Annotated in this window: 58 protein-coding genes; 38 read left to right on the top strand and 20 right to left on the bottom strand. The window is 41.9% G+C overall.

Annotated features, from left to right (window positions below; genetic code table 11):
- Positions 1-188: hypothetical protein (locus V7K31_RS01505; RefSeq protein ID WP_335092167.1), on the top strand; the 188-nt coding region annotated here is incomplete at its 5' end.
- A gap of 276 nt (positions 189-464) precedes the next feature.
- Here the strand turns inward: V7K31_RS01505 and V7K31_RS01510 are convergent.
- Positions 465-1,244: an SDR family oxidoreductase gene (locus V7K31_RS01510; protein ID WP_335092168.1), complete on the bottom strand. Its 780-nt coding sequence runs from the start codon at positions 1,242-1,244 to the stop codon at positions 465-467.
- A 64-nt stretch (positions 1,245-1,308) separates the two neighbouring features.
- Here V7K31_RS01510 and V7K31_RS01515 point away from each other — a divergent pair, with 64 nt between their 5' ends.
- From V7K31_RS01515 to V7K31_RS01525, 3 genes are all read left to right on the top strand, one after another.
- A complete protein-coding gene (locus V7K31_RS01515; RefSeq protein WP_335092169.1) occupies positions 1,309-1,713 on the top strand; it encodes a thiol-disulfide oxidoreductase DCC family protein in 405 nt (134 codons plus the stop codon).
- A 167-nt stretch (positions 1,714-1,880) separates the two neighbouring features.
- Entirely contained in the window at positions 1,881-2,438 is a 558-nt protein-coding gene (locus V7K31_RS01520) for a J domain-containing protein (protein ID WP_442941187.1), read from the top strand.
- A 38-nt stretch (positions 2,439-2,476) separates the two neighbouring features.
- Positions 2,477-2,749: a DUF3143 domain-containing protein gene (locus tag V7K31_RS01525; protein ID WP_335092170.1), complete on the top strand. Its 273-nt coding sequence runs from the start codon at positions 2,477-2,479 to the stop codon at positions 2,747-2,749.
- Between the two features lie 353 nt (positions 2,750-3,102).
- On the opposite strand, the gene V7K31_RS01530 is transcribed toward V7K31_RS01525, so the two are convergent.
- The 3 genes from V7K31_RS01530 to lysA form a co-directional block, all read right to left on the bottom strand.
- A complete protein-coding gene (locus V7K31_RS01530; protein WP_335092171.1) occupies positions 3,103-3,852 on the bottom strand; it encodes an isoprenyl transferase in 750 nt (249 codons plus the stop codon).
- The gene (gene cdaA, locus V7K31_RS01535) at positions 3,849-4,772 is read right to left on the bottom strand and encodes a diadenylate cyclase CdaA (RefSeq protein WP_335092172.1); all 924 of its coding nucleotides are present in this window, start codon (positions 4,770-4,772) and stop codon (positions 3,849-3,851) included. The genes V7K31_RS01530 and cdaA overlap by 4 nt, the downstream gene beginning before the upstream one ends.
- A gap of 189 nt (positions 4,773-4,961) precedes the next feature.
- Positions 4,962-6,359, bottom strand: a complete 1,398-nt coding sequence (lysA, locus tag V7K31_RS01540; protein ID WP_335092173.1) for a diaminopimelate decarboxylase — start codon at positions 6,357-6,359, stop codon at positions 4,962-4,964.
- A gap of 167 nt (positions 6,360-6,526) precedes the next feature.
- Here lysA and rimI point away from each other — a divergent pair, with 167 nt between their 5' ends.
- The 18 genes from rimI (at position 6,527) to V7K31_RS01625 (ending at position 22,559) form a co-directional block, all read left to right on the top strand.
- Entirely contained in the window at positions 6,527-7,078 is a 552-nt protein-coding gene (gene rimI / locus V7K31_RS01545; RefSeq protein WP_335092174.1) for a ribosomal protein S18-alanine N-acetyltransferase, read from the top strand.
- Between the two features lie 418 nt (positions 7,079-7,496).
- A complete protein-coding gene (locus V7K31_RS01550; RefSeq protein WP_334948026.1) occupies positions 7,497-9,965 on the top strand; it encodes an ATP-dependent Clp protease ATP-binding subunit in 2,469 nt (822 codons plus the stop codon).
- A gap of 132 nt (positions 9,966-10,097) precedes the next feature.
- Positions 10,098-10,304 (top strand): hypothetical protein, encoded by a 207-nt coding sequence (locus V7K31_RS01555; RefSeq protein WP_196523526.1) that lies wholly within the window; start codon positions 10,098-10,100, stop codon positions 10,302-10,304.
- Entirely contained in the window at positions 10,304-10,573 is a 270-nt protein-coding gene (locus tag V7K31_RS01560; RefSeq protein WP_335092175.1) for a type II toxin-antitoxin system RelE/ParE family toxin, read from the top strand. Before V7K31_RS01555 ends, V7K31_RS01560 begins: the two co-directional genes overlap by 1 nt.
- Before the next feature lie 232 nt (positions 10,574-10,805).
- Complete coding sequence (locus tag V7K31_RS01565) at positions 10,806-13,679, top strand: UvrD-helicase domain-containing protein (RefSeq protein ID WP_335092177.1); 2,874 nt, start codon at positions 10,806-10,808, stop codon at positions 13,677-13,679.
- A gap of 59 nt (positions 13,680-13,738) precedes the next feature.
- Positions 13,739-13,852, top strand: coding sequence for a DUF6972 family protein (locus tag V7K31_RS31730; protein ID WP_442941182.1), 114 nt, complete (start codon positions 13,739-13,741; stop codon positions 13,850-13,852).
- Complete coding sequence (locus V7K31_RS01570; RefSeq protein ID WP_335092178.1) at positions 13,800-14,072, top strand: hypothetical protein; 273 nt, start codon at positions 13,800-13,802, stop codon at positions 14,070-14,072. The genes V7K31_RS31730 and V7K31_RS01570 overlap by 53 nt, the downstream gene beginning before the upstream one ends.
- 17 nt (positions 14,073-14,089) lie before the next feature.
- Positions 14,090-14,299: a type II toxin-antitoxin system HicB family antitoxin gene (locus V7K31_RS01575; RefSeq protein ID WP_334833584.1), complete on the top strand. Its 210-nt coding sequence runs from the start codon at positions 14,090-14,092 to the stop codon at positions 14,297-14,299.
- Between the two features lie 3 nt (positions 14,300-14,302).
- Positions 14,303-14,521: a type II toxin-antitoxin system HicA family toxin gene (locus tag V7K31_RS01580; RefSeq protein WP_335092180.1), complete on the top strand. Its 219-nt coding sequence runs from the start codon at positions 14,303-14,305 to the stop codon at positions 14,519-14,521.
- Between the two features lie 163 nt (positions 14,522-14,684).
- On the top strand, positions 14,685-14,957 hold the full coding sequence (locus V7K31_RS01585) for a hypothetical protein (RefSeq protein WP_335092181.1): 273 nt from the start codon (positions 14,685-14,687) through the stop codon (positions 14,955-14,957).
- Entirely contained in the window at positions 14,954-15,319 is a 366-nt protein-coding gene (locus V7K31_RS01590; RefSeq protein ID WP_335092184.1) for a clan AA aspartic protease, read from the top strand. The genes V7K31_RS01585 and V7K31_RS01590 overlap by 4 nt, the downstream gene beginning before the upstream one ends.
- A gap of 137 nt (positions 15,320-15,456) precedes the next feature.
- A complete protein-coding gene (locus tag V7K31_RS01595) occupies positions 15,457-15,690 on the top strand; it encodes a hypothetical protein (RefSeq protein WP_335092186.1) in 234 nt (77 codons plus the stop codon).
- A 499-nt stretch (positions 15,691-16,189) separates the two neighbouring features.
- Positions 16,190-16,765 (top strand): TerD family protein, encoded by a 576-nt coding sequence (locus tag V7K31_RS01600; RefSeq protein WP_335092187.1) that lies wholly within the window; start codon positions 16,190-16,192, stop codon positions 16,763-16,765.
- Positions 16,766-16,823: 58 nt separating this feature from the next.
- The gene (locus V7K31_RS01605; RefSeq protein ID WP_292825940.1) at positions 16,824-17,399 is read left to right on the top strand and encodes a TerD family protein; all 576 of its coding nucleotides are present in this window, start codon (positions 16,824-16,826) and stop codon (positions 17,397-17,399) included.
- Positions 17,400-17,409: 10 nt separating this feature from the next.
- Positions 17,410-18,012, top strand: a complete 603-nt coding sequence (locus tag V7K31_RS01610) for a TerD family protein (RefSeq protein ID WP_335092188.1) — start codon at positions 17,410-17,412, stop codon at positions 18,010-18,012.
- Between the two features lie 21 nt (positions 18,013-18,033).
- Complete coding sequence (locus V7K31_RS01615; protein ID WP_335092189.1) at positions 18,034-18,642, top strand: tellurium resistance protein TerA; 609 nt, start codon at positions 18,034-18,036, stop codon at positions 18,640-18,642.
- A 1-nt stretch (position 18,643) separates the two neighbouring features.
- The gene (locus V7K31_RS01620; protein ID WP_335092190.1) at positions 18,644-19,345 is read left to right on the top strand and encodes a matrixin family metalloprotease; all 702 of its coding nucleotides are present in this window, start codon (positions 18,644-18,646) and stop codon (positions 19,343-19,345) included.
- Positions 19,346-19,601: 256 nt separating this feature from the next.
- A complete protein-coding gene (locus V7K31_RS01625) occupies positions 19,602-22,559 on the top strand; it encodes a calcium-translocating P-type ATPase, PMCA-type (protein WP_335092192.1) in 2,958 nt (985 codons plus the stop codon).
- A gap of 514 nt (positions 22,560-23,073) precedes the next feature.
- Here the strand turns inward: V7K31_RS01625 and V7K31_RS01630 are convergent.
- The 5 genes from V7K31_RS01630 to ssuD form a co-directional block, all read right to left on the bottom strand.
- On the bottom strand, positions 23,074-24,408 hold the full coding sequence (locus V7K31_RS01630) for a flavin-containing monooxygenase (RefSeq protein ID WP_335092194.1): 1,335 nt from the start codon (positions 24,406-24,408) through the stop codon (positions 23,074-23,076).
- A complete protein-coding gene (locus tag V7K31_RS01635; RefSeq protein ID WP_335092196.1) occupies positions 24,392-25,216 on the bottom strand; it encodes an SDR family NAD(P)-dependent oxidoreductase in 825 nt (274 codons plus the stop codon). The genes V7K31_RS01630 and V7K31_RS01635 overlap by 17 nt, the downstream gene beginning before the upstream one ends.
- Before the next feature lie 970 nt (positions 25,217-26,186).
- The gene (locus V7K31_RS01640; protein WP_335092198.1) at positions 26,187-26,957 is read right to left on the bottom strand and encodes an ATP-binding cassette domain-containing protein; all 771 of its coding nucleotides are present in this window, start codon (positions 26,955-26,957) and stop codon (positions 26,187-26,189) included.
- 323 nt (positions 26,958-27,280) lie between these two features.
- Complete coding sequence (locus V7K31_RS01645; RefSeq protein WP_335092199.1) at positions 27,281-28,108, bottom strand: ABC transporter permease subunit; 828 nt, start codon at positions 28,106-28,108, stop codon at positions 27,281-27,283.
- Positions 28,109-28,198: 90 nt separating this feature from the next.
- Positions 28,199-29,347: an FMNH2-dependent alkanesulfonate monooxygenase gene (ssuD, locus tag V7K31_RS01650; RefSeq protein ID WP_335092200.1), complete on the bottom strand. Its 1,149-nt coding sequence runs from the start codon at positions 29,345-29,347 to the stop codon at positions 28,199-28,201.
- 731 nt (positions 29,348-30,078) lie between these two features.
- On the opposite strand from ssuD, the gene V7K31_RS01655 reads away from it, so the two are divergent.
- The 8 genes from V7K31_RS01655 to V7K31_RS01690 all read left to right on the top strand — a co-directional run bounded on the left by V7K31_RS01655 (position 30,079) and on the right by V7K31_RS01690 (position 38,475).
- Positions 30,079-30,312 (top strand): hypothetical protein, encoded by a 234-nt coding sequence (locus V7K31_RS01655; RefSeq protein ID WP_335092201.1) that lies wholly within the window; start codon positions 30,079-30,081, stop codon positions 30,310-30,312.
- Between the two features lie 6 nt (positions 30,313-30,318).
- Positions 30,319-30,564, top strand: a complete 246-nt coding sequence (locus tag V7K31_RS01660) for a type II toxin-antitoxin system VapC family toxin (RefSeq protein ID WP_335092202.1) — start codon at positions 30,319-30,321, stop codon at positions 30,562-30,564.
- 297 nt (positions 30,565-30,861) lie between these two features.
- Positions 30,862-31,155 (top strand): hypothetical protein, encoded by a 294-nt coding sequence (locus V7K31_RS01665; RefSeq protein WP_335092203.1) that lies wholly within the window; start codon positions 30,862-30,864, stop codon positions 31,153-31,155.
- A gap of 421 nt (positions 31,156-31,576) precedes the next feature.
- A complete protein-coding gene (locus V7K31_RS01670) occupies positions 31,577-32,440 on the top strand; it encodes an alpha/beta fold hydrolase (RefSeq protein ID WP_335092204.1) in 864 nt (287 codons plus the stop codon).
- A 121-nt stretch (positions 32,441-32,561) separates the two neighbouring features.
- A complete protein-coding gene (locus tag V7K31_RS01675) occupies positions 32,562-34,364 on the top strand; it encodes a DnaJ domain-containing protein (RefSeq protein WP_335092206.1) in 1,803 nt (600 codons plus the stop codon).
- A gap of 585 nt (positions 34,365-34,949) precedes the next feature.
- Complete coding sequence (locus tag V7K31_RS01680) at positions 34,950-36,404, top strand: glycoside hydrolase 100 family protein (RefSeq protein WP_335092242.1); 1,455 nt, start codon at positions 34,950-34,952, stop codon at positions 36,402-36,404.
- Between the two features lie 88 nt (positions 36,405-36,492).
- Positions 36,493-37,995 carry a 16S rRNA (cytosine(967)-C(5))-methyltransferase gene (locus tag V7K31_RS01685; protein WP_335092207.1) on the top strand — a complete coding sequence of 501 codons (1,503 nt, stop codon included), beginning with the start codon at positions 36,493-36,495 and terminating at the stop codon, positions 37,993-37,995.
- Between the two features lie 57 nt (positions 37,996-38,052).
- Positions 38,053-38,475, top strand: a complete 423-nt coding sequence (locus V7K31_RS01690; protein WP_334833624.1) for a tellurite resistance TerB family protein — start codon at positions 38,053-38,055, stop codon at positions 38,473-38,475.
- Between the two features lie 132 nt (positions 38,476-38,607).
- Here V7K31_RS01690 and psb35 read toward each other — a convergent pair whose 3' ends face one another.
- A complete protein-coding gene (gene psb35 / locus V7K31_RS01695) occupies positions 38,608-38,838 on the bottom strand; it encodes a photosystem II assembly protein Psb35 (protein ID WP_334947991.1) in 231 nt (76 codons plus the stop codon).
- Positions 38,839-39,047: 209 nt separating this feature from the next.
- Here psb35 and V7K31_RS01700 point away from each other — a divergent pair, with 209 nt between their 5' ends.
- Complete coding sequence (locus V7K31_RS01700; RefSeq protein ID WP_335092209.1) at positions 39,048-40,511, top strand: FAD-binding protein; 1,464 nt, start codon at positions 39,048-39,050, stop codon at positions 40,509-40,511.
- Positions 40,512-40,594: 83 nt separating this feature from the next.
- On the opposite strand, the gene V7K31_RS01705 is transcribed toward V7K31_RS01700, so the two are convergent.
- Positions 40,595-42,856, bottom strand: a complete 2,262-nt coding sequence (locus V7K31_RS01705) for a transglycosylase domain-containing protein (RefSeq protein WP_335092243.1) — start codon at positions 42,854-42,856, stop codon at positions 40,595-40,597.
- Between the two features lie 134 nt (positions 42,857-42,990).
- Positions 42,991-43,179, bottom strand: coding sequence for a zinc ribbon domain-containing protein (locus V7K31_RS31735; protein WP_442941188.1), 189 nt, complete (start codon positions 43,177-43,179; stop codon positions 42,991-42,993).
- Between the two features lie 245 nt (positions 43,180-43,424).
- Between V7K31_RS31735 and folK the strand changes: the two genes are divergently transcribed.
- The 4 genes from folK to V7K31_RS01725 all read left to right on the top strand — a co-directional run bounded on the left by folK (position 43,425) and on the right by V7K31_RS01725 (position 45,176).
- Positions 43,425-44,063, top strand: coding sequence for a 2-amino-4-hydroxy-6-hydroxymethyldihydropteridine diphosphokinase (folK, locus tag V7K31_RS01710; protein WP_442941183.1), 639 nt, complete (start codon positions 43,425-43,427; stop codon positions 44,061-44,063).
- 68 nt (positions 44,064-44,131) lie between these two features.
- Entirely contained in the window at positions 44,132-44,680 is a 549-nt protein-coding gene (locus V7K31_RS01715; RefSeq protein ID WP_335092211.1) for an NUDIX hydrolase, read from the top strand.
- Between the two features lie 7 nt (positions 44,681-44,687).
- Entirely contained in the window at positions 44,688-44,837 is a 150-nt protein-coding gene (locus V7K31_RS01720) for a hypothetical protein (protein ID WP_335092213.1), read from the top strand.
- 15 nt (positions 44,838-44,852) lie between these two features.
- Positions 44,853-45,176 carry a hypothetical protein gene (locus tag V7K31_RS01725; RefSeq protein WP_335092215.1) on the top strand — a complete coding sequence of 108 codons (324 nt, stop codon included), beginning with the start codon at positions 44,853-44,855 and terminating at the stop codon, positions 45,174-45,176.
- A gap of 897 nt (positions 45,177-46,073) precedes the next feature.
- Here V7K31_RS01725 and V7K31_RS01730 read toward each other — a convergent pair.
- Positions 46,074-46,229 carry a hypothetical protein gene (locus V7K31_RS01730; RefSeq protein ID WP_335092217.1) on the bottom strand — a complete coding sequence of 52 codons (156 nt, stop codon included), beginning with the start codon at positions 46,227-46,229 and terminating at the stop codon, positions 46,074-46,076.
- A gap of 200 nt (positions 46,230-46,429) precedes the next feature.
- Between V7K31_RS01730 and V7K31_RS01735 the strand changes: the two genes are divergently transcribed.
- The gene (locus V7K31_RS01735) at positions 46,430-48,067 is read left to right on the top strand and encodes an ammonium transporter (RefSeq protein ID WP_335092218.1); all 1,638 of its coding nucleotides are present in this window, start codon (positions 46,430-46,432) and stop codon (positions 48,065-48,067) included.
- 31 nt (positions 48,068-48,098) lie between these two features.
- On the opposite strand, the gene V7K31_RS01740 is transcribed toward V7K31_RS01735, so the two are convergent.
- Positions 48,099-48,233 carry a hypothetical protein gene (locus V7K31_RS01740; protein WP_335092219.1) on the bottom strand — a complete coding sequence of 45 codons (135 nt, stop codon included), beginning with the start codon at positions 48,231-48,233 and terminating at the stop codon, positions 48,099-48,101.
- A gap of 485 nt (positions 48,234-48,718) precedes the next feature.
- Between V7K31_RS01740 and V7K31_RS01745 the strand changes: the two genes are divergently transcribed.
- A complete protein-coding gene (locus tag V7K31_RS01745; protein ID WP_335092220.1) occupies positions 48,719-49,528 on the top strand; it encodes a prohibitin family protein in 810 nt (269 codons plus the stop codon).
- Positions 49,529-49,828: 300 nt separating this feature from the next.
- On the opposite strand, the gene V7K31_RS01750 is transcribed toward V7K31_RS01745, so the two are convergent.
- On the bottom strand, positions 49,829-50,290 hold the full coding sequence (locus V7K31_RS01750) for a hypothetical protein (RefSeq protein WP_335092221.1): 462 nt from the start codon (positions 50,288-50,290) through the stop codon (positions 49,829-49,831).
- A gap of 484 nt (positions 50,291-50,774) precedes the next feature.
- On the opposite strand from V7K31_RS01750, the gene V7K31_RS01755 reads away from it, so the two are divergent.
- Positions 50,775-51,047 carry a hypothetical protein gene (locus V7K31_RS01755; protein WP_334833649.1) on the top strand — a complete coding sequence of 91 codons (273 nt, stop codon included), beginning with the start codon at positions 50,775-50,777 and terminating at the stop codon, positions 51,045-51,047.
- Between the two features lie 244 nt (positions 51,048-51,291).
- Here V7K31_RS01755 and V7K31_RS01760 read toward each other — a convergent pair whose 3' ends face one another.
- The 5 genes from V7K31_RS01760 to V7K31_RS01780 form a co-directional block, all read right to left on the bottom strand.
- Positions 51,292-51,786 (bottom strand): DUF6174 domain-containing protein, encoded by a 495-nt coding sequence (locus V7K31_RS01760; protein WP_335092222.1) that lies wholly within the window; start codon positions 51,784-51,786, stop codon positions 51,292-51,294.
- A gap of 281 nt (positions 51,787-52,067) precedes the next feature.
- Positions 52,068-52,835 carry a phosphatase PAP2 family protein gene (locus tag V7K31_RS01765; protein ID WP_335092223.1) on the bottom strand — a complete coding sequence of 256 codons (768 nt, stop codon included), beginning with the start codon at positions 52,833-52,835 and terminating at the stop codon, positions 52,068-52,070.
- A gap of 25 nt (positions 52,836-52,860) precedes the next feature.
- Positions 52,861-54,102, bottom strand: coding sequence for a hypothetical protein (locus V7K31_RS01770; RefSeq protein ID WP_335092224.1), 1,242 nt, complete (start codon positions 54,100-54,102; stop codon positions 52,861-52,863).
- Positions 54,103-54,334: 232 nt separating this feature from the next.
- Positions 54,335-55,069 carry a redoxin family protein gene (locus V7K31_RS01775; RefSeq protein ID WP_335092225.1) on the bottom strand — a complete coding sequence of 245 codons (735 nt, stop codon included), beginning with the start codon at positions 55,067-55,069 and terminating at the stop codon, positions 54,335-54,337.
- A gap of 339 nt (positions 55,070-55,408) precedes the next feature.
- Complete coding sequence (locus tag V7K31_RS01780) at positions 55,409-56,989, bottom strand: group II intron reverse transcriptase/maturase (protein ID WP_335092226.1); 1,581 nt, start codon at positions 56,987-56,989, stop codon at positions 55,409-55,411.
- Positions 56,990-57,671: the final 682 nt, after the last annotated feature.

The raw sequence follows: 57,671 nt of genomic DNA on the forward strand, positions 1-57,671 counted from the left end.
CACCACTCCGACTCATCTTGTGCAATGCCTGTGAGTTCAACGGTCCAGAGAGAAAAACTTTTCTCTCTCGACAATTAATCCACCCTGCCTTCCCTACAAGGGAATGGGGGTTTCAAAGCCTCTCCCCCAAACGGGGCTACGATGTACACACAAGTCTTCAAATTACCCAACACCTCACCCTATCGTGACTTTAATCCTTCTCCTTACTAAGGAGAGGGACAGGTTTTGCGTAGCATAAACCAGGGTGAGGTTTTCTTGAGCTATTGGAGAAACCGTAAATTGTGTCTAGAGACACTTATGTGTACACCGTAGCCGAAGTGGGGAGAGGAATGCAAGTGGGCTTTTTGGTATATTCTACGACTTTTCAAACATCCTCTTAAACCTATCAAGATGAGCGTCAGCAATCAAGATGGGAATAACATTGGATTGGCTTATACGAAATAGTCCAAATATATTAAGATGGGTTACTTTTCTGTTCGCCGATTAACTAGGGTAGCGCTAGCTTGGTCAACAGGCATCAGCACAACTTCATTAATATTGACATGGGGCGATCGCGTTACACAAAAAAATATCACATCAGCCACATCATCTGCTGTCAGAGGTGTAACTCCCTGATAGACTTTGTTGGCGCGTTCAGTATCTCCGTGAAAGCGCACCTCGCTAAATTCCGTTTCTACCATACCAGGATCAACAGAAGTTACACGTACCCGCGTTCCCAACAAGTCTTGTTTTAAACCATCAGAAATTGCTCTCACAGCAGCTTTGGTAGCACAGTAGACATTACCACCCGGATAGGTTTGATGTCCAGCAATGGAACCTAAATTTACCACATGACCGCGATCGCGACTCACCATTCCCGGAACAACATAGCGTGAAAGATAAAGTAAACCCTTAATGTTAGTATCAATCATGTCTTCCCAGTCTTGAAAGCTGCCTTCGTGCAACTTGTCTAAACCACGACTTAGACCAGCATTGTTAATCAGAATATCAATTTCAGACCAGGCGGGGGGTAGAGTAGAAATGGCTTCTTCGACAGCGTTGCGATCGCGTACATCTAGCTGTAATAAATGAATTTCAGTAATAAAATCTTTATTGAGAGTATCTGCTAGCTGCTGCAAACGTTCTAACCGTCGTGCTGCTAAGATCAGTTTTGCACCGGCACCAGCGAAGATTCTTGCACAAGCAGTACCAATACCACTACTTGCACCAGTGATCAAAATGATTTGATTTTGTAGGGAAGTCATTGTTAGTAAAAAATCAAGAGTCTAGTGTTAATTTAATTGTCATTGCAAAAGAGCCGTTATTTCTATGAATTACTACATAATCTACGATGGTAATTGTAATCTCTGCGTTACCCTAGTGCAATTGCTAGAAACCTTAGACAAGGGAAAGTTATTTCGCTACGCTCCCATGCAAGATGAGCAGACACTTTTGCAGTGGGGAATTACAGCCCAAGACTGTGAACAGGGGGTTATTTTAATTGATGGCAATGAACCTCAGAGACGTTGGCAAGGTAGTAACGCAGCAGAAGAGATGGGGCGTTTATTGCCAGTAGGAAATATATTTGTAGACACTTATCGAGCCTTACCGGGGATGAAATGGGTAGGCGATCGCTTTTACGAACAAATCCGCGATCATCGTTATACACTCTTCGGTAAGCGTTCTAATACTTATGAATCGTCATATTGCCCGAATGGTAGCTGCAATCCATAAAATAGCTTTAAAATCTAGAGGCTGGAAATGCTCCTGATTGCGGCTCTAGTGCGAATTTGGGAGGCTGAATTTTGAATGCGTGAATTTTGAATTGTTAACTGCTGTGTCTTTTTCTGTCTTCTCTAATTCATAAAGGATTTAAAATATAAAAAATCTCTTTGACCAAAGTGACTCAAACAGCCGTGAATCACAACGGGGCAATACCACAAAGCAGTAAACCAACTTATTACTCCCTGCTAGGACTGCATCCCTCGGCATCGGTAATCGACATTCGCCGCGCTTATCGGCAACTGAGCAAACGCTATCATCCTGATACTACAGATTTGCCGACTGCGATCGCCACTCCCAAATTTCAGCAAATCAACGAAGCCTACTCCACCCTTAGCCATCCAGAACGTCGGTTAAAGTACGATTTAAAAATTGGCTATTCCCGCTTTGGAGTGATTCAACCACCTGCTGATTTGAATCATCCCGTCTCGCGTTCTCATGACTGGTCAAAATCAGCTTACCTCGATCCGAGCGATCGCCCCCTCTCATCTGGCGAAATCTTTGCTTTATTTATGCTGGTGTTAACATTTGTAGGTTGTCTGTTATTAGCAGTTGCCATCGGCTTAACCCGTGGCGATGCTGCTATCCATTCCCATTTGCTACAGCCAACTCCATCTGTACAACAGCATCTTATCCATGTGTTGCAACTAATTATCCCTATGGTAATTAAAAATTAAAAAATTTCCTAATCCAAAATCCAAAATCTAAAATTCCTATGCCTCTTCTTCCCTCTGATACTCCCCTATATAATCATCCTCTGCCACAAATTGAACAGTGGCTAAAAGAGCAAGGCTGTCAACAAGACGATATACAGAGGCATTGTTGGCATATACAGCGGCCCAGTTGGCAAGCTGAATTATGGCTTGATGTTGAGCAAATCGTAGTGCGATATGTCCACTCTGGGGAAAATAGACAAGATATCCAACGCTCATTCAAATATTCCCTGAGTCGGGATGATATAGAACAAGCTGTGTTTTCTGGGCCATAAGGAAGTGCTGAGTAGAGTTCACTGTAAAAAAGGGTACGGAAATCAAGCCGCATTGAAGAAGAATTCAGCTATTCTGAATTCAGGAGCGGAGCTTTCCTTGCTCGTCAGAGGCGAGAACGATCGCACTATGACTGCTGAATGCGATCGCCAGCCTTGTCTTCACTCTCCATCAAGGACACACCATTCTTCCAAAGCTCATACTCGCTAAGATCAATCTCCTGATTCCATACAATCCCATAGCCCCCTTGCTGCGTAGTTTACCGCCGCAGGCATCGCGCCAAAATGATTGAAAGCAATGCCCATCCTACTGAATTACTGACTCCTCACTCCTAACTTCTAACTCCTAACTTGATTTACACTTTCCCAAACCGCCGCTCCCGTTGCTGGTAGGCACACAAGGCGCGGTGAAATTCAGCCCGGTCAAAATCCGGCCAGAGAGTATCGGTGATGTAAATTTCCCCATAAGCCATTTGCCAGAGAAGGAAATTTGAGAGGCGCATTTCTCCACTGGTGCGAATTAACAAATCTGGGTCAGTAATTCCTGCTGTGTACAAGTGGCTCTCAAACACCTGTTCATCAATTTCATCGGGTTGTAGCAAACCTTGCTGAACAAGCTTTGCGATCGCCTGACAAGCTTGTAAAATCTCCTGGCGTCCGCCATAATTAGTTGCTACCGAAAACCGGATACCGCGATTATCCTTGGTTTCTGCCATTGAACGGGATATTTCTTGTTGGAGCGATCGTGGCAAGTCTTGCAAATTTCCCACAAACTTAATTTGCACATTCTCTTCGACCATTTCCCGGAGTTCTTGGCGCAAAACTCTTTGAAACAGAGTCATCAAAAAATCCACCTCTTCCTGTGGTCTTTTCCAATTCTCTGTGGAGAAAGCATAAGCTGTCAGCGCTTGAATTCCCCAATCCTGACAACAGCGAAGTAAATCCTTGAGAGCATCTACTCCTCGCTTATGACCCATAATCCGGGGTAGACCCTGACGTTTAGCCCATCGACCATTGCCATCCATAATCACCGCAATGTGCTGGGGCAATAGTTCTCGTTTTAAGTCAGTAGGCAAATCTTGCAGTTTAGTTTGTTGTCCTGTCATTTTTTATCTCGAGAAGCGGTCGATGGTAATCCGAGTAAACGTGAAACCAGTGCTAGTGTCTTCCCACCTATCTGATGAATAAAACTCAACAAACCAGGAGCAACAGCTTCCCTATCCACGGTTGGGGACAAAAGAGTCTCTAATGACTCTTTCAGCTTCTTAATCGTCAGTGGTCTATTGAGGGTTCCCCGTTCCGCTAAAGAAATGGAACCCGTTTCTTCAGATACAACGACACAAATGCAATTTTCGACCCGCTCAGTAATTCCCATTGCCGCCCGGTGACGTGTTCCCAACTGGCGCGAGGCTGTGCGTCCCGAAAGTGGTAAAATTATACCCGATGACACGATCCGTGAGCCACGAATCAATGTCGCTCCATCGTGTAACAAAGTTTTCGGCTGAAAAATTGTTTGGATTAGTTCCTTAGAAACCTCCGCATTTAGCTTTACTCCTGGCACAGAAAAATCTCGCTCATCAATTGGCCCTGTGGTTTCCAAAATTAGTAAAGCTCCAATGCGGTTTTTTGACAATTCTTTAACAGCCTCGACAATTTCATCAATTACACTATCAGATTTGGGGATTGCCAGACGGTCGGGTTGAAACAACTGACGGAATTCGCCTCGCCCTAATTGCTCCAAAAACCGCCGAAACTCTGACTGTAGAGCAACTGCCATCGCTACAGCACAACCAATCACCAACTTTTCCAGTACAAAACTTAGCAGAAGTAGTCCTAATCTGGCACTTAGTGCTGAGGCTAGCATTAAAATAATAAACCCCCGCACCATCCACAGTGTCCGGCGCTCACTAATAATAACTAGTATCATGTACGTCAGCGCCAGCACTAAGACAATATCCAGAGTCCCAAGTAGCAAGGACTGTGACCATCCTAGGTTTGTCAGCCATTGCTTCCACCAATCTCTCATGACATCTGGATTACACTTTTGCCTCTAATTACATTTAGTCATTAGTCATTAGTTCCTGGCTAATGACCAATGACCCTCCGGGTTCGCCAGTCACCTGCAAAGGAGCCAGCGCGGGAACAGGGGGTTTCCCCCATGAGCGACTGGCGTTGGAAACCCTCCCGCAGTGCTGGAATCACCAAGGACAAATGACTAAATCTTTAGTCTTTCTGGTAGGCGATCTTGTCGAATTAAGTCTTGATAAGTTTCACGTTGCAAAATTAAATTTGCTTCGCCATTCGCCACTACAACTGCTGCCGGTCGGGGCAAGCGGTTGTAGTTAGATGCCATACTGTAATTGTACGCACCAGTTCCCATAACTACCAGAATATCTCCTGGTTCAGTCTTTGGGAGTAGGGCATTTTTAATCAGAATATCTCCTGATTCACAATGTTTACCAGCAATTGTGACTGTTTCGGTTAAGGGAGAAGACATTTTATTGGCAATTACTGCCCGATAAACTGATTGGTAAGTAATCGGGCGGGGATTGTCAGACATTCCTCCATCGATCGCTACGTAGGTACGAATTTCTGGGATATGTTTGGATGAACCAACGGTGTAGGCAGTGACGCAAGCTGTGGCAATGAGCGATCGCCCTGGTTCACTAAGTAATTTCGGCAAAGGCAGATTTTGTGCTACACAACTCTCTTGGATCACTTCACAAATCCCCTTCACCCACTCTTCAATGCTAGGGGGATCGTCTGATTCTATATACTTAATCCCTAAACCGCCACCAACATTTAACTCTGTAATATTTAAACCATACTTCGCAGCATCCCGCAACCACTGCACCATGACAGCCGCCAAATCTTGATGCGGTTGGCGCTCAAAAATTTGGGAACCTATATGAGCGTGTACTCCTACGCAATTAAGGGCAGGTTGTTGACTGACAAAGGTAAAAACTTCATCTAGATCGTTGGGATCAAAGCCAAATTTGCTATCTAAGTGTCCCGTGCGAATATATTCGTGGGTGTGACACTCGATACCGGGAGTTAGCCGTAGCATGATGCGGATTGGAACAGAGGGTTGGGCTATTTCCACAACGGTACGCAACTCATACCAGTTATCAGCCACAATGGTGACACCAGACTCGATCGCTAAAATTAGTTCTTCACGAGATTTATTATTTCCGTGGAGGTAGATTTTATTGGGACTAACGCCCGCTTGCAAGGCGGTGTAGAGTTCGCCCCCAGAAACTACATCGATTCCCAGTCCTTCAGAAGCTGCGATCGCACAAACTGCTAAACAATTCCAAGCTTTTGAGGCGTACAATACTTGAGATTCGCCCTTATAGTATTGCTTAAAAGCATCTCGGTATTGCTGACAAGCCGAACGCAGGGTTTCTTCATCTAAAATATATAAAGGTGAACCAAACTGCTTAACTAGGGTTGTGACATCACACCCACCAATTTCCAGGGAGTCATGATTATGGACTCTGGCAGTTAAGGGTAAAAGTTCCTGATTAGGCGATGGATTTGCCTTGGTGTCGCGCCTTTGAGGTAAATATTGACTTCCAGAATGTTGAACCCCAGTGGGGTGAGTCGATACCATAACTATAAGAATTGTCCTTGTTCAAATTACGGGCTTTGAGTTCGTCTCCTGATTCCCAGTTTACCGGAATTAATGGGTTTAAAGCCCAGAATGTGCTTGTCTAACTCCGTCTAGCAATGACTAGATATGAGTAGGTTTGTGTGAACTTGTAATCTTATTCAATAAATGTGATCTCATTAGACTTAGAAATTCAATTACTGACTCCAGAGCATCTGAATGCATTGTTGGAACTCGATCAAGCCTGTTTTGGCGGTCTATGGACAATGGAGGGTTATCAACGAGAGTTGGACAGTCCCAACAGCGATCTGCTGGGTTTATTTTCCCCTATCTCTAATTCGAGACTGCTGGGAATGGGTTGTTTTTGGTCAATTTTAGACGAAGCCCACATTACAATTTTGGCAGTTCATCCCCAATATCACCGTCAAGGAATGGGTGCGGCTTTATTATATTCACTAATTAAGACAGCTTGCGATCGCAAAATGGAGCGAGCTACCCTGGAAGTGCGAGCTTCCAATTTGGGGGCTATATCTTTATATCAAAAATTTGGCTTTCAAACAGCTGGGCGGCGTCGGCGTTACTACCAAGATAATGATGAGGATGCGCTGATTCTTTGGCTCCCAAATTTACAATACCCCAAATTTCAAGCAACTTTAGAGCAGTGGCATTCCATGATCAGCGATCGCCTAGACAAATCCTCTTGGCACTTGCTTTTTAAGTAGTTCGGGATTATTAATTTGGAATGATCGGGGCTGGGGATCGGCTTCAGCAAAAAAATACCGCTTTGCTGCGCCTATTTTTATTTAAATAAGTTATGTAAATATAAGATTTGATAATAAATATATATATATTGATTTTTTGCTTGATCTTCAAAAATAGATATGTTACAAATAAGTGTTTGGGATTAAGTAAAAAACTCTCAACTTCAGCAGTCAGCTATTTGTAATAAATCCCAAAAAGGCTGGTGAACTAAAGCTCCTCAGTACACTAGCCAGATAAAAGTAGTTAATAGTTAACAATTAGCCCATCAACCCAAGTCATAGCTTCAGGATGTCTATAATCTGTTATACAGGCATCCAAAAGCTTTGCCTGTGCTAAAATCAGCATACCGGCACGACCGCAGGTGATGGGAAAAATGCCATGTTTGAACGCTTCACAGAAAAAGCCATTAAGGTAATCATGCTGGCCCAAGAAGAGGCCCGCCGTTTAGGTCACAACTTTGTCGGAACCGAGCAGATCCTCTTGGGTTTGATTGGTGAAGGCACTGGAGTGGCCGCCAAGGTGCTGAAATCAATGGGCGTCAATCTCAAAGATGCTCGAATTGAAGTTGAAAAAATTATCGGACGGGGATCAGGCTTTGTTGCCGTGGAAATTCCGTTTACGCCACGGGCAAAGCGAGTTCTAGAACTCTCCTTGGAAGAAGCACGCCAACTGGGGCATAACTACATTGGTACCGAGCATCTGCTGTTGGGCTTAATCCGCGAAGGGGAAGGCGTAGCAGCCCGGGTGCTAGAAAACCTCGGTGTGGATCTATCTAAGGTAAGAACCCAAGTCATCCGCATGTTGGGAGAAACTGCCGAAGTTTCACCAGGCGGTTCATCCGGGCGCACAAAAACCCCGACTCTGGATGAATTTGGCTCAAACCTGACCCAGATGGCAATGGACAATAAGCTCGATCCAGTGGTGGGACGCGCCAAGGAAATTGAGCGAGTGATCCAGATTTTGGGTCGCCGGACTAAAAATAACCCAGTGCTGATTGGGGAACCAGGGGTAGGTAAAACTGCGATCGCTGAAGGATTAGCTTCACGCATTGCCGCTAAAGATATCCCTGACATCCTAGAAGATAAACGCGTTGTCACCCTAGATATTGGTTTGCTCGTAGCAGGCACGAAGTACCGGGGTGAATTTGAAGAACGCTTGAAAAAAATCATGGATGAAATCCGCTCTGCGGGTAATGTCATTCTCGTGATTGATGAGGTACACACCTTAATTGGTGCGGGTGCGGCAGAAGGTGCGATTGACGCAGCGAATATCCTCAAGCCAGCTTTGGCCAGGGGTGAGTTGCAGTGCATTGGTGCTACAACCCTAGATGAATACCGGAAGCACATCGAGCGAGATGCAGCACTGGAGCGGCGTTTCCAACCAGTAATGGTTGGCGAACCTACAGTTGATGAAACAATTGAAATTTTATATGGTCTGCGCGAACGCTACGAGCAACACCATAAACTGAAAATCTCCGACGAAGCATTGGTAGCGGCGGCGAAGTTATCAGATCGTTACATTAGCGATCGCTTCCTCCCAGATAAAGCCATCGACTTGGTTGATGAAGCAGGTTCTAGGGTGCGCTTGATTAACTCCCAGCTGCCACCCGCAGCCAAAGAGTTAGACAAAGAGCTGCGTCAGATATTAAAAGAAAAAGATGATGCGGTGCGCTCTCAAGACTTTGACAAAGCTGGAGAATTGCGCGATCGCGAGATGGAAATTAAAGCCGAAATTCGGGCGATCGCTCAAAGCAAGACCAATGCAACTGGCACAGAAGGTGATGAACCTGTAGTTACAGAAGAAGACATTGCTCACATTGTCGCTTCCTGGACTGGGGTACCGGTGAACAAACTCACCGAATCGGAATCTGAAAAGCTGCTGCACATGGAAGACACCTTGCATCAGCGTTTAATCGGTCAAGATGAAGCTGTCAGAGCAGTTTCACGGGCAATTCGTCGCGCTCGTGTTGGTTTAAAAAATCCCAATCGACCCATAGCTAGCTTTGTCTTCTCTGGGCCGACTGGTGTAGGTAAAACCGAGTTGGCGAAGTCCTTGGCTGCATACTTCTTCGGTTCCGAAGAAGCGATGATCCGCTTGGATATGTCCGAATACATGGAGCGTCACACCGTCAGCAAGCTGATTGGTTCGCCTCCAGGTTATGTTGGTTATAACGAAGGTGGTCAGCTAACCGAAGCCGTGCGGCGGCGTCCTTACACCGTGGTGTTGTTCGACGAAATCGAAAAAGCACACCCCGATGTATTCAATATGCTGCTGCAAATTTTGGAAGATGGTCGGTTAACCGATGCCAAAGGTCGCACGGTGGACTTTAAGAACACCTTGCTGATTTTAACTTCCAATATTGGTTCTAAGGTAATTGAAAAAGGCGGTAGTGGTATCGGCTTTGAGTTCTCCGAAGATGCCACCGAGTCAACTTACAATCGGATTCGCTCATTGGTGAACGAAGAATTGAAGCAATACTTCCGTCCAGAGTTCCTCAACCGACTCGATGAAATTATCGTCTTCCGTCAGTTGAGCAAGCCGGAGGTAACACAAATCGCCGAAATTATGCTGAAGGAAGTATTTGGTCGTCTGACGGAAAAGGGTATCACCTTAGAAGTCACCGATCGCTTCAAGGATCGGTTGATCACTGAAGGTTACAGTCCCAGCTACGGCGCAAGGCCGTTACGTCGAGCGATTATGCGCCTGTTAGAAGATAGCCTAGCAGAAGAAATTCTGTCTGGGCGCATTAAAGATGGCGATACTGCGATCGTTGATGTGGATGAAAATGGCGTTGTGCAAGTTAGTTCTGAACAGCGTCGGGAATTGTTACCCCAAGGCGTTGAGTAAGATTTAGGGTTTGGGATTTAATTCTCAAATAGAAAATTAGCAAACGGTAGAGTATTTATTACTCTACCGTTTTTTTCACATATCGTTACCATGTTAGATTGATCAGATAAGCACTAAAAGTTGTTCCAAGCTATGACCTTCAGTGATGTAGTTGAAGCAATTAAAAGTCTTTCCAGTGAAGAAAAGTTAGAAATTCAACTGTTATTGCAGCAATATCTACGGGAAGAAAGGCGTGAAGAAATTTATCAAAATTTTCAGGCGGCGCAAGTAGAACATCAAAATAGTGAACTAAAGTTTTCCTCAAATATCGATGAACTGAGACAACTGCTAGAAGAGTGATGTTAAAAGTAAGTTTCAGCTCTTTATTTAAACGTGCTTTTAAAAAGCGAATTCAAAGGAACGTAGATTTAGAAGCACGGTTTTGGCAAAAGTTGCAGCAGTTTACAGCAGATCCATTTGATCAGGGTTTAAAAACTCATAAGTTGTTAAGTAAGCTTAAAGACTTATGGAGTTTTAGTGTAGATTCTGACCAGAGAGTAGTTTTTTACTTTACAGATGATGGCAATGCTGTGTTTGTAGATATTGGTAGTCACGATGAGGTTTACTAAGTAAAATCTATTAACAGGCGGATAAAAATCAATATTCAAAAAACGGTAGAAGACAAAACTTATCTACCGTTTTTTTGTTACCTACCAATACGATAAAAACACAAATAGCAGATAAATCTAACCTTATTCCTTCTATAATTTCTGCTTCACTGTTAATTATGCTCTGTCTGCGGGAAAACTAAGAATAGGCGCTTAAGTCGCTGTAAGCATTTGAGTAAGAGTAAAGCAGAGTATGGATAGCGGTTTACAGATTGACAATGTTCAAAGGTTTGTAGAAGTAATTGGGGATAACGATAACCTCTGGAAGCTGCTGCATAAAAGAGAAGTTAGCCGTCTTAAAGAAGAAGTTAAATATAATGATCCGAAACGAAACATATCAGGAATAAAGTATTATACTCAAGGAAAAGTTTCCGCAGTACATATTCTAGAAAAATCAGACCTGTCAATCGAGATAGAATACAGAGATGGATTAGTTTTTAGATATAAAAAAGACCAATTTATTAGAAAATTTAGCAAGATATTACCATCTTTTTTTCGGAAAGAACTTTTTGAATTAGTCCAAAGGGAGCAAGAAACAAGGAACGCACAAATACGCCAAGCAGAAAAACAGGTTTTACTTGAAAACTTAAAAGACCAATTTGAGGAAGATTTTCTCAATGTTGAGAGTTTTTATCAAACTCAATGTAGTGAACACATATCGTTTAGAGAGTACAAAACTGAAAAGTTAAGTTATGTGCAATCTTGGTTAAAAAGCAACTTGAACTCTTCATCTGATCTTGAGCAAGCAGAAGCAATTGGTGCTGTTGAAGGTCATATCCAAGTAGTAGCACGGGCTGGAAGTGGCAAAACTTCAACTTTGGTAAATCGAGCTTTATTTTTACAAAAACATTGTGGTGTTGCACCCAGTGAAATGTTGATTTTAGCCTTTAACCGCAAGGCTGCGGAGGAGATACGAGAGCGCCTCACTCTACAATTACAAAGCTCTATTCCTCATGTAATGACTTTCCATGCATTAGCATACGCTTTAGTTCATCCAGAAAAAAGTATTCTTTTCAATGAACGAGATGGACAACAAAACCAAGCCCAAGCTTTACAAGCTGTAATTTATGAGTATCACCGCAAGCCAGATGTTTATGAAAAAATTCGCGCTTTGATGATGGCGAACTTTCGTGAAGACTGGGAGCGCATCGCTTGGGGTGGCTACGATAAAAGTCCTGAAGAAATGTTGCGTTACCGTCGCTCATTACCAAGAGAAGGGCTTGATGGAAAGTACTACAAGTCTTTTGGCGAGAAAGTAATTGCCAATTTTTTATTGGAACACAATATTACATACAAATACGAGCGTAACTTTTGGTGGAATGACATTAATTATCGCCCTGATTTTACGATTTTTACTGGAGAAAATCAGGGGATAGTTATTGAATATTTTGGACTCGAAGGTGATCCTGATTACGATATAATGTCGGAACAAAAGCGAGAATATTGGCGAAATCATCCTAACTGGCATTTTGTGGAATTATCCCCGACAACCCTCAGATTTGAGGGAGTAGAAGATTTTTGTGCTTTACTTAAGCGATGTCTTGAAAGTTATGGTGTTAGGTGCGATCGCTTGAGTGAAGATGAGATTTGGGAGAAAATTAGACTTAGAGCTATAGACCGCTTTACCAAAGTAGTAGGGGGATTTATTCAGCGTTGTCGTAAACTGTCCCTCACTTCAAAAGAGCTAGCTAAAATGGTTGATAACCATAACTCTATTAGTGATGTTGAGCAACGTTTTTTAGAACTTGCACAAAAATTTTATCAGTCTTATTTGGAATATCTTCAGGCAACAGGCGAGGATGATTTTGATGGACTAATGCAAAAAGCTGCCGCAGTTATCGCATCAGGACAAACTGTATTTCGTCGTAAATCTGGCACTGGCGATTTAAAGTTTCTTCGATACATACTCATTGATGAATATCAAGACTTTTCAGAACTTTTCCACCATTTAATAGAAGCAATTAGAAAACAAAATCCTCAAGCACAATTTTTCTGCGTAGGTGATGACTGGCAAGCAATTAATGGTTTTGCTGGTTCTGACCTTCGGTTTTACCAGAATTTCGCGCAGTTTTTCCAGCCTTCGCAAAAACTCAATATTGCGACTAATTACCGTTCAGCTACTTCAATTGTCAATATCGGTAATACATTGATGCAGGGATTGGGTACTCCTGCTCGTGCCCATAAAAGCATATTTGGAACAGTTGAGATTGCCGACATAGGACAATTTGATCCAACTCCAAAGGAACAAGAGCAGCATCCAGGGGACAGTATAACGCCTGCCATATTGCGCTTAGTAGACAAGATTATAAAAGATGGAAAAAATGTGGTTTTACTCAGCCGCAAGAATAGTTTGCCTTGGTATGTGAATTATGGTAAACATGCATCAAAAGATAGCGGACTCGACAGATTCTTAAACTTGATACACTCCTACCTTCCTGAAGAATCAAGAAATGCTGTAACTATATCAACTGCTCACAAGTATAAAGGTCTTCAGAAAGATGTTGTTATAATACTCGATGCTGTCCCTCGTTGTTACCCATTAATACACCCCGATTTGATGTTCAGCCGTGTTTTTGGTGATACCATTGAGCGAGTAGTTGATGACGAGCGTCGTCTTTTTTACGTTGCCTTAACTCGTGCAGTAGAGCATTTATTTATTGTTACAGAAACGAAAAACTTGTCACCTTTCGTTGAGGAATTAAAAAGTAGGACAAGAATTAACTTACTTGATTGGTTAGATTATCCGCCTTTTGTTGGAAGCATACAGCACATTACTGTTAAAGTCGGCAATCAGGCTGGAAAAGGTGGAAATGGCACTTACGCGCTTAAAGATTTGCTCAACGCTCAAGGCTATAGCTGGAGGACAATTAAATGGTCAGCCTGGTGTTGTACCTATCCTGCACAGGATTTCTCAATACAAAAATATTTTGATAACGCTCAGTGGATTTCTCATGCTGCTGGTATTGAGGTGCGATTTTATGACGATTTAGAGAATATGCTGGCGAAGTATTATGTTGACTCTGGACAATGTATTGCGGTAATTAATAATATTTCTAAGTCGATTTAGATATAAACTGTTGGTAAAAGTTGGAGCATTTTATTGAGAGTTAAGATGCACTAGGAAAGATGCGATCGCCTTTCGCAGATGGTAGCCGTATTCTACTTTACTATGGGGAGATAAAAGTTAATGCAGACGAGCAATACCACGTCATCCCCCGCACAAGACCAAGTGAAGAATAACTGGGAATTTACAGAAGTATGGATAGATCCAATGTTATCTCCTCCATATATTCTTTTACTGCTTTGCAACAGTGAAGATAACTGTCAAGTTTATGATCCGGCACAGGGTTATAAAGTTGTATTTTCTAGTAATGACTATGATGCAGCCAAGTCATGGTTACTAGAAGATGAGTATGAACCAATTGAAGGTAGGCTTTTAGCTGCGGAATTAGCCGCTTAGAACTTAATACTAAAACTATGAAAATTTTCACTGCAATTGTTGAACGAGATTCTGATACGAAGCTCTATGTCGGCTATGTTCCCGGATTTCCTGGAGCGCACTCCCAAGCAGAAACATTGGATGAATTACAAGAGAATCTGCGTGAGGTGATTGAAATGCTTCTGGAGGATGAGGATTTAGCATTCGAGACAGAGTTTATTGGTACACAACAAATTGTGATTCAGTAGATTATGAGCAAGATCCCCATTTTGAAACCAAAGGAGGTTATTCGGATACTAGAAAACCTTGGGTTTGTGGAGGTGCGTCAGAAAGGTTCACATAAGCAGTTTCGCCACGAAGATGGTCGAGGAACAACCGTACCTTTTCACAAAGGACGTGATATTTCACCTAGATTGCTACGACAAATTGCAAGTGACATTGGTTTGACCGTTGAAGAAATGTTGCAGTAGCAGTAAAACTAATGCTTTGTTCTACCAGATAGCCGAAACTTCTGGTGCTAAGTTTAGCGACATTATGAAAATGTTCTTTGTTTTTATTCTTAGCTAAACTGCATTGCATTATAGCTTGATAGTAGAATTAGTACACACCGTAAACCAAGGAGCAAGAACGAACGTGCAAGCCATACTTTTAAGCAGCGAAGAAGTTGGACGACGCGCCAGAGAACTATATGAAAACAGCATTCGTCAACAAGTGGAACGAGAAGAAAACATCGGTAAGATGGTGATTATTGATATAGAAACAGGTGAATACGCAGTTGACAAAATAGGTATAGAATCAGCGCGATATTTACGTAATAAACACCCATTTGCTCGACTTTTTGGTATTCGCATTGGTTACAAAGTTGCTGTTTCCTTCAGTGGTGAGATGGAGCGTGATTATCGGTGATTTCTGGTATTGTCAAGAACGGACGCGCAACCGTTAATATCATATTTCGACTGCCCAATCAACCAGATTTTACTATTGAATTTGTTATCGATACAGGTTTTACAGAATTTATTTCCCTACCCCCAGCAGCAGTTACTCTGTTGGGTTTTTCATTTGTGTATGATATGTATGCAAATTTAGCTGACAATAGTAATGTAATCTTGCCAGTACATCAAGCTACCATTATTTGGAATGGAGAAGAACGGGAAGTGAATGTACTTGCTACAGGACGGCTACCTCTATTAGGTGCAGCTTTACTTGACGAGCATGAACTTCTCATACAGTTTATCGAGGGAGGTTTAGTAACAATTGATGAATTGTAGTTGCTTTATGGATATATTGGCTTTCTATCAATAGCAATGAGAATTATTACCCCAAAGATTTGAATAGGATTTAAAATTTTAGCTTTATCGTTACCATGTTAGATTGATCGGATAACCACTAAAAGGTATTCCAAATCATGACCTTCAGTGATGTAGTTGAAGCAATTAAAAGTCTTTCCAGTGAAGAAAAGTTAGAAATTCAACTGTTATTACAGCAATATCTACGGGAAGAAAGGCGTGAAGAGATTTATCAAAATTTTCAGCCGGCGCAAGTAGAACAGCAAAATAGTCAACTAAAGTTTTCCTCAAATATAGATGAACTGAGAAATTTGATTTTTCAAATACACGTAGGATGCGTTAGCAAAGCGTAACGTACTCCATGCTAATGCACCCTACATATACTTAGATTTTTTCAAAAATCAAATCGGATTGCTATATTTGATAACTAATAGATTAGACCTCTTGCAAAAGTCCCAAACACCTCAGCCTTAATCCCCTCCTCGCTTGCGGGGAGGGGAGACAAAGCGTAGCTTTGGCGGGGTGGGGTTCTTATTTCTGATTTATGTAAGAAGTCTATTAATTAACAGCTTGAGTAGTAACACTTAAAAAAAACTCAATTCAACAAAGGATAAAATAAGTGTTTTTACTAAGGCTATTTGTAAAATAAATACATAATAATTAAAGAGTGAATCTGTAATAGTTTAAATAGCAGCTTTTCATTAATATCAGTCAGGGATGAATACATCTCAAAAAATCAGGTGATATTAAAAAGCTAATTTTCGAGTAATGTTTTCAGTACATTGCTACCAATTTTATACAGATTTTTTGCACCTTTGCATACAACAATTATCTCGATAGGACAATTTAGAAATGACAATTACATTAACAAAAGGTCAACGTATCTCACTTGAGAAAGTTGCACCAGGTTTATCCGAAGTGTTTGTTGGTTTAGGATGGGATGTGAAAGCCACAGACACTGGTCAAGACTTTGATTTAGATGCATCTGTCTTTCTATTAAATGCAAATGGAAAGCTGATTTCTGATGCTCACGTCATCTTTTATAACAACCAAACAAGTCCCGATCCAGAGAAATCAGTTGAACATACTGGAGATAATCTCACAGGCGCTGGTGAAGGAGATGATGAAGTCATCAAAATTAATCTCAAAAAAGTTCCTGCTGATATTCAAACAATTCTAATTGCAGTGACGATTCATGAAGCCGAGGTGCGGCGTCAGAATTTTGGTCAGGTGCAAAATGCGTTTGTGCGAGTTGTTAATTCTCAAACTAATGAAGAAGTTGTTCGCTACGATCTTGTGGAGGACTACTCCACAGAAACATCGATGATTATGGCTGAACTTTACATCAAAGATAGTGAATGGCGTCTCAACGCTGTAGGTTCTGGTTATCAAGGTGGCTTACAAGCACTTCTTGAACGCTACAAATAGGCAACTATTGCAGAGACATAACTGATACTAGTAAAAAATTTAAGGAGTCTACCAAATCATGGCAGTTACACTTACAAAAGGACAACGTATATCACTCGATAAAGTAGCACCAGGGCTAACTGAGGTATTTGTTGGTCTTGGATGGGATGTCAAAGCAATGGACACCGGCTTCGCTTTTGATTTAGATGCATCAGCTTTCATAGTGGGGAGTAACGATAAACTAATTTCAGATAACCACTTCATTTTCTACAACAATCTTCTCAGCCCAGATCCAAATAACTCAGTTCAACACACAGGAGATAATCTAACAGGCGCAGGCGATGGTGATGATGAAGTCATCAAAATTAATCTGCAAAAGGTTCCTGCTGAGGTTCATAAAATTTTTATTACTGTAACCATTCACGAAGCCGCAGAACGGAAGCAAAATTTTGGTCAAGTTCAAAATGCTTTTGTGCGCGTCGTTAATGCTCAGAGCAATCAAGAAGTAGTCCGGTATGACCTAGTGGAGGATTACTCAATCGAAACTGCATTAATTATGGCTGAACTCTATCGTAAAGACGGAGAGTGGCGTTTAAATGCCGTTGGTTCAGGCTATCAAGGTGGATTAAAAGCTTTACTAGACCGTTTTAGCTAGGAGATTGAGTATGGCAATTAGTTTACAAAAAGGACAACGGATTTCACTTTCTAAAGAAGCGCCTGGTCTAAGCAAAATGATGTGTGGACTGGGCTGGGATGTCGCTAAACGCTCAGGCGGTGGATTTTTTAGTAATTTTGGTGGCGGTAAAGACTATGACCTAGATGCATCTGTAATCTGTCTGGATGTAAATGGCAAGTTAACGGCTAAAGAGAATATTATCTTCTTCGGTAATCTTCAGCATTTGTCTGGAGCCATAACTCACACAGGGGACAATTTAACTGGTGCAGGTGATGGCGATGATGAGGTAATTATAGTTGATTTGCCGCGCGTACCTGCCGAGATTGTCAAGTTACTTTTCGTAGTCAATATTTACGATTCCATTGCCCGTAAGCAAGACTTTAGTCAAATTGAAAATGCTTTTGTGCGCCTGGTTAATGCAGCTAATAACAAAGAACTGGCTCGATATAACCTCTCTGGTAAGGAGTATTTGGGCATGACTGGGATGGTCTTGGCTGAAGTTTATCGACACAATGATGACTGGAAAATGGCAGCTATTGGCAATGGTGTCAATGTCAATGGTATAGGTGAACTCGCTAGTTCCTACTCTTAAATACTGAGCAAACTTGTAATTATGGCTATTACACTTCAAAAGAGTGGTGATTCCCACAAAATAGACCTGAGTAAAGCAGGTAAATCTAAGCCACTGACGGTTCATATCAACCTGAATTGGAATCAGCAGTCCAATCAAAAGGCTGGATTCTTTTACAAGCTGCTTGGAGGTAACAATGCTCCTGACCTTGACTTAGGCTGTATGTATGAAACTGTTAATGGCGAAAAAGGGGTCGTCCAGCCTGTAGGGGGAAACTTTGGATCAAAAAATTCTCCTCCTTACATCTTTCTTGATAAAGATGACCGTACCGGAGCAGCTTCAGACGGCGAAAATATGTTCATTTACAGACCAGACACAATTAAACGAGTGATGTTTTTTGCCCTAATTTATCAGGGAACACCCGATTTTAAGTCTGTAGGTGGTCGGATGCTTTTCAAAATCAGTAATGGCGAGGAAATTTATCTAGAGCTTAATAATCCAGATACAAATCGACCTTTTTGTGCTGCGGCTATGGTAAGTAACATTGGCTCTGAAGTCACGATTTTGAAGGAAGAGAAATACTTTAGTGGTCATGAAGAAGCAGACAAACACTATCATTTTGGCTTTAGCTGGGTAGCTGGTTCTAAGTAAAATGTCGCTCTACGATCGCCTGAATCTAACTAAGACAAATCCTAATCTAGAAGTTCCGATTTGGGAACGTATTAATCTTGATAGACCTTCAAAACCTTGCTGTCAAGGTTGCCGTTCTCGTATCCAAACTAATTGGCGAATGTGTCCATATTGTGGATGGTTGATTGTTGGAAAAAACAGCGAAATTCGCCATTGTCTTTGGGTGAATATTTCAGGCATGATTATCGATACTGAAGATAATAGCACCATGCTAGAAGTTATGGCAGATGCGCTTGCTAAAGTCTTCAGTGCTTTTAGAAGTATTAATGTGTTTTTGACCTCAGATCCACCCGATGAAAAAGAGTGGAACCAAAACTTTACCCATATCTATGTGTTAGTTGATCAGCAACCAGTTGACTACTTAGGAATAGCTAGTTTCACTCATGGGAAAGTTACAAATATTGCTGCTGTTCGCATAGATCAAATACTTCATGTCTCTGATCGAGCAAGTCTAAATTTGGCTCAATTGTCTAATTTGATTGCTAATACTATTACCCACGAAATTGGTCACACTTTGGGATTAGATCACTCCCAACTACCAACAGATGTGATGCACGATGGACTCGATCATGGAATTCACAGTTTGATGCCTCCTTCATTCCATGTTGAGCAGATCATCTTGATGAATAATGCTATTCGTAAACATAAATCTTCATCAATATGAATTGGTATTGAACTTCTGAACTTTGAGCAAGTATTGGAAATTCGTCATTATTTACTTTGAAAAGCATTCAATATAGCGGTTATCGGTTGAGTGAGGTACAAGGAACCCCACCCCCAACCCCCTCCCCGCAAGCGAGGAGGGGGCTATGATGTGTACCTCATCTGATTAGGAAACGCTATATTCTCCTTTGGCAGCACTCTTCTTAGCTAAAGGAGTTTGAGATTTTAATCCATTTATTTAGGTACAAAAACTGAATATGCTTACTCGTAAAACCAGCGATCGCGTTCTGCCATTTCAGGGACTCACATCGGCTCAGGTAAAACTTAACCGCGAAAAGTATGGTGCTAACATTTTTACTCCCCCAGAACGCGAACCGTTGTGGAAATTGTTCTTAGAAAAATTTGAAGATCCAGTAATTCGGATTCTGATGATTGCGGCAGCGATCGCTATTAGTGTCGGTATTTTTGAAGGTGAATATGCTGAAGGCTTAGGTATTGTGGCTGCTATCTTATTAGCGACAACTCTCGCTTTTGCCAACGAATACAAAGCCAGTAAAGAATTTGATATTCTCAACCAAGTTTATGACGAAGTTTTTATCAAAGTCATCCGGGATAACAGCTTTACCACCGTTAAGCGCAAAGATTTAGTTTTTGGTGATGTTGTATATGTAGAACAAGGTGAAGAAATCCCAGCTGATGGACAAATTTTAGAAGAAATTTCTCTAGAAATTGACCAGTCAAAAATCACGGGAGAACCGGAACCAGTCAAAAAGCTTACTCAGGCTGACGCAGAAAGTCAAGGTATTGAAGAAGAAACTTATCCACCTTACAAGATTTATCGCAGTACGATTGTTGAAGAAGGACAGGGTTATTTTGAAGTCACTGCTGTTGGTGACAATACAGAAATTGGTAAATTGGCAACAGCAATTGCTGGCATCGAAAACACAGAAGATACACCGCTTAATCATCAACTAGAAAAACTTAGTAAACTGATTGGTGTAGTTGGTCTGGGATTTGCTGGTTTCACTTTCGTATCTTTACTGGTGCGCGGTTTTGTCACTAAAGAATTAAGCCTGAGTTCTCAACAGTGGTATGTTGTCGGACTGTCAATTATTAGTGTATTAATCGCACTTAGCCGAGTATGGCTACCTGTGGTTTATGATGCTTCGGAGTTAGCTGGTAGCAAACTTGCAGCACCGAAATGGCTGGAAAATAAGAGTTTTCTCAGTTGGCTGAAAACAGTTGGGATAGGACTAATATTTTTAACTATCGGACTTGGTTTAGGCTATCCTCTAGGACTAATCCCTAGCTCTATAAATAGCTGGGTTCCTAGTAGTGTTGCTAAAGCATTACTGCACTACTTTATGGTAGCTGTGACAATTATTGTGGTAGCTGTACCAGAAGGTTTGGCGATGAGTGTTACCCTCAGCCTTGCCTACAGTATGAAAAAGATGGCAGCTTCTAATAATTTGGTGCGTCGGATGCACGCTTGCGAAACAATTGGTTCAGCTACGGTAATTTGCTCTGATAAAACTGGCACTCTTACCCAAAATCAAATGCGGGTGTATGAAGTCAATTTTCCCAGTCTTAATTCTCAACTATTGCCAGCATTTAAAGATGTGAAAGGTTTAATAGTGGAGGCGATCGCAGTTAATAGTACTGCTGATTTAGAGAAAAAACCTTTGCAGCCTTCTCGTCCTATTGGCAATCCCACAGAAGGAGCTTTACTTTTATGGCTAGATAGCCAGGATATTGATTACATATCTTACCGGGGTAACTTTCAAATCAAATCTCGAATGCCTTTTTCTGGTCATCAAAAATACATGGCTACAATCGGCATTTCCTCTGTAACTGGAGAGGATGTGCTTTATGTGAAAGGAGCGCCAGAGGTAATTTTGGAGCGTTGCTCGCAAATTCTCACAGAGCAAGGACTAGAATCACTCAAGAATAAAGCCGCGATCGCATCTGCAATTAAAGAATATCAAAGACGAGGAATGCGGGCACTAGGGTTTGCTTATGATAACGTCTCACAGCATTCGAGTCAGACGAACTTGGACGAAATTGCTCACGATCTGACGTGGCTGGGGTTTGTGGCAATTTCAGACCCTTTGCGTCCAGAAGTACCTGATGCGATCCAAGCCTGTTTACACGCAGGAATACAAGTCAAAGTTGTAACAGGTGATAACTCGGAGACGGCTAAGGAAATTGCTCGTCAAATTGGACTTTGGCAAGAAGAAGATGACTTTAATAGCGGTTATTTACATTTGACTGGTCAACAATTTGCCCAACTGAGTGACGAAGAAGCAAATCAGGCGGTGCTGCAATTAAAGGTACTTTCCAGAGCGCGACCACTTGATAAGCTGCGGCTAGTGAAACTGTTACAGGAAAATGGTGAAGTGGTTGCTGTCACCGGAGATGGTACAAACGATGCAGCTGCTCTCAAGCAAGCTCAGGTAGGTTTGGCAATGGGAAGTGGTACAGCGATCGCTAAAGAAGCTAGTGATATCATTTTACTTGATGATTCTTTCCACAGTATTGTGAATGCAGTTGTCTGGGGGCGATCGCTTTACCTAAATATCCAACGATTTATTCTGTTTCAGTTAACAATCAACGTTGTGGCGTTGGGAATTGCTTTAATTGGGCCATTTATCGGTGTAGCGCTACCTCTAACTGTCACCCAAATGCTCTGGGTGAACTTAATTATGGATACCTTTGCTGCTTTGGCTTTGGCGACAGAACCCCCTCATTTGAGCGTGATGCAGCACTCTCCTCGTAACCCGCAAGCCTTTATTGTCACCAAAGCAATGGCACAGAATATTTTTACTGTTGGGTTAGCATTTTTGATTTTTCTGATTGGTTTTTTACGCTACATCCGTCGGGATGGGGAAATCACTCCTTATGAGCTTTCCGTGTTCTTCGGCGTGTTCGTAATGTTACAGTTCTGGAATTTGTTCAATGCTCGATGCTTGGGGTTAAAGCAGTCTGCCTTGAAAGGCTTGTCTAAGAATAAAGGATTTCTAGCGATCGCTATCACCATTTTTGTCGGACAGATATTGATTATTCAGTTTGGTGGTAGCGTTTTTAGAACAGTGCCTTTGTCTTTGGTGGACTGGATAAATGTAATTGTTGGAACATCAACAGTGCTTTGGATTGGTGAGCTATGGCGCCTCATAATGCGGTTGAAATTGAAAAATCATCTGCGACAATCCTATTAACTACTTGGCAGATGGTTGGTAAACCAATGTCAAAAACAGTATCGGTAGTTTTAATCCCAAGGAGTTGAGTAAAATTTAGAACTGGGATTAAATCTTAAATAGAAAGTTAGAAAACGGTAGAGCAATAAATACTCTACCGTTTTTTGTCTGAAAATATCTGGGGTTGCGATCGTTATATTTTTACTGTAATTGTGGAATATATATAGCTGTTTTCAGTGTAAATTCTGGAAATACAAAAAACTTAACCCTTCTGTATTTTGTGCGGTGATTCTCCTTTTGTTCAAGATTAGAGCCATGAACTAAAGGGTTCCTATCGCTTTTTGGCATAGCTCTAATTTATGGTTTATATGGATTTAAACTCTAACAAGCATTTATTTAATAAGTTAATTTTAATACCTTAAAATGATTTAATGCTCTGATCTTAACTTGACTCTAATTTCCGATCGCTTATAGCGCCACCGCCAATTTTTCATGTGCATTCGTTTCAATCAATGGTCACGAAGTATTCAGAATTTTATAACCCGCAACTTGGGTTATTACTAAAGTTGGGATATTGGTTATCAACCAGATGTGCTTTTTTCACAAGCCAGCTAAATAAAAGATTAGCGAGCTTTAATTGTCTAAAAATCTGTTGGGGATCTGCAAGATGGGTTTTTGGTAATTGTTGTCCTATTTCTTTGAAAACTAGACCAAGAGGCACATTGATTTCATCTTGGAGTTTCAAACAGCGCGTGAACAGCGAACCGTAAGCTGCAATTAGCGAACCAACTCCGCCTCGCGCCTGTCCCCAGCCAATAAAATAGAGTCCCTTGTAATCATCAAAAAAAGAACCGCCATAGCATTTAACTACTGCTCCTTCAATACGCTGAAGTTCTGGGGGTAGGAAAGGATAAGCAAGGTTGTAACCTGTTGCACAAACAATGAGGTCAAATGCCTCTCGACTACCATCAACAAATTCAACTTCCCAACCATCAAGGTGACGCACCGCAGGTTTAGGAATAATTCGTCCATGTTTGATGTAGTAGGGCACTTCATTGTTCAGAGTCGGATGCTTGTCAAAAACTCGATACTTGGGTTTGGATAAACCATAATTTTCGTGCGTCCCGAAGCTCAGGCGGATAATTCCGTGAGCCATAAGCCGCTGAAACCATTGTGGCATCCACCATTTTATTAAGTCAGCAACTGGGACTCCCGCAAAAGACTTTGGGATAAACCACACTGATTCGCGCATACTCAGAACAGATTTAGCACTAACGCGGGCTGCTTCTGCGGCCAGATCGCAAGCTGAGTTTCCACCTCCAATCACCAAAACTCGCTGACCACGCAACTGATCTGGATGCTTGTAATCTTTAGAATGGATAATGTTACCGTGGAATTCTCCCTGAAATTTAGGAAAACGTTTGCACCAGTGATGCCCATTGCACATCACTACCCCTTTATAGATTCGCTGTTCTCCATCAGCAAAGGTCACTTCCCAAAGATTGTTTTCAACTGGGCGGACGTAATTAACTGTACGATTCAGTTCAATCTGTGCACGTAAATCAAAATAATCTGTAAAAGCGTTTAAATAATCCCGCATGTTCTGCGCGCTGGGAAAATCGGGATAATTATCAGGCATGGGGAAATGGGTAAATTGGGTAATTTTGCGTGACGAAATAATGTGGGCGGTTTCGTAAACGCCGTGATACCAATTTCCGCCAACATCATCACTGGCATCAACTTGGTCGTAAGGAATATCGGCAGCCTTAAGTGCCCAAGCCATACCTAATCCAACAAAACCAGCCCCGATAATCAGCTGTTTGTGAGTCTTATCAAAAATCTTCTGAGTTTTACTACTTTCCTTTACCAACTTTCAAGCTCCTAAGAAATGCATCATTAATCCAGTTCACTATCTGAGGAAAATATCGTTTGATAAGATGGGCTTTTTTAGCTGTGGCATCGGGAAAGACATGCAATTTATTGTGAATAATTCCTTTAATTGTGGCGCGCATTACCTGGGCTGGGTCGGTTGCTACATGTTCTAGAAAGTCGTCGTTACCCTTGGCAAAACTTCCAAACCGTTCACACTGGAGAATTGGAGTACGGCTAAAAAAGGGATAGACAGCTGTAACCTTTACATTGTAGTCTTTTACTTCATGGAAAACCCCTTCACTAAATCCACGCAAACCAAATTTGCTAGCTGCGTAATGAGTTAATCCAGGCGATGCCCACCAACCTGCTAACGATGAAATATTGACAATATGACCTCGTTGACGAGCAATCATATCAGCAGCAAATAGGGCGCTTAACCGCATCGGTGTTAGTAGATTTATCTGCATGAGACGTTCCCATTTCTCACTTGGAATTTCATCCATGCGACCAAAGACCGCAATACCAGCATTGTTAATCAAAATATCGACAGGAATATTGAGTGCTTTGACTTGACGATACAGGTTTTCACATCCCTCACTGGTTGAAAGATCAATAGTTAGGTAAGCTAGTACTTGACCAGTTGCGACTCGGCACTGAATCAATTCAACTCGTTCACGCAGCACAACTTCATTTAGATCCGTTAAAATCAGTCGGCTACCAGCCTCTAACAACTGTCGCGTCAGTTCCTGTCCAAACCCACCAGCAGCACCAGTGATCAGTACAACCGTCTTGTCTAGCTGGGTCATAATCTCTTTTCCAAATTATTAATTAATATTGGTGCGAATATCTTGTTTCATGGTTATTATGAATTGAAAATACAAGATGAACGCATCTAAGAGGGTGTTTGAAAAGTTATACGGTGTGATTTTTTACCCCCCTTAATCCCCCCGATATATTGGGGGGAAACAAGAAAATCAAGTTCCCTCACGCCAGATGCTTCAAGTCGGCAAAGCCGCCCAACGCAGTGGCTCCCCAATATATCGGGAGGGTTAGGGTGGGGTAAAAATATTTGATACATCAATCACGACTTGTTCATTCATCCTCTAAAAGTATTTAACAAAAAACGATATTTATAATTTATCAATTTTTGGTAACTTAATAAAACAGAATTCAAAAGCGGAGCCGAAGACGCTACGCCTTTGGCTAGAATCACACTAGCCAAAGGTGCGATTGTATTATCAACGCCAAAACCGTCGTCATAAGCCGTGAAAACTCACCAAAGCAATTTCACCTCGCTAACTTATGCTCACAGAGGACCCTCGCCAAAAATAATCGCTGCATCGTCACTGCCAGTTGTGTTTTTTGTTCCACTGTAACCAGCCTTAACTATTGCGAATGCTTATTTACCACTGGCGTTGACACGAGTGGTGGAATTTTTATTCTGCTGTGCAACTACATATAAGTTACGCTTAACTGTTTATCCACTAATACACAACCATTGGAACTTTCCTTGCATTGACTTCAGGCTTTACGATCGGACAACGTACTTTCGCAACACTCGCTTAATAAATCATTTTTTATTAGCAGCGGGTTGAGGTTGAATTAATTCTCGCCTTGCCCACCGTTCTATAAATTCAGATAAAGAAAAATTCTGTATAAAAAATTATTTTTCACAAATCAGATACGATTCTTATATTAATAATATTGAGTCTCGAAGTAGCCTATTTACCGCAGCTACCTCAAGCATTATATTAATCAATTAACGAAAGCTAAATCTCAACTACTCAACTGCAACAATTGGTTATTTGGCTGAGTAGCTTCATTGCTCATTACTTGTTGGAGAACTGCTTCTCTGATATTGACAAATACTTCACTATTTCTATCTCGCGGGCGTGAAAGTCTCACAGGCAAATCTAGAGAAATCTGTCCTTTTTCAATCACTATCACTCGGTCTGCCAACGCCACAGCCTCTTCCACATCATGAGTAACCAAAAACGCAGTAAATCTTCGCTCTTGCCACAAGTTCTCAATCAAATGCTGCATCTCTAGGCGAGTTAGAGCATCCAATGCTCCCAAAGGTTCATCTAGCAACAACAAACGGGGCTGACTGACTAACGCTCTTGCCAATGACACCCGTTGCCGTTGTCCACCAGATAAGACATATGGCCACTCATCAGCCCGATCTTTGAGTCCGACTTTATTGAGTGCCCACAAAGCTTTTTCACGCCAATTACCTTCTAAGCCCAACCCCACGTTCTCAACAACGCGCTTCCACGGCAGCAAGCGGGGGTCTTGAAACATCACTGTTACGGAACGGCTGAGTCTACGCAGGGGTTCTCCATCCAGTAGTATTCCGCCTGAAGTTGCTTTATCTAGTCCTGACACAAGACGCAATAAGGTACTCTTACCGCAACCACTACGTCCAACAATAGCGACAAATTCACCTGCTTCAACTTCTAAATTCAGCGAGTTTAAAACAGTTTTCTTGCCAAAAGTCTTTGTCAAATCCAGAATACTTAGTTGTGTGCCTTGTACATTTGAACTCACTTGCAAAACCTCCATTTTTAAGACAATCGGGATTTAATTATTTGATCGGACGTTGAAAAAAGTAAATCACACTCAAAATGAATAGAAGTCAAAAGTTATAATCAAGATTTCTCAACTTTTTATCCGAACAGAATTCAGGAGTCAGGAGTCAGAATTCAGAATGAATTCTGTACGACTGGCGGATGAATAAATGGGTTTAAGACCCCCACCAAATTTTAAATTTGGTGGTCTTTAATCAGTCGCGGGTCTGAATCCCCGACTGATTGATTCTGACTCCTGAATTCTGACTTCTGAATTCTTCTTCAATTTGGTGATTTTGGCATTCATGACTTTTGATAATTGGGGTTCCAAGCCAAGAATTTTGTTTCTAATCCTCTGGCAAAAGCATCTGCTAATTTACCCAGCAGTGCATAGATCACAATACTCAAGACGACAACATCAGTTTGCATAAACTCACGGGCATTCATTGCCATATAACCAAGGCCGGAATCTGCCGCGATCGTTTCTGCCACAATTAGTGTCAGCCACATAATCCCCAAGGAAAAACGGACACCAACGAGAATCGAAGACAAGGCTCCTGGAAAAATAATTTGCCACAGAAGTTGTGGTGTTTTCAATCCATAGACTTTTCCCATCTCAATCAATCCAGGGTCAACACTACGGATGCCATGAAATGTATTGAGATATAATGGGAAAAATACCCCTATAGATACTAGAAATAATCTAGCTTGCTCGCCAATTCCAAACCAGAGAATCACTAGCGGAATTAATGCCAAATTAGGGATAGTGCGGAGCATTTGCAGGGAACTATCTAATAACTTTTCGGCTACAGGGGAAAAACCATTGAGCAATCCCAAGCCGAAACCAATGCTGCCACCAATTATAAAACCAGATATCGCCCGCCCAGCACTAATTCCGATATTTTGAAACAGTTCTCCAGTTGATCCTAGTTTAATCGCTGTAGCAATTACGCCACTAGGGGCTGGTAAAATTCTGCTTGAAAGTAAACCAGTTCTGGAAGCAAGTTCCCAAAGTAGTAACACTAAAAGAGGGACAATCCAGGGAACTATTTTTTGGAGTTGCGGGTTTTCTAACACCTCGCTCAGGGATATCTTATTATTGCTTTTGGTGGGTTTAAAGGTAATAGTCATCGAATTTTAGATTTTAGATTGTTCACAAGATGAATCTCGAAGCTTCGTCAGCAGAATTTGTAATTTGCTCTTTAATTACGAATTATTAGGTCATGAGGCACTCGTTAGTTGTTGAGCAAATTTTTCATTGGTGACGATTTCGCTAACAGTACTCAAGACTGGTGGCGTTAAAGGTGCAGGTTCGCTCTGCAAAGGTAGACGTGGAAATAATAATTCAGCAGTGCGATACGCTTCTTCTAAATGGGGATATCCAGAAAAAACGAAGGTTTCTATGCCTAAATTGCGATATTCCAGCATCCTCGCGGCAACCGTGTCGGGATCTCCAACTAGGGCTGTACCAGCACCACACCGCACCAATCCAATTCCTGTCCACAGGTTGGGGCTAATCTCTAAGGTTTTTCGACTACCACTATGTAGTTGACTCATGCGCTGCTGTCCTTCAGAATCAGAACTAGCCAAGTCTTTCTGAGCTTTGGCGATCGCATCCTCATCCACATACTTAATTAGCTCATTGGCAGCATCCCAAGCCGCAGATTCGGTTTCTCGCACAATTACATGCAAGCGAATCCCAAAACGTACTGTTCTACCTTGTTCAGCCGCCAGTTGCCGAACTTCAGCAATCTTTTGGGCTACTTGCTGTGGTGGTTCGCCCCAAGTCAGGTAAACATCAATGTGTTTCGCAGCAACTCGCTTGGCAGCAGCAGATGAACCACCAAACCATAAGGGTGGATAGGGTTTTTGAACTGGTGGAAATAAGAGCTTACCGCCTTTGATATCCAGGTAGTTTCCTTTAAAATTGACTGTTTCTCCACTGACGATACCTCGCCAAACTGTAAGAAATTCATGGGTTAAATCATAGCGATCGTCATGACTAAGATGCAAACCATCGCCAGCAAGTTGCACCGGATCGCCACCTGTCACCACGTTAATCAACAATCTTCCTTTAGAAATTCGGTCAAATGTTGCTGCCATCCGTGCAGCAGCACCTGGGGAAGTAATTCCTGGGCGAATTGCCACGAGAAATTTCATCCGCTTGGTGACAGAGATAAAAGCGGCGGCGGTGATCCAAGCATCTTCACAAGAACTCCCTGTGGGTAACAATGCGCCTGTGTAGCCCAAATTATCTACAGCTTGGGCAATTTGCTGCAAATAATCAGGTGTGACAACACGAGAGCCAATATCTGTGCCTAAATAGCGTCCGTCATGAGATCCAGTAGGAATAAACCAGAGAATTTGCATATTTATCAGGGTATGAAATTAAATTTACTATTTTCCGATCTAATTACCGTAGTATTTAGTCAAAATCTTATCTGACATTATATAAAAATCAAACCTAATTTAACTATTAGTAAAAAATGGCTGCCTGAACAACTAACCCCTTAGTCACCAATTTTGACACTATTGTAACGGAATGACTGTGTTGGAAAACACAAGTTTTCACTTAGTAAGCCACATTTCAGGAGTGCGAAGGAGTCACTGTGTTGCGGTGAGTCCAGCGCCCTCCAGTATTGCAGATTCGCACTATTAACAGCACTTAGTCCAGAAGTTTGACATCTAAAGCATCTTCGCCTGTAGAAGATTTGCGATCGCGGATTGTGTAGTAGTACTAGAACACGGTCAAATACATCAAGGTAGGCACTCATGACGAACTAATGGCACTAGGCGGACAGTATCACTACCTTTACTGGCTATGAACTTCACGATATAGATTGAAAAAGAAGAGGATGGACGCAATAAGCTGAAGTGATTGGTTTATCCTGGTGTACTGGCTTATGGGCAGACACAAGAAGAAGCAGTTGCTAGAGTTCAAGCATTAGCTCTGCGTGTATTGCCTGATAAGCTGGAACATGGGTAAGGAACCCACACGCGATCGCGCCAGTACAGCCCAAAAATTTGATGTTTTTAAGCAAATCGGCATCTTTTTAGGATTAACTTTATAATTTATCTGAGTACAAATTTGGTAAATACTAATGTTGCAATCTATTGAAGGAGTATATAAGAACGGCAAGATACAACTCTCAGAATTACTATCTAATGTATCAGAAAGCCGTGTTATTGTCACTTTTATAGAACCAAAAAAATCTCAAAACCCAAAGCTTATAATGCAGGTTGGTATGTTTTCTGGAAATAAACAATCAACAGAAAAAGATTTTCACCTTACTGAATTTCATGGAGATACCGAAGACGGATTAGATTGGTCATAGGTAATCATGAAGTACGTGATTGATACTCATACTCTCATCTGGTTTCTCGAAGGAAATTCCCGATTAGGTGCTAATGCCAATGCTATTCTTTCTAATCCTGATTCCCAGTTAGTTATACCAGCTACAACATTAGCCGAAGCTGTTTGGATTGTTGAGAGATATTTACGCTACTTATATTTACCATCGCCTCGACAATTTTACCAATTCCTGCTTCGGCGGCAGCAACAGCAGCAGATCACTCAAGCACGATAGAGATAATTATTGGATTTTTAGGTATTATTGTGGGATTTTTCTTAGGTATATTTTCTTAACTAACCTAATAAGAGTTTTAGCTATTCGCGGAATTTTCTGATGCTATCGTGAATTTTGTTACTTAATATAAGGAAGTTAACTTAAGTAATTTATCAACATTAAAGTTAAGACACAACTGCCATGCAATGTATATTTCAGAATGCCAAAAGATTAATTTCAATTTGCTTACTTACACTGCTCATAGTGACTAGCGCTCTGACGATTTCACCTGCTCCAGCTCAGGCAGCAACAGGAAATGTGATAATTTTCAACTGTGAGTCAGGCAGTAACTGTGGAAATCTTGCGGCATTTGCTGCGGGAGTGCTTTCGGGTAGCGCGGTAACGCTGATGGCTACGGGGCAAACGGCAGTTATAGCAGGGGCTGGGGCTGCGGTTGGTTCAGCAGTAGCAGGGGCAGCGATTGGAACTTTAACTGCGGTTGGTTCAGCCGTAGCAGCTCCGGTATTACTTCCATTAGCTGCAACAGCAGCAGTTGGCTATGTTGGATACGGCGCATGGAAAGCTCTTAACCACAGTGAACCAAACCTTTGAATTTATTTGATTACAAGAGTTGTACAAGATTAAATTTAAACTTTGCACAAGACGTCTGGGACAAATATTATTTTTAGCCCTTTGGTAAACTTATCAAAGGGCTTTTACTGTTTAAAAACCTACTGTTCCTCTTCTCTCTTCCTCAGTGTTCTCTGCGCCTCTGTGGTTCGTTTCTCCTAAATCTCCACAAATAACCATTAAAGAAACTTAAATGCGTAGGCGCAGCCCACCGTAGGCATCGCACTTAAATCCATCCAGAACAGAGGTGCTTGAAAGGTTGATTACAAGCTGATTTCAGCAGATTATGTTTCCATGACTATGATATGATTGCACGAGAGCAACTGTTCAAAATTTCAGTTAATAGTTTTTTGTAGTCAGTGAACAATGAACATTGCCGTAAAGATTTAAGTCTTTTCTTAAAATGAATTCATACACTGAAACAGAATTCTTTGTTGGTGCTATTCCGTACCAAATGTACGTTCAGTATTACCGGCCGAGTCAAGACCAAAATCCAGTTCCTATTGTGCTTTTACATGGCGCCTTTCATACAGGTACTTGCTTTGTGAAAACACCCGATAATCGCCAAGGTTGGGCAGCATACCTGGCAGAAAAAGGCTACCAAACTTATATTGTTGACTGGCCAGGGCATGGTCGATCGGGTTTTGTTGCAGACTTCCCCGTGATGTCATATCAACGGGTAATCGATGCTACAGTGGCGCTACTCCAACAGATTGGCCCGGCTGTGATTCTTACCCACAGTATGTCTGGTGTCGTTGGTTGGGAGACGGCACAAACTCATCCTAAACTTGTTAAAGCAATTATAGGCATTGCACCAAGTCCACCAGCCAATCTATTGCCAGTTATCACAAAAAACTCTTCTTTGGCTTTTCCCGAAGACCGTCCACGTATCCAGTCGCGTGAAGATACTAAAAAGTACTTTACCAACTCAGATACTTTTCCGCAACACGCATTTGAAAATTACTTTTGCAGTTTGCTCGCTGAGAGTGCGCGGATTAGCAACGAATGCAGAAATGTTGAACGACGAGGGCTTTATATTTGCGACCCTCAGATACTATTTGATATTCCCATCTGTGTGATTACAGGCGACCAAGACCCGCGCCATCCTCGTGAGACAGATGCAGAAACTGCAAAATACTTCCGGGGTGATTTTATTTGGCTTCCTGAAGTTGGACTCCCTGGCCACGGTCATATGCAAATGCTTGAACACGGTAACTTAGCAATTGCTGACCTGTTTATCAATTGGTTAAAGAGCAAAGGTTTATAGTTGCTGACTTTTCACGGTATCTGAAAAACCTACCCATGAGAGAGGGGGCTAGGTCTTTCGTAGGCTTTTCCACATGACCTAAATTGTCAGCTATAGTTGAAAGCTTCAAAAACAAAAACCAGTGACACAAAACTCTAAAACAGGTGCAGTATTTATTGCAGGCGGAACCATAGCAGGCGCTGGTGTTTCCGCAACAGTCGGCGGGATGGGACTAGCAGGCGGATTTGGCGCTGTTGGCATTGGTATAACTCCTGTAGTCGGTGCTGGCGCTGTGGTTGGTGCAGCTGCTTATGGCGCTTTTAAAGCGATCGCAGAAGGAGATGTTGCTGCTTTCGCTACAATGGGAATTGGTGCAGTCGGCGGTGCTGGTGTTTATAGTGTCGTCGGTGGTATGGGTTTAGTAGCGCCTAAAGTCGGGCTGGCATTTGGTATTGGTGCAGTCCCGATGGTGGGAATTGGCGCAGTGGTCGGACTCGCCGCCTATGGCATTGCCAAACTGTTAGACGAATCTGGAATTAGCGAAACTCCAGCAGAGCTTTTTGAGCGAATGGAAGAGAAAGTTTTGCAGATGGATGCCTATTCAGAAGCAGTGATGGAATTAGAAGCATGGATGGAGTTAGATTTATTTTTATCTGGTGAGAATTTCAACCAAAAATTTACTGCTTTAGAAGTTGAAAATGAGTTACAGGCGCTCAAAGTTAAATTAAAGAAAAAATCAGAATTTGTTACCCCTAAACCTTCTACTCCCAATATTGAACCAGAAATAATATCTCTGACAACCCAGCTACCTGAAAGCTGGAGATGTGTACGTACACTCAAGGGTCACATAGCGGCAGTTAATGCGATCGCTATCAGTCCTGATGGTATTACCTTGGTTAGTGGCAGTGATGACAGACAAGTTTATCTGTGGAACTTGAAAACAGGAAAATGGCTTTACACCTTCTCTGGACAAGCAGAGGCAGTTTTATCTGTAGCTATCAGCCCTGATGGACAACAAATTGCAAGTGGCAGTGTCGATCGCAAAATCAGCAGTTGGCAGATGGACCCAAAAAAATTTCTCCATACATTATTTTATTTAAACTCTCCCTATAGTCATAATGGCTTTGTTAACTCGGTAGCTTACAGTCCTGATGGGGCAATTATTGTTAGTGGTGCTGCTGATAAGACGATTAGAATTTGGGGACGCTACACGGGAACAATAAAACTCACCTTGAATGGACACTCAGATGCAGTTTTGTCTGTCACCATTAGTCCCGATGGTAAAATCCTTGCAAGTGGTAGCACTGATCAAACTATTAGGCTTTGGGATGTCAAAACTTGGCAACAGCGCTATATTTTCACCAAACATTTGGGAGCAGTAAATACACTTGCCATCAGTCTTAATAGTCAAACTCTTATTAGTGGTAGCACAGATGCCACAATAAAGCTGTGGAATCTCCAAACTGGAGAATTACTCAGTACTCTAGTTGGACACTCAGGGGCGGTTTTGTCTGTTGCCATCAGCCCCGATGGAAAAACCCTGGCCAGTGCCAGCAGAGACGGTATTATCAAACTTTGGAACCTACATACTAGGAAACTACTACAAAGTCTTTCTGGGTGTAGTCCTGTTGCTTTCAGTCCTGATGGCAAGACGCTGCTAAGTGGCGGTAATGGTGCAAGCATCAAGATTTGGAGTCAAGTGCAAAGCTTTAATAAATTTAATCTCGACTCCGTATTATCTGGGGAATGGTGGGAAGTTTTGGGTGTAGAGCAAAGTGATAATGCCAATGTCGTTAAACTTGCCTATCGTCGATTAGCAAGACAGTATCATCCTGATGTCAACAGTTCTGCGAAAGCAATTGCCTCAATGCAAGCAATTAATCAAGCTTATAAAGAATTCCAGGATCAGTTAAACGCTCACAAATATATTAACTTTGATAAATAAGTTACCAACTAAATTAAACTGATAGCACAATCTCCGATGACAAGCTACTCTCATTAGGGTAAAATATATAACTCTTCAGAAGTATTGATATCTTAAATTTTTCAAGCATTTATCTTGCATATTCTGATAAAAAGTTATAAATTATTAGATTATGGGGGAATCATCTGACATCTTAGTGTCAAAAACTAATTCTGCTCAAGTAAATATACTGCAACCAGTTTTAACTTCACGCAAACCTTAAACAGCACTGAAGATATATTTTTGTTTGGTAAAGCAAAGATTCCAGACATGAAAGAGAATAATAAATAATCTCAAAATATATCTTGTGTGACTGTTTTGAACAATCATTTTACTGCTTGCGGTGAAGAACAACAAAATTAACCAAAAAAGTAATCGATTATAAGCAAATTAACTAGCAATAAAGTGCATAAATGTCAGCAGATTTATTCATTGTTAGTTGATTAATCTTTCTGCCAATTATATTTGCTATTCAAAAAATCGTTTTTGCTATGCTGAGAGTAGCAAAAATAATAAATGAAGACGCATCTATCGCAAATTCACAACCCTTATGGAGTTATTCTGGCGATGCACCTAAACGAATTGGAAACTACTGAAAATTTAAAAGAAGTGGAAGAAGCGTGGCTAGCGTTAGAAAAGTCAATTCTTTACTATCAAGGACGCCCTGTTGGGACGGTAGCCGCTTATGATGCATCTGTAGAGGCGCTCAATTATGACCAGTGCTTTGTCCGGGATTTTGTCTCTGCGGGTCTAATTTTTCTGATCAAAGGTAGAACAGATATTGTTCGCAATTTCTTAGAAGAAACCTTAAAATTACAGCCTAAAGAAAGGGCATTAGATGCCTATAAGCCGGGACGAGGATTAATTCCAGCTAGCTTTAAAGTTGTATCAGAAAATGGGCAAGAATATTTAGAAGCAGACTTTGGTGAACATGCGATCGCTAGAGTTACACCCGTAGATTCTTGCCTCTGGTGGATTATTTTGTTGCGTGCTTATGTTGTCGCCACAGATGATTTTTCTCTAGCTTATCAACCTGAATTCCAAAATGGTATCAGGTTAATCATGGAAATCTGCTTGGCGAATCGTTTTGATATGTACCCAACCCTGTTGGTTCCAGATGGTGCTTGTATGATTGATCGTCGTATGGGCATTTATGGGCATCCTCTAGAGCTACAAGTTCTTTTTTACACGGCATTGCGTGCATCTCGTGAACTGCTAATTTGTCAAGGGAATTCCGATATTGTTGCAGCCATTGATAACCGGTTGCCTCTTTTATGTGCTCATATTCGCCAGCATTATTGGATAGATATTAATCGCCTGAATGCAATTTATCGCTTCAAAAGTGAAGAATATGGCAAGACTGCTGTTAATCTGTTCAACATATATGTAGATTCTCTTCCCTATTATGAATTAGATAAATGGCTGCCCAAAAAAGGTGGTTATCTAGCAGGTAATGTCGGTCCGTCGCAGCTAGATACTCGCTTCTTTTCACTCGGAAACTTAATGGCAATCATTTCAGACTTAGCTACCGAAGAACAGTCACAAGCGATTATGACTCTGATTGAGGAACGATGGGATGACTTAGTGGGAGATATGCCAATGAAAATTTGTTTCCCAGCTTTGCAAAATGAAGAGTATAGAATTGTAACTGGATGTGACCCCAAAAATATACCCTGGTCGTATCATAATGCAGGTAGTTGGCCAGTTTTAATGTGGATGTTGGCGGCGGCGGCGGTGAAAACTAACAAAATAAGTCTTGCACAAAAAGCGATTGAAATTGCCCAACCACGCCTCATTGATGATGAATGGCCAGAATATTATGACGGTAAGAAAGGGCGACTGATTGGGAAACAAGCCAGAAAATATCAAACTTGGACAATTACTGGGTTCTTATTAGCAAAAGAACTGATGGCAAACCCCACTTATTTACCATTAATCAGCTTTGGAAAATTACCAGCAGAACAGGTTTCTAGAGCGTGTGAGTTTGAAATCGCCAGTGTAGACCCGTACCTGACTCGATAGAGGAGTTAGGAGAGACGCGATTAATCGCGTCTGTACAGGAGTTGGGAGTTAGAATACAAAAGCCTCCTGACTTCTGAATCCTGTTTACATGACAAACCCCCGTCAACTAGCTTTTATCGCCCTGCGAGATGTTCATAAGGGGGCTTATGCTGATGTTGCCCTAGATAGAGTGCTGCAAAAAGTTAATTTGGCTGATTGCGATCGCCGCTTGGTGACAGAATTGGTTTATGGGAGCGTCAGAAGGCAGCGCACTCTTGATACTCTCATTGATCAAATCGCCAAAAAGAAATCTGATCAACAACCACAAGACCTCCGCACTATCTTACATCTGGGCTTCTACCAACTACGCTATCAACAGCGTATTCCCCCTTCAGCTGCTGTTAATACCACCGTCCAACTCGCTAAAGAAAACGGTTTTTCTGGACTCACGGGTTTTGTTAACGGTCTATTACGCCAGTACATCCGCCTTGCAGAAAAGATAAAGGGAGATCCGTTACAACTCCCAGAAAACCCAGTGGAACCCTCTGACTTTTCACCAGATATGGAAAACCTCTCTCCAAACCTCTCCCCTAAAAGGGGAGAGGCTTTGAATTCTCCCCCTTCCCTTGTAGGGAAGGGGGTTGGGGGGTTAGGTTCACTTCCAGATGAGGTGAAAAGCCAGGTGGAACGCTTAGGTATTTTACACAGCTTTCCTGACTGGATTATTCAAGTTTGGTTAGAACAATTGGGTTTGGCTGACACAGAACAACTCTGTGAATGGATGAACCAATCGCCAACAATTGACTTACGAATCAACCCACTTCGCACTTCAATCGAGGAAGTTGAGGCGGCTTTGCAATCTGCTGGTATTTTGGTGAGACGGATTCCTCATTTACCCCAAGCTTTACGATTGATTGGTAGTGCTGGGTCAATTCAAAAACTACCGGGTTTTAGAGAAGGTTGGTGGACTGTACAAGATAGTAGCGCTCAATTGGTAGGTCATTTAGTCGACCCCCAACCAGGTGAGGTGGTAATTGATGCCTGTGCTGCACCAGGGGGTAAAACAACCCACATCGCTGAATTGATGGCAGATAAGGGGAAAATTTGGGCTTGCGATCGCACTCCTTCTCGTCTTCGCAAACTCCAAGAAAATTCTCAACGGCTGAATTTACAATCTATTCAAATTTACACTGGCGACAGTCGCCATTTGGCGCAATTTCAAAACACCGCAGACCGTGTATTGCTCGATGCTCCATGTTCTGGGTTAGGAACGATGCACCGTCATGCTGATGCTCGTTGGCGACAGACACCAGAATCTGTCCGAGAACTTTCGGGGCTGCAAAAAGAATTATTAACACATACATCTACTTTTGTCAAACCTGGTGGTGTACTAGTTTATGCCACCTGTACATTGCATCCAGCAGAAAATGAAGAAGTGATTTCGGCATTTTTAGCTGAGTCACCTGATTGGCAAATTGAGTCTCCCAGTGGCGTTGAGTTACCTGATTCTGCCCATAGTACGCCTCAAGGTTGGTTTAAAGTCTGGCCCCATCGACAGGATATGGATGGCTTTTTTATGGTGCGCTTAAGAAAAACCAATAATTCCGCATGAATACTGTTTGGGATTGTACGATTTTGTGGAGGACTGAATCTACCAGAGGAGTCAGCAATGGTTTCCCCTTCCAATGTGAAAAACTTAGTTAAAATCCTGATTGGAGCAGCCTGGATTGATGGCAGAATCCAGCCAGAAGAACGGCAATATCTGCGCGAAATAGCTCAAGCAAAGGGTTTGGCTAACGATCCAGAAATTAAGCCTTGGCTGTATGAATTAGTTCCTGTAGAGCCAAAAGAATGCTATGACTGGGTGCGGGAGTATTTAGGCGATCGCCCCAGCCTTGAAGATTGCGAAAATCTGATTGAAGCCATCAGTGGCTTAATTTATAGCGATGGTGATGTTGCCGTCGAAGAAGCCAGACTTCTGACTCAATTGCAGGATATAGCGAAGCAGAATGACTCAACTCAACCAGAGCATAATTTGCTTCTCAAACAAATTCAAAAGCTTTACCGCCGTTGGGTTGAAGTGCAAAACTAACACTTAGTTATGAGTTGACAAGACGCGAATAATCGCGTCTTTAGATGATTTTTAAGTTTGGTTATTAAACTCAGCAAGAAGTGGGAGCGGCGGCTTTTGCCGATCTGAACTTCGGTGACTCATCACTCATCACTACTTTGACTTCGGTTCACCTAGACCCGGAGTTTCTTCTTTATCAACTTTCGGCACAAAATCAGGACGCTCTTTGCTTTCCCAACCTGCGGGGCGTTTCGAGTTGTACCAAGCTATTGAACCAATGCTGACAGCAGCAATAAAACCAACGACATATACCAACGTGAAAGCAAAAGGAAAATGAGGAGCAGCATCTATGGCTGGTGCTGCTGTTTGCATCAATAAATCCATGAGTATATTCTCCAAGGCTAGGTAACAGTATTTAATACGCTATAAGATGAGCGTATCACTTAACATCCCCCTGGAGTTTAGTTTAAGCAACTTTATATTAGCAGAGGAGCAGGGGGAGGATAGGTGTTAACTTAACGTCAAAGCCAGTCTAGAATCTGACAACTCAGGCTAACTAGCAACTTGGGTTACTACACTACCAAGTAAAAATTATGAGACAAAACACTTCACGTCGCTCAGTTTTACAAGGTTTGATTACCAGTGCAATTGTGATCGGATTTGATTTAACTACTCGTTCCTGGGTAACATCTGCCAGTGCCACATCTGTTTTTGAAAGCTTACCTCCCTTAGATGGAGTGCTTTACACTGATAATGCGACACTTACTGATGCCAGTATTGACTTTGGCAATATCGTGCATCGTCAACCGATAGCAGTACTTAAACCAGGCTCAATTGAGGATATTGTTCAAGTTATTCAATTCGCTCGGACTTGCAAGCTCAAGGTTGCCCCACGCGGTCAGGGTCACTCTACCTACGGTCAGTCACAAGTAGAAGTAGGCATTGTGATTGATTTAAGTACGCTCAACAAAATTCATTTCATCGGTACAGACCGAGCGATTGTTGATGCTGGAGTGGTATGGAGTCAGTTATTGCAACAAACGCTTGCTATGGGATTAACACCGCCTGTTCTTACCGATTACATAGAACTTTCTATAGGCGGTACTTTGTCAGTAGGGGGTATTGGCGGTGCAACTCATCGCTATGGTGTCCAAGTTGACAATGTTTTAGAACTGAAGGTAGTTACTGGTATTGGTCGTCTCGAAACTTGTTCGCTGTTGTACAATCGCAATCTCTTTACAGCAGTACTAGCAGGGCTAGGTCAATGTGGAATTATCGTACAGGCAACTATTAAGCTAATTCCCGCCACTACCAATGCCCGTGTGTTTCAGTTGTATTATGACAATTTAGCTACCTTTACTCATGACCAACGCTTAATCATCAATGATGAGCGTTTCAACTATGTAGAAGGTCAATTAGTTTCTAATAATGCTGGTGGATGGCGTTATCTGCTAGAAGCGGCTAGCTTTTACAGTCCTCCAAGCATACCTAATAACAGTTTGTTAATTACGGGTTTAAATTATACTCGCGGTACAGAACAAATAGAGGATAAAACTTACTTTGATTTTCTCAACCGTTTAGCTCCTACAGTTGCCTTCCTCAAATCTATTGGTGTTTGGTCTTATCCTCATCCTTGGTTAGATTTGTTTGTACCTAGTAGCGCAGTTAACAGTTTTGTTGGTGAGGTTGCTGCCAACTTAACCCTAGCTGATACGGGCCAAGGGACAATTCTGCTATATCCAGTTAAAACAAACCGTTTTCACCTACCCTTGTTCCGGGTTCCCAGAGAAGAGATTGTGTTTCTCTTTTCTATTTTGCGAACAGCAGCACCACCAGAAGATGCTGTAGTTACACGGATGCTGTCTGATAATCGCAAACTATTTGAGCAAAACCGTGACTTGGGTGGTTACAAATATTCAGTAGATGCTATTCCCTTTTCCAAAAAGGATTGGCAGCAGCATTTTGGTCGAGTTTGGGGAAATCTGGTAAGTGCAAAGCAACGTTACGATCCAGATAATTTACTAACGCCAAGTCAGGGCATTTTCGCAAACTGTTAGCCCAAACTTTTCCTCTCTTGCCTAGTTTACCGCCGTAGGCATCGCTACTCGCATTTGCTTGAATGCTTTAGCTGAAGCACTCGCTATTGCTGAGGAGGTCTAAGTCTATCCCGCCAGCTAGGCTGTGGTGATGAAGAACCTGAAGAACCGGAACTATTTGCCGGAGAGGACTCTCGCTGAGTTCTTCGAGGCGGGGGAGAATCAGATTCGACTCTTCTAGTTCGCCGCCGTGGAGTAGATGATTCTGAAGAGGAGTTACTGGAACTTGATTCTTCGCTGCGATCGCGTCTTCTCCGTCTTGGGGTAGAATCACCAGATTGCTGTTCTTCTTGAGAATAGCTCCTCCTGCTTCTACGTCTTTTGGATGAGCCGCTATCCTCAGAATTAGAATTTCTCGAACTTTCCCCTTCTGAGTCATCATCAGAGGATATAGAACGATTCAGCATTTGTTTAGGCTTGATGGCCTGGGCTTTGATCGTGCCTTTGCGACCTTCTAAGTTTGGTCGTTTGGGAAACTTTTCTACGGGCATCCCCTCTGCCGCTTTTTCCATAAATTCGTGCCAAGTGTAAGCTGCACTGCCACTACTGCCGTCTGTGGGGTGGTTATCATCGTTACCTAGCCAGACTCCTGTCACCATCTGGGGAATGTAGCCAATAAACCATAAATCGCGGGCTTCATCGGAAGTGCCGGTTTTGCCAGCAACCGGTCTATTATCTAATTGAGCAGCACCACCAGTCCCCGCTTCCACAACATTGCGTAGCATCCAAGTCATGATGGCGGCACTGTCTGCGTCAAGGGCGCGTTGAGACTTGAAATTAGCTGACCAGATAACTTTGCCTTGACGGTTGATGATCCGGCTAATACCATGAGGCTCTGTATGCAATCCTTGAGTTGCAAAACTGCCATAAGCGCTGGTCAATTCCAGGAGATTCACTTCATTCGAGCCGAGTGCTAACGAGTAGGTGGGCTTGAGTTCAGATTTTATTCCCATATCATGGGCAAGTTTAATCGTTGGCGTAAATCCCACATCAATCAACACCTTTACCGCAATAATATTAACTGAGCGGGTGAGGGCATCGCGGATGTTCATTGAACCGTGGAAGTTTTCACTATAATTTTTCGGTTCATAGCCGTCTACGACAAAGGGTGCATCCTCGTAGCTATCGTAGGGGCTTTTACCGCTAGCGATCGCCGTGGCATATACAAACCCTTTAAATGTCGATCCTGGCTGCCGTTGTGCCTGAGTAACTCGATTAAACTGGTTTTTACCAAAGTCTTTTCCCCCAACCATTGCCTTAATTTCACCGTTCCGGGGGTCAATGGCCACCATTGCTGCTTGCTTAAAGTTTTCCCAGCGTCCTTGATTTCGCAGTGTTTTAGCTACTGCCTCGTCTGCCACCTTCTGCCAAGTTGGATTCAGCGTAGTTTCTACTACTAAACCCCCACTTTTTAGCACATCCGGGGAAACGTACTTCGGCAATTCTTTTTGGATGTAGCTGGTAAAGTAGGGTGATTCTACTTGCATTCGCTTAGGTAAACTACTTTTTAGGGTTAGTGGCTCCTGAAGCGCTGCCAGCCTTTGTTCTGGCGTAATCACTCCATCTTCTTGCATCCGTTGCAATACCAAGTCCCGCCGCCGTTTTGCCGCTACTGGATTCTTGTCTGGGGCGTATAAGCTGGGGGCGGGAGCTAATCCCGCAATCGTTGCCATTTCTGCCAGGGAAAGCTGATCTGGTGATTTACTAAAGTATACCCAGGCTGCATCTGTCACACCATAAGCTCCAGATCCCAAATAAACCAGATTCAGATAACGCTCTAGAATCTGATCTTTGGTTAATTCTTGCTCCATTTTTTGGGCTAGGCGGACTTCTTTGAGTTTGCGCCAGATTGTCTGTTCTTGTTTCAAAAAGAGAATCCGCGTTAGCTGTTGGGTAATAGTGCTACCACCTTCTACCACACCTTGCGATCGCAAATTATTCAAACTCGCTCTGACAATCCCTTGCGGATCAACTCCGTTGTGTTGTCTAAATCTTCTATCTTCTGAGGCGATGAAAGCTTTTTTTAAATTATCTGGTATTTGTTCCAGCTTTAGCTGTTCTCTGGTCGCTTCACCTTGTTGTTGTAATATGGTGCCATCAGCAGCTTTGATGGTTAGTGTTTGCTCTCTCAGCACGGCAGTCAACTGTGCCTGATCTGGCAAAGTCCGATCTATTAAACTGACACCGTAGAGCAAGGCAACTATCCCACCACCTACACTTAAACCTGCCCAAAACCAGATGCGACGATAGAGTGGTTTACGGACAGTTGCTTGATTGGACTTCATCTTAGATGGGAAAATTTTCATTTTGCTCAGTAACTGCCTCGTCTGCGCCAGATATGCTGGTGATAAGCTGTCATTCGTTCCTCCTTGTCCAGAGTGACTCAAAGAATTAGTTGGTCTTCGCTTGAACCAGGAGGTAAGCTTCCGCTCTCTGAAACTTACTCAATTCTGCTTACGCAAAAGTGAAGTTCAGTTTCTAGCTTGGAGCATGGGAGCGGTGAGCCATCGCTAGACTTGCACGATTGAGCTATCCGTGCGTAGTTTAAAATATTAATGCTGGCATTCAAGTCACGGTCAATAGACAGATTGCAGGAATTGCACTCATAAACCCTTTGACTTAAAGGGATAGATTGTTTAGAGACTAGCGCGGCACGGAGAAATCAGAGTTTGAGAGATATTTTGCGTAAGTCCTATAGTAAAAACTATCTAACCACCATCAATCAGCTTGGGGGTTATAGCACTACCATAGTGTTAGTATAATATCCTATAAATAATTAACTAAATTCACTATAAAATAATGTTTTTGAGATTTAGTGAATTTAATCTTGTAAAAATGCTGCAATTTTGAGAAATATTTGGAAGATAAGAACTATTGACATTTTCTGGAACAGGTATAACGAAGTATCCGCAAAGACAGCCGCAAAACAGCTTACTTAAGGATAATGCGATGACTACGGTGGTAACAGAGCTTGGCTGTCCTGAGCCTACGCCGCAAGGCCAAAGTACTGGCTACGCCGAAGCAAAGCCCAGACGAAGCGCCCTTGCCCTTGGTAGTAATATCGGCGATTCACAGACAATTTTATCAGCAGCTATAGAGACTTTAGCCCAAACGCCAGGTATTCTCTTCGAAGCCAGATCCAATTGGTACAAAACCAAAGCCGTAGGGCCACCACAGCCAGATTACCTAAATGGCTGCGTAACATTGCAGGTAGAAATACTACCCCAGCAGTTATTAGAAATTTTGTTAGGAATTGAACAACAATTTGGGCGTGTACGTCAGGAACGCTGGGGGCCACGAATCCTAGATTTGGATTTGTTATTATATGATGACTTGATTGTGGATACACCAAATCTCCAGATTCCCCATCCACGAATGCGGGATCGGGCTTTTGTGTTAGTACCACTGGCTGAAATTGCCCCAGATTGGGTAGAACCTGTTTCTGGGTGTGTTATTAAAGAACTGCTGAAAGAGGTAGACTCTTCTGATGTACATTTATGGATGGGCAATTAAAATTACCATCCTTAAACGCAGAAGAACGCTGATTTCACCTCAGTATTCACAGATAATCAGATTTTACTATGCCATTAGGTAGAGAATTACCACAACTGCTAAAGCAACGCCTCTTTTATAAAGGACGCAAGTTTGATTTTGAAGTCAATCGCTTGCGTTTGCCGAATAAATCGGAAGGAGAATGGGAATGTATTCGTCACCCTGGTGGCGCTCTAGCTGTGCCGGTGACACCAGAGGGTAAACTTGTACTCGTGCGCCAGTATCGTTTTGCAATTCAGGGACGGATATTAGAATTTCCGGCGGGGACTGTGGAAGCAAATGAAGAGCCTTTAGAAACGATACAGCGTGAAATCGCAGAAGAAACTGGCTATAGTGCCAAAAAATGGGACAACCTAGGCGAATTTTTCCTAGCTCCTGGCTATTCTGATGAGATTATCTATGCTTTTCTGGCGCGAGATTTGGAAAAGCTGGAAACACCACCACCACAAGATAAAGACGAGGATATCGAAACTGTGTTTTTGACTCCCGAAGAGTTAGAGAAAGCTATTTTGGAGGGAGAGCCGGTAGATGCTAAATCAATATCTAGCTTTTTTCTGGCGCGTCCGTTTTTAGTTTAGTACCAATATGCTGCTAGAGTTAGCGATGCCTACGGCGGGCTACACCTACGCAGATGCCTACGGTGCAGGTTTTGAATATGCTGAGGAGATGATTGTTAACAACGATTTGAGTCGATACGTTGAACATACGCGTTTTCGACTCATCCTTGGCAGCTAAACTGATGATACCCAAATGAGCATTGCTGTTGCGGAAGTGATTGTGGCTCTTGCAGCGTGGACACCAGAAGTTTTAGCCGATAGTTTTGTTAGAGCCTTTAAACGCGATCAGAGAAAAGGTTATTCTCGAAGTTTATACCATTTTTTAGTAGAAATTCAGGATGAGCAAGAGTTTTTAACAAAAATTCGCCCTGACAGCGATAAAAGTAGCGCAGCAATGCGTGCAGCGTCCATAGGTATTTACCCACACCAGAAAAAGTTATTGAGGCGCCAACAATTCAAGCAACAATTACCCACAATACACCCGATGGGATCAGTGCTGCCGTTGCAGCTGCCCTGATGTCACATTATTTTATCTCTCAACTGGGAGCAAAACGCAAATTAGGACAGTTTCTCAAAGGTTATGTATCTGGAGAGTGGTGAGCCTATGCACCTTGATAAACTCTGCTACTCTTAGTGAGTAATATTGCAAGGTAGACCGCTCCCATAAGTTGTGATACCGCTACAATTGCAATATTGATAACTAAAGCTTAAGTATGGTTACACCAACTTCAATATTGCTGATGACACCTTAAGCATTCAAAGGCAAAAACACAAGGCTACGGTGTACACACAAGTCGAAAAATGCTCTACCCAGATTTTTCTCGGAGTGAAACTGTCACGCAGACAGGCAATCCCGCCCAGAACTGAAGTTCAGGACTTCAGCTATGAGACTCGGAATTTATTCCGAGGCGGGATACAAACGCAGTGCCAGATTTATTAATAAAGATATGACTGCGGCAAGACTTGTGTGTACACCATAGCCTTACTAAGGAGAGGGATTAAAGATAGGACAGGGTGAGGTTCTTTTATTATGGGCAATTCAGCGGACATGATATCAAGAAGCAATAGGGCTGCAAGCATAAGCTGACTTTATCAGCTAATCAGTGATATCTGCACATTTGTTTGACAAATCTATGACAAATTTATGACGGAAATGTGACAAGATAGATTTACTTAAAAGTAACAACTTCTTGACTTGTTGTATATAAAATTAATGATATTGTGGATGTTTCTATCTTAATATCGGTAAATACTGTTACTACAAAGGATACATTTGTTATATCTGATGTGGCGAGAGCAATTTCATGCGACTCCTTCCCTAAAACTGTATTCTTTAATACAGTTTTAGGGAAGAAGGAAATAAATAATTAGTCAAATTTATTAGTTTATTCCTGTAAGGGAACATTCATATTTTTCACAATATCAGGGTTTTTGATATTAGAGAAATGTGGTTAAGGACTTGGAGAAAAACTTCTTCTTTGTTATTGATGCCGCCGCAACTATCGTAACGTGATGGACTGTGGATTTTGAGACAATCAGGCTCAAGTTGATTTGGCATCAATACCTTCATATTCTTCCTCAGCAGCTTGACTGAGAATTGAGATTTTGGTTGTTGAAAAATACTTATCTTGATGGAGGTTTTACTGAGTGGGTAACAAGAGAAGCAGACTAAAAACTGTCTTATTTAAGGCTTGTAGTTCTTTGGGAAAAAACAGCCGAAATTGGCTCAACATATTTGGCTATTTGGTAACAAGCTTTTGGGGCTTTTTCGTGAAGGCGGGATCTACCCCAGTCAAAAAAGGCTTTTTCCGGCTTAAGCATCAGCAATTCCCCACAATGAAGAAATTGCCGATGACTGTTGGGCAAAGTCAGCAAGTTAACAAGTTGGCACGATTGAGACAGCGTTTACGTGAGCCAGAATGGAGGCGCTACGGTTACTTACTACTGCTGGGCAAGGCAATGGCGATCGCTATGCTATTCATGGTATTAGCCTTCATCCCCAATCTGATGGGAACACCAGCTCTAGCAGCCGATCCAGTACTCAGAGGCAATGACATCGTTAACCCGATTAATACCCTCTGGACGCTACTAGCAGCCTTCCTAGTATTTGCAATGCAAGTAGGTTTTACGATGCTGGAAGCAGGTTTCTGTCGCTCTCGTGAAACCGTCAACGTCTTGATGGAGTGCATCGTTGACACTTGTCTTTGCGGGTTACTGTTCTATGCCTGGGGCTTTGCCTTCATGTTCAGTCATGGTAACGGCTTGATTGGACTGAATTGGTTTTTCTTGCAAGGATCTCCTGCCACGTATGAAAGTACAGGCGTAGCGTTTCTGGCGTTCTGGCTGTTTCAGTTCGCCTTTGCAGACACCTGCTCGACCATTACCTCTGGGGCGATGATTGGGCGGACAGGGTTTATTGGCGATCTTTTCTACAGCATTGGCGTTTCTGGATTCATCTACCCAATTATCGGACACTGGGCTTGGGGACCAGACGGTTTTCTGGCAACAATGGGCAGCAAAGATGGTTTCCTGCCTTTCTTGGGAATTGGCTTCCATGACTTTGCAGGCTCTACAGTTGTTCACACCATTGGGGGATTCATTGCCCTGGCGGGTGCGATCGCCCTCGGTCCGCGTTTGGGTCGTCGGTTCAAGCGCGACGGTGGCGGGCCGATGTTACCCCATGACCTTGTAATTGCTGCTTCCGGCGGTCTGATTCTGTGGTTCGGCTGGTACGGTTTCAACCCCGGCTCGACACTCTCGGCGATGGACTTTGTGGGGACTGGACGCGTTGCTGCTAATACGACCTTGGCAGCATGTGCAGGCGGTCTATCGGCACTGTTTTTCGGATATCCGAAAACAAAAAAGTGGGATTTGAGTTTCACAGTCAACGGTTTCTTGGCGGGCTTGGTTGCGATCACTTGCCCTTGCTATTGGGTTAATCCGACAGGTTCTATCTTCATTGGGGCGGTAGCTGGCGTAATTGTAATTCTCGGAATAGACCTTTTGGAATGGCTTCGGATTGACGACCCAATCGGTGCAGTTCCTGTACATGGTTTTTGCGGAATCTGGGGAACGTGGTCGCTGGGCTTGTTTGCCACTGGTGAATTCGGCGCGACTGGCCCCATCTCACCTGATGTCTCTGCACCGTTAAGAGGTCTATTGTATGGTGGAGGGATACAAGTGTTGAGCGCACAAGTTATCGGCAACCTAATCATTACTGTGTCTACATTCGCTGTGGCAATGGGGTTGATGTACTTGGTAAATTTGACAGGGACACTGCGTGTATCGAAAGAAGGCGAATTGGAAGGTTTGGATTTACACGAGCATGGTCTACCAGCCTACCCTGAATATGTCATTAGTTCATCAGCTAACCCTGGCAGCTCTCCATTAGAAGAAGTGAATAAATAGAAAGCAAAGCCAGGTGTACCCTAAAGAGAGATCATGTCAAAAATTCATCAGTCTCTATCCCCATCACTCGGTGGGGCTTTTTTATGGAGAAAAAGTCGTTTTTTGGTAGTATGACGACATCACCACAGAATTGCGATCGCAAAATCAACCTGAATTCATTACTCATGTTCAGTTAGGAGAGTAGCAATACTCTTCTTTGTGTCCTTGAATAAATTTGCTCAAATCAATGCCCAAATAATGTTAATCAGGACTTTGTAAAAAGAATTGGACGCAATTAAGATCATCTGAGCTAGCGACTCTATCTTTCTGATCTGGGTGATGCGATGTCTACTGCGAGGAAACTAACCTTTTCAAATACTACGGTTTTTCGATACTATTACAGTAATTCAGGTAAATATAAAGCTAACTAACCTTCGCTAGCTCCAAGTTGGGGTAGTAAAGTACACATTGATAGCTTAACTATATACCTGTATATTAAACACATTAACTGCTCAGTCAGCAACTTGCTACTTATTGATAATAGTGTTTTATTACCTTGGCTAGAGTGAGATGAAAATTGACTTTGAGCCAAAGTTATAAGAGCATGACAGGAAGAAGCTTACAACTCCTAAATATGTGTCCCTATGCAAGACGCATAAATGTTTAATACAGATGATAAAAATTACAACTTTTAACAGTGCCGGTAAACTGACTGCTCTTTTGTTTTTGATAACTCTCTTCCTCACACCTTGTGTGATTGTAAATGCAGGAGAACGTGGTGTATTGATGAAATTTGGCGAAGTCCAAAACCAGATATTAGGAGAAGGACTTCACTTAATTATTCCTGTAGTCAATACTGTGAAAAAGTTGAGTATTCGAGTCCAAAAACAGGAAATCTCAGATGAGGCTTCTTCCAAAGATTTACAAAATGTTTTCACTGATGTAGCTCTCAATTGGCATATTCTTCCCCAAGAAGCAAATGCCATTTTTCAAGAAATTGGAGATGAACAAGATGTAGTCATTCGGATTATTAACCCAGCAGTTGAAGAAGTACTAAAAGCAGTAATGGCAAAGTATACTGCTGAAGAAATTATTACTAAACGAGGAGAAGTCAAAGGTGCAGTAGATGATGCCTTGTCCACACGACTAGGTAGCTATCACGTTGCAGTTGATGATATTTCTCTAATTCATGTCCATTTTTCAGAACGATTTGGTGAGGCGGTGGAGGCGAAGCAGATTGCTGAACAAGAAGCAAAACAAGCAGAGTTTATCGCCCTGAAAGCAACAAAACAGGCTGAGGCAAAAGTTAATTTAGCCAAAGGAGAAGCTGAGGCACATAGATTATTACGTGATGGTTTAACTCCAGAAATCCTGCAAAGGCAAGCAATAGAAAAATGGAATGGTAAGCTGCCATTAATTCTCAGTAAGGAGGCTCCAAAATTGTTTGATTTAAGTGAAATTTTAAAATTTGATAAAAATTGAGATTCTTTTTAATGAAATATCTGCTACATAAGACATAGGGGCGCACAACTGTCATACGTGTCAACTTAACGTAAAAACCAGTCTAGACAAAACTTTCATAGATTCTCTCGTTCCCAGTCGGAGACTGGGAATGCCTATATGAGGCTCCGCCTCAAGACTAGCGGCAGAGCCGCAATTGAAGAGCATTTCCAGCCTTCTTGCTGGAAACGAGGTTTTAGAGGGATTTTTCCTTAAGCTGACACCAATGCACAGATGTGCGCCCCTACAACCGATTCATTTGTATAAAAGTGATAGACTAAATTAACTGTTGGAGAATAAAATGGGAGAATCGAGAATCTTCAACTGGATCAATAGCATAATCAACAGCGTATAAAGTGTTGAAGAAATTAGACCAGTAAATAATTCTTTTTTGAGGTTATGCTCTTGAGGTTCTTTTTGAAAAATGTCCTTAGAACCGAATTGCATCAAGAGAATTCCCACAATATTAGAGAGCCAGTATCCGATAATTGAACAAGGTAGAAGTAATTTTGGGGAAAGTAAACTACAAGCATACCCAAAACCATAAGCTATTGGCAGATTGAATAGTAGGTCATTCCACCAACATAGTGGTGACAACAAATATCCCAGTACCAGAAAAAATCCACCTCTGAGTTTTTTGAAAATGTCTTTTTTGAACTCTTTTGGAGTAGACTGTTGTAATTGCTCCAGGGCTGTATCTCCTGTTACATTCAACTCTTGACTGACGTTTTGGAAGCTTTCCATAAAAATCCACTATTCCTACCGGATTAGTGTAGCTTAATATATAAACTAAACTAAAGTCTAGTATCATGAGTGATAATATTTTGGCTTTTTGCTGCTGAAAGTTTTGCCACTGCATAGTTTCAGCAAAATAGTAAAAAGCAAAATTGAGGTTTAAATCAGCTGTAACTTAACAATATCTGATTTCTACTAGAGGTGCATGAGTCACTTCGCTTCTTGCAGAATCTGGGCTTTTGCTTCGGTATTTGAGCGAAATAGAACGATTTAAACAAAATTTAGACAATCAACGCTATTTTTCGCTCAATAGGTTTCAAAATCAGAATATATCTTTCTAAATTATAATACTAATACTGAAATGGCCAGAGCTTGCTTATGGTAGGTGGGTTGATGTTGAGGAGCAAAATTTTTATATTTTTGCATATAGCCGGGGCAAAAATTTGAACTAATAATAGCTACAATAAAAGTACTGAGGCATTTTAATAGGAAAATGACAGATTTAACTCCAAATAGTACATTTTTAATAGCAGGAATTGTTTTTATAACGATTGCCGTCATCGGGCAATCTAAATTAGGTTTTATTGAAATTAATCCCGGTTGTTTTGGGAGATTTTTGGCTCTATTTATTGGGATTTCCAGCCTATTATATGCTTTGGGATTACTCAATTTTTCAGCCGAAACCCTTGACTTATTAAGAACTTCTCTGACAGAACAAATTAAACAGAGTCTAAGTTCAATTAATGACCTTTTTCAAGGGTCGTAATTTATTTTTGGGTGTATATCAATACTTTTACTCAAACCTAACCCCCCAGCCCCTTTTCTATTAGGGAATCTACGGTGTACAACACAAGTCTTTGATAAGGCAATTTATGGTTAAGTCTCATTGCCCCTGAGAAACCTCACCCTGGTTTTGCTATGCAAAACCTGTCCCTCTCCTTATTAAGGAGAGGGATTAAAGATTTGCATCGCCAGTTAGCTTGTAATGTTGAGTGGTTAGTCCTATATATTTAGTTAATTTTTTGCAGATTCTTAATTGTGAAGAAGATTTCATCATCAGCTATTCGACTATCATAATCAATATTAATTTGAGTTGGGTAGCCGATTATCGGATCATATTGTACAGTCAGATTTGCCGCTTTCCGAATCAGCGCATTTCTAATGATATTAAAGAGTTTAGGAATAGTATTGTATTTTTGAAACAATTGTGAATCTACTGGTTTACCAGTCTCTTTAGAAGTGATAGAAGTTGTGAGGCCATTACGTACTTGAATAATCACAACTTCTGTGGCTTTGGGGAAACAATTGCAACTTCTAGTGAATTCATAGCTATAGTTAGAGATTTTTTGCTGTCTCCATAATCGGTAATTAATCTTAAATTGTTTAAAGGTGAAACTAGTAGATGCTGGTGTTTGCGCTACCTGTATAGGAGGTTGAGGCATAACAGGTGCATTCAAACCCAAAGATGCCACTAAAATGGCACTAATTGCGATTGGCAAACGCATATAAATCCATCATTAACTCCAATTGCTCACTTTAACGTGCTTGAATGTGATTCGTAAAACAGTGAAATTATTTGTAACACGTACTTTTTGTGGTAGTACAGATTTTCCATTGGTTTCGCTACCGCCCCTATTGATGGCTGGAGAAATGAACGTGATCTTATGTCCATAATCTGTATATGTAAATCTATCTTATTAATGATGGACAATTTATCATTAAAATCTTTTCGTGTCTCCGTGTCTGTGCGTCAGCCTAAATAATAAGTTTTTAAGCGGACATAATATCACTCCTCAGTTATCAACTTTCTTTCTTCAGGGAGTAAGGTAGTTTCATCTTCAGAGCGATCGCAATTTACAGATTTGGTTTTAGTTTCATACGGTTTGATAATTAGACTGACACCAATTGTCCAACCTAATGCAACCATCCAACCCGCGAGAATGTCACTAGGAAAATGAACCCCCAGATAGAGACGACACCACGCAATAGCGATTACATATAAGCTGCCGAATATGAGAAGCAACCACCGCCAGGAGCTATCCCAAGTTAAGAATAGCAAAATTGCTACCAGTGTTACACTCGTCATGGCATGAGCGCTGGGAAATGCAAAACTAGACTCAGGCGCAATGGACTGCCACAATTGTGGACGCACTCGATGCATTAATTCCTTTGCTGTGCGGTTGATGATTACACTTCCCACTGAGGCGGTGAGTAAATAAGCTAGCGATCGCCAGCGTTTTTGAAGTAGTAATATGAGTGCGATCGCACCTAAAATCGGTATCGCCGTCCAAGGCAACCCAATTATAGCTAGCGCCACTGCTAAAATATCTAGCTGGGGGTTTGCTGTAGAATGAACTGCTAACAGAATAGGCACATCCCACGGTAAGCCAGCTTGATTCTGCCATATCTTTACTATCAGGATTTCAAAGACCTGCAAAGGTAAATATACACCGATCAAGAGGAATAATAGCGATCGCCAACGGGCAATCAACAAATTTTTGAGAAAAGAAAGAGACGACTGACTCTTTTGATTGGCTGTTTTCACTTTTTCCATATCAAAGTTAAAAAGACTTCAATGATCACAAATTACTAGAATTTTGAGAAGTTCCACAATGTTTACAATAGGACAAATGTTTATAAGTAAGATTATGACAGTTTTGGCATTCAATATATTGATAATAACCGCAGTGCGGACAGTAAGTATCAAGAGGTCGAATTTTCTTGGCACAATTGACACAGCATGATTTTTGAACTCTGCTAGCTGCCTGGAGTTTAGCATTAAAGACAAACTTTTGAAAAAACTGGATAATTCCAAAACCAATAATTGGAATCAGTAAGATATAAATATAACTGAGCAGGAAAAGCAAACCACCAAAAAGGATGCTAATGATCTTAAAGATAAATTCAAATATTGCACCTATTTGAAGAAATTCAAATATTTTAACGATTAGTGGGATAAAAAAGATAACTAGCAAATGCCAGCTAATTAGCGAGATGAGTCCATATCCTCTTCCTTGAGCAAATTTGTGAACTGATAAGGCAATGAGAATCAACGGGAGAAGAAAGAGGCACTGAAAAGCAAGCTGGATACTTGGATACCAAAATGACGCCTTTTGATAGCCTTTATTAACTTCCCGGAATTGATTGTCATCTTTAAGAAAGGCTATAAAACTAATACTTTCCGGTTTGGTAAGCAGTTCATTTTTAAGAGTAGAATTTTCCTGTTTAAGGGTAGAAATTTGGCGATTATTTTGTTCTAATGCCTGTTTAGCTTTTTCAGCACTGACTTGATTAATTGATTGTTGACGATCCTGACCGGCAATTTTTTCTAAAAGCGTTGAGTCATATTGGGCTTTAATAGTGCGATCGTCTTCTTCAAGCCTACTGATTTTCGCTTGTTTCTGATCAATAGTTTTGATGATTTCCTGCTTTTCAGGATTGTTAATCTTATCTTTGTAGTTGGCATATTGCAAGCACGTTTTAGAAACCTTACCCAGATGTCCTGCTTCGACTTGTTGATAGTTTTGCTGAAAAGTGAGTTGATACTTCGCGTTATTTTGGAACGAAAGTCTAACAATTTCATAGTCTTTATCTTTAGTGGTTTTTGTCCGGTAATCTTGCCACTCTGAATAACATGGATAAGCCTTGTTCGGGCTGAGATACCATCTGCTTATATCATCCAGTCCCGTAAAAACATTAATCAAGATAAAAATATCAATTAAAATAATGACAATCAAACTCACTTTATTCAGTGGTTCGTTGTTGATTGTCCTTGATTTACTAAAAAATTGACTCAAAAGACGGCGGATTCTGGCAAACATATTTTCTTTTAAATAAATGGAAATTTAATCCGAATCAATTTTAGATGATTAGTAGTGAGTAAGTGCCCAAAAATACATCTACTCATCTAAAGATTTGTTAACTGCTGACTTCTGAGAAACAAAATCCCCGACTTCTCAAAGAAATCGGGGATTTTGTTTTTCAATTCTCACAAATCAGGCTGGGGTAAAAAATAGCATGACTTTGGTAACGGCTGTGCGCCCCAACTGAAACCTATTTAGCAGCGAAGTAGGCTTCTAGTGCCTCAGAACCACCAATTAATTTACCATCGATAAACACTTGGGGAACTGTTGTCGCACCTGTAACTGCTCGTAAAGAGCGTGTGGTAATATCCTTACCCAAAGTAATTTCTTCGTAGTTGATGCCATTTTCCTTGAGCATCGCCTTCGCACGGGCACAGAAGGGACAACCGACTTTCGCAAACAGGGAAACTACTTCGGGCTTTACTGCTTGGGGGTTGATGTATCTGAGCATTGTTTCGGCATCGGACACCTTAAAGGGATCTCCTGGCTCGTCTGGTTCAATAAACATCTGGTCAATTACACCATCTTTCACCAGCATAGAATAGCGCCACGATCGCTTCCCAAACCCCAAGTCTGATTTATCTACCAGCATACTCATCCCTTCAGTAAATTCACCATTACCATCCGGAATTAGTCTGATATTTTCTGCCTCTTGATCCTTTGCCCATTCGTTCATCACAAAGGCATCATTCACAGAAATACAGATAATGTCATCGACACCATTTTCTTTGAAAACCTTAGCCAATTCGTTGTAACCAGGGAGATGAGTTGATGAACAAGTTGGAGTATAAGCACCCGGTAAAGAGAAGACAACCACTGTCTTACCAGCAAATAGCTCATCGGTTGTCACATCCACCCAGTCGTTGTTATTGCGAGTATGGAAAGTGACATTGGGTACTCTTTGCCCTTTGCGATCGCTGAACATGATTTTGCTTGCCTTTAGTAATCAATTCCAGTCATAACCTATCATGGGAGAACTGGTATAATCTAACTATGACTCAGCTCAGAAACTTCATTCATAAATGGAGCGAGCGCTACAACAAATTCAGCAGTTGATTCAATATGTATAATACTTACATATCAGTCCTTTATATTCTAATTGACGTTTAAATTCATAAAATTCAAGCCTCAGCAATAACTTGAGCTAAGTTATGATTTTTTAGCATCTCAGAAATGTTGGTAGAGTCGATGCCCGGTATTATCCGGGGCACCTCTCTGTTAAATCTGGGCGTGCGACTTTCACCGCACCCAGCTTCCGATGTTCTCAGCTTGCGCTTTTGCTCATGTGTTTATAATCGTGGCAACTCTCATGAATTGCTTCAAGATTATTTTTCTTCCAGTTGGCGTGATTTCTGTCGATGTGGTGCAGGTGAACCCGTTCTTCATCGATAAACTTTAAGCCGCAGGATGCACATTTATGGTTTTGCTTGTTAAGAGCTTTAGAGGTTTCGCCGTCGTAGAGCTTACTTTTTCGTTCACTCCAGTAGGTGCTATCCCCATCATAGGGGGACTTTGTGCCTTTGACCATGACGTGACTACCTTCGGAGTAGGGAACCTTCGGAAATGCTTTGTCTAGTAATTTCTTGCTGGAGTAGCGGTCTTTCTTGGCTTCCCTATTAAATACCGTGTATGCTCTGTGGCTCATGAACCAAAGTGATAACTTTGACCCGTCCATCTTGCAGAACTTATGGTAATTTCTCCATCCTCTAACTATTGGGGAAAGCTTTTCAGCCTTCACCTTAGAGCCATAATTCGAGTTGTTGACGATGTGTTTTACTTTCTTACGAAAAGCTTTGAAGTTTTCCACTGAGGGGGTACTTCTAAACTTTCCATTGCTCTGCACTTTGAACTGCCAGCCGAGGAAATGGAACCCATCTGTCGCGGCGGTGACTTTGGTTTTCTTTTGGCTCACATTCATTCCGCGTTTACGGAGGAACTCGCTGATTCTTTCAAGTATCTCTGTCGCATCATCTTGGGGGCGGAGTATGATTACCATGTCATCTGCATATCTTGCTGATGGTTCGATAATGGATTTATCTGGTGTTTTGTCTGTTATTCTGTAGCCCCGTTTGTACTCTACGTGGTACCTGTGTATACTCTCAATCCCGTTGAGTGCGATGTTGGCTAGTAATGGGCTAACCACTCCCCCTTGCGGTGTACCCTGTTCGGGAAATTCTGGGTTGACTCCTGTCTTGAGGCATCGGAATATTCCGAGTTTTAAGCCTTTGGGGGCAATGAGTTCGTCCATTATTGCTGAGTGGTTAATCCGGTCGAAGCACTTTTCAATATCGAGTTCGATTACTCGTTTTTCTATTCCGTTGACACTAGAGTTAAGGTTTGCAAAGATGTACTGTTGTGCATCATGGGCAGAGCGCCCAGTTCTGAACCCATAGCTCCGGGCGTGGAAAGTGGCTTCATGTGCTGGTTCGAGTGCATATTTTGCTAGGCATTGCCAAGCTCTATCCGCGATGGTAGGTACTTTTAGCATTCTGGTGGTTCCATCCTTTTTAGGAATTGGAATTTCCCGTAGACCGCTATGATGCCAGTTGCTATACTGGGTCTTGAGTGTTATTTCAAGTGCAAAGCGTTCCTCGAATGAGAGGGATTTTTTGCCATCGATACCTGCCGTCTTCTTGCCAGCATAAAGCTTAGATACTTGTCTTATTGCAAGAAATCGAGCCGAGGTGGATTTCATAATAAGCTTTTGGAGTAACCGCGCTTTCCGCTTGTCTCCAACAAGAACCGCTTTATACACACGCTTTTGAAGGCGGAATAGATTTCGGCGGAATTTCTTCCACGGTAGGGCTATCCAAGATTCACTAGTTTTATAACTGTGTCTAATCATTTTCTCTTCTCTGGTTAGTGTATTCTGAACACCTCGCAACAATTACGTTGCGTCCTACCCGAACTGTGGGGATTCTTCCGCTCGTCTGGTTTACCTGGGGTTCGACTGTCCCAAGACCCACAATTCGTTTTTATTCGTTCCCTCGGAAGGATTGATTGTTCCTTTAGATGTTGCCAATTCAACTACTGGATTCCCTTGACTCATGCCGTTTTTGACTTAACTGCGGCGGGAATGAACTCCAGTGTGCTCAGGGTTTTTATGTTACGCCCTTGCCTGTAGATAAGTTGCTTTTCTAGGCTCTGTTTCATCGTAGGAACCCCCTGTTAGCGCCAGTGTCAACCCGCAACGGTAGTCTGATTGCGCCCTGTTCCCAGCTTCACTCTACAAGAACCGAGCTTGTTCGGTGTGGGCAGGTAAGGAGTCAATTCTGAGTCTGAATGGTAGGACTTTCACCTACATCTGACCGAGAGATCAGCCTTTTGGTGACAGTAATCTGCTGTCGGGCTGGATTAGTTATTTACGGACTGAGTACCGTGATTCACTAATCAACGAATCGCACTAAATCTTCTACTACTATCTTGGCGTGGTTTTTGCATAAGTAAGTAGTGATTTGATGTAAAGTGTTTTTTCTGAGATTAGCTACTTTTGCGTGATGTCTTGCTAATTATATCCTCAGCCTGAC

Source organism: Nostoc sp., assembly GCF_036917675.1.
Classification (GTDB): Bacteria; Cyanobacteriota; Cyanobacteriia; order Cyanobacteriales; family Nostocaceae; genus Nostoc.

Excerpts from the sequence above, each read along its gene's own strand:
- V7K31_RS01510 (WP_335092168.1), bottom strand. The coding sequence starts at position 1,244 with ATGACTTCCCTACAAAATCAAATCATTTTGATCACTGGTGCAAGTAGT.
- V7K31_RS01515 (WP_335092169.1), top strand. The coding sequence starts at position 1,309 with ATGAATTACTACATAATCTACGATGGTAATTGTAATCTCTGCGTTACC.
- V7K31_RS01525 (WP_335092170.1), top strand. The coding sequence starts at position 2,477 with ATGCCTCTTCTTCCCTCTGATACTCCCCTATATAATCATCCTCTGCCA.
- V7K31_RS01530 (WP_335092171.1), bottom strand. The coding sequence starts at position 3,852 with ATGACAGGACAACAAACTAAACTGCAAGATTTGCCTACTGACTTAAAA.
- cdaA (WP_335092172.1), bottom strand. The coding sequence starts at position 4,772 with ATGAGAGATTGGTGGAAGCAATGGCTGACAAACCTAGGATGGTCACAG.
- lysA (WP_335092173.1), bottom strand. The coding sequence starts at position 6,359 with ATGGTATCGACTCACCCCACTGGGGTTCAACATTCTGGAAGTCAATAT.
- V7K31_RS01550 (WP_334948026.1), top strand. The coding sequence starts at position 7,497 with ATGTTTGAACGCTTCACAGAAAAAGCCATTAAGGTAATCATGCTGGCC.
- V7K31_RS01555 (WP_196523526.1), top strand. The coding sequence starts at position 10,098 with ATGACCTTCAGTGATGTAGTTGAAGCAATTAAAAGTCTTTCCAGTGAA.
- V7K31_RS01560 (WP_335092175.1), top strand. The coding sequence starts at position 10,304 with ATGTTAAAAGTAAGTTTCAGCTCTTTATTTAAACGTGCTTTTAAAAAG.
- V7K31_RS01565 (WP_335092177.1), top strand. The coding sequence starts at position 10,806 with ATGGATAGCGGTTTACAGATTGACAATGTTCAAAGGTTTGTAGAAGTA.
- V7K31_RS31730 (WP_442941182.1), top strand. The coding sequence starts at position 13,739 with ATGCGATCGCCTTTCGCAGATGGTAGCCGTATTCTACTTTACTATGGG.
- V7K31_RS01570 (WP_335092178.1), top strand. The coding sequence starts at position 13,800 with ATGCAGACGAGCAATACCACGTCATCCCCCGCACAAGACCAAGTGAAG.
- V7K31_RS01575 (WP_334833584.1), top strand. The coding sequence starts at position 14,090 with ATGAAAATTTTCACTGCAATTGTTGAACGAGATTCTGATACGAAGCTC.
- V7K31_RS01580 (WP_335092180.1), top strand. The coding sequence starts at position 14,303 with ATGAGCAAGATCCCCATTTTGAAACCAAAGGAGGTTATTCGGATACTA.
- V7K31_RS01595 (WP_335092186.1), top strand. The coding sequence starts at position 15,457 with ATGACCTTCAGTGATGTAGTTGAAGCAATTAAAAGTCTTTCCAGTGAA.
- V7K31_RS01600 (WP_335092187.1), top strand. The coding sequence starts at position 16,190 with ATGACAATTACATTAACAAAAGGTCAACGTATCTCACTTGAGAAAGTT.
- V7K31_RS01605 (WP_292825940.1), top strand. The coding sequence starts at position 16,824 with ATGGCAGTTACACTTACAAAAGGACAACGTATATCACTCGATAAAGTA.
- V7K31_RS01610 (WP_335092188.1), top strand. The coding sequence starts at position 17,410 with ATGGCAATTAGTTTACAAAAAGGACAACGGATTTCACTTTCTAAAGAA.
- V7K31_RS01615 (WP_335092189.1), top strand. The coding sequence starts at position 18,034 with ATGGCTATTACACTTCAAAAGAGTGGTGATTCCCACAAAATAGACCTG.
- V7K31_RS01620 (WP_335092190.1), top strand. The coding sequence starts at position 18,644 with ATGTCGCTCTACGATCGCCTGAATCTAACTAAGACAAATCCTAATCTA.
- V7K31_RS01625 (WP_335092192.1), top strand. The coding sequence starts at position 19,602 with ATGCTTACTCGTAAAACCAGCGATCGCGTTCTGCCATTTCAGGGACTC.
- V7K31_RS01635 (WP_335092196.1), bottom strand. The coding sequence starts at position 25,216 with ATGACCCAGCTAGACAAGACGGTTGTACTGATCACTGGTGCTGCTGGT.
- V7K31_RS01645 (WP_335092199.1), bottom strand. The coding sequence starts at position 28,108 with ATGACTATTACCTTTAAACCCACCAAAAGCAATAATAAGATATCCCTG.
- ssuD (WP_335092200.1), bottom strand. The coding sequence starts at position 29,347 with ATGCAAATTCTCTGGTTTATTCCTACTGGATCTCATGACGGACGCTAT.
- V7K31_RS01655 (WP_335092201.1), top strand. The coding sequence starts at position 30,079 with ATGTTGCAATCTATTGAAGGAGTATATAAGAACGGCAAGATACAACTC.
- V7K31_RS01660 (WP_335092202.1), top strand. The coding sequence starts at position 30,319 with ATGAAGTACGTGATTGATACTCATACTCTCATCTGGTTTCTCGAAGGA.
- V7K31_RS01670 (WP_335092204.1), top strand. The coding sequence starts at position 31,577 with ATGAATTCATACACTGAAACAGAATTCTTTGTTGGTGCTATTCCGTAC.
- V7K31_RS01680 (WP_335092242.1), top strand. The coding sequence starts at position 34,950 with ATGCACCTAAACGAATTGGAAACTACTGAAAATTTAAAAGAAGTGGAA.
- V7K31_RS01685 (WP_335092207.1), top strand. The coding sequence starts at position 36,493 with ATGACAAACCCCCGTCAACTAGCTTTTATCGCCCTGCGAGATGTTCAT.
- V7K31_RS01690 (WP_334833624.1), top strand. The coding sequence starts at position 38,053 with ATGGTTTCCCCTTCCAATGTGAAAAACTTAGTTAAAATCCTGATTGGA.
- psb35 (WP_334947991.1), bottom strand. The coding sequence starts at position 38,838 with ATGGATTTATTGATGCAAACAGCAGCACCAGCCATAGATGCTGCTCCT.
- V7K31_RS01700 (WP_335092209.1), top strand. The coding sequence starts at position 39,048 with ATGAGACAAAACACTTCACGTCGCTCAGTTTTACAAGGTTTGATTACC.
- V7K31_RS01705 (WP_335092243.1), bottom strand. The coding sequence starts at position 42,856 with ATGAAAATTTTCCCATCTAAGATGAAGTCCAATCAAGCAACTGTCCGT.
- V7K31_RS01715 (WP_335092211.1), top strand. The coding sequence starts at position 44,132 with ATGCCATTAGGTAGAGAATTACCACAACTGCTAAAGCAACGCCTCTTT.
- V7K31_RS01720 (WP_335092213.1), top strand. The coding sequence starts at position 44,688 with ATGCTGCTAGAGTTAGCGATGCCTACGGCGGGCTACACCTACGCAGAT.
- V7K31_RS01725 (WP_335092215.1), top strand. The coding sequence starts at position 44,853 with ATGAGCATTGCTGTTGCGGAAGTGATTGTGGCTCTTGCAGCGTGGACA.
- V7K31_RS01730 (WP_335092217.1), bottom strand. The coding sequence starts at position 46,229 with ATGAAGGTATTGATGCCAAATCAACTTGAGCCTGATTGTCTCAAAATC.
- V7K31_RS01740 (WP_335092219.1), bottom strand. The coding sequence starts at position 48,233 with ATGAGTAATGAATTCAGGTTGATTTTGCGATCGCAATTCTGTGGTGAT.
- V7K31_RS01745 (WP_335092220.1), top strand. The coding sequence starts at position 48,719 with ATGATAAAAATTACAACTTTTAACAGTGCCGGTAAACTGACTGCTCTT.
- V7K31_RS01750 (WP_335092221.1), bottom strand. The coding sequence starts at position 50,290 with ATGGAAAGCTTCCAAAACGTCAGTCAAGAGTTGAATGTAACAGGAGAT.
- V7K31_RS01755 (WP_334833649.1), top strand. The coding sequence starts at position 50,775 with ATGACAGATTTAACTCCAAATAGTACATTTTTAATAGCAGGAATTGTT.
- V7K31_RS01760 (WP_335092222.1), bottom strand. The coding sequence starts at position 51,786 with ATGCGTTTGCCAATCGCAATTAGTGCCATTTTAGTGGCATCTTTGGGT.
- V7K31_RS01765 (WP_335092223.1), bottom strand. The coding sequence starts at position 52,835 with ATGGAAAAAGTGAAAACAGCCAATCAAAAGAGTCAGTCGTCTCTTTCT.
- V7K31_RS01770 (WP_335092224.1), bottom strand. The coding sequence starts at position 54,102 with ATGTTTGCCAGAATCCGCCGTCTTTTGAGTCAATTTTTTAGTAAATCA.
- V7K31_RS01775 (WP_335092225.1), bottom strand. The coding sequence starts at position 55,069 with ATGTTCAGCGATCGCAAAGGGCAAAGAGTACCCAATGTCACTTTCCAT.
- V7K31_RS01780 (WP_335092226.1), bottom strand. The coding sequence starts at position 56,989 with ATGATTAGACACAGTTATAAAACTAGTGAATCTTGGATAGCCCTACCG.